Source organism: Staphylococcus caeli, assembly GCF_051413795.1.
Classification (GTDB): Bacteria; Bacillota; Bacilli; order Staphylococcales; family Staphylococcaceae; genus Staphylococcus; species Staphylococcus caeli_A.
On record NZ_JBOIRQ010000009.1, the window covers coordinates 1 to 57,671 of the forward strand.

The window sequence follows — 57,671 nt, forward strand, 5'->3', positions numbered from 1 at the left end:
ATAGTTTAACACCTTATTTAAAAAAATAAAATTGAACGGTTTATTTAAGTATGCTTAATTTTTTATATAAGCACTTGACTAATCGTAGGAATGGGTGTGGGACAGAAATCTATTTTTCTAATAAAGATTTCGTAGTCCCGCCCCAGCAAGGATGACAAGAGCCTGAGACATCTATTTATGTCCCAGGCTCGTTCTGTCCTTTTACTATATAAACGTGCTATAAATTTATTTTTACAATAATACGTAATATCGTTTATTGTACTCTGCTTTTCTTAAACAATCTAAATACGATATAAATAACTGCCAATATTATGATGACATACATAATATATGAATACGTGTGTAAGCCATTCATTAAGACGTCCCAGCTACCACTGAGCATTTTTCCTAAATAAATTAAAGCGAAATTCCAAATAGTTGTCCCAATGAGTGACAATACTGCAAACAAAACAACATTCATGCGGTTAATACCTGCTGGAATTGTAATAAGTACACGTAATACGGGAATAAAGCGACAAATAAATACGGCAATCGCGCCATACTTTTTAAACCAATCATTTGCTCGTGCCACATCTTTGCCTTTTAATTTGATCCATTTGCCATATTTATCAACAAAGCGATATAAACGCGCCTCAGAAACGAGTCTACTAATGTAGTAAAGTACCAGTAATCCGACCAATGAAGCAGCCGTTGAGATGATGAAAAGTACAGGAATTGATAAGTCAGATTTCACAGACATTAGCCCAGCAAAAGTTAAAATAATTTCCGATGGGATAAAAGGTAAAATGTTTTCAAGTAATATTAATATTGTAATTGCGGCATAGCCCCACGTACTGATAAAGTCAGTTAATATTTGTTCCATTTGTTTGCAATGCGCTCCTTTAAAATTCACTTAATGGTAAATTGTCATGCTCACTATATTATAAGCTAAAAAATGTGTTTGTACATATTATACTGCTAGGTCTTAAGGATGAAATATTATAAAAGTTATGCGTTTATAGAACGATGAACAGGATTAATTCGAAATATATAAAATAAATATTCTAAAAAAAGTTATTGTAAGCGATTTCACGATGTGGTAATATCTTTTTATACATTAGGTCATATGATGACTAGATATTGGGAGAAGGTTGGGGAACACATGGGACAAAAGAAAACAAATATTAGATGGTATTTTGCAATTGCATTTTTCATCATCGGTGTTATTGCATATATGGACCGTTCAAATATATCAATAATTGCAGGTCCAATGATGGAAGATTTAGATTTAAGTAAAAAGCAATTTGGGTTGTTAGCATCATTCTTTTCACTTGGGTATGCTTTAATGCAAGTGCCTTCTGGGTTTTTAGCAGAAAAATTCGGTTCTAAAAAAATGTTAACCATTGCGCTGGTTTGGTGGAGTGCATTTACGATTTTAACTGGTGTGGTGAAAAATCATGGTCTGCTTTATGCAGTTCGTTTCTTATTTGGAATTGGTGAAGCACCGATGTATCCATCAAACGCAGTATTTAATACCAATTGGTTTGCAAAAGGAGAAAAAGGTCGTGCATCTAGTGCACTATTAGCAGGTTCATACTTTGGACCTGTGATTGCTCCTGTAGTGACAATTGCTATTGTAAATATGTTTGGTTGGCAAGCAGTATTTTATATTTTTGGTGCTATAGGTTTTGTTATAGCCTTACTTTGGATGGTTATCGCAAAAGATTTACCAGAACAACATAAAATGGTTAATGAAGCTGAAAAGGATTATATCATTGAACACAGAGATATTATCAAAACAGAAAAATCTAAAGCACCTTGGAATATATTCTTGCAACGCTTTAGTTTTTACGCGTTAGCGGCTCAATATTTCGTAGTACAATTTGTTGTATCGTTATTCTTAATTTGGTTACCAACTTATTTAACAGAACAGTATCACGTTAAATTAACTGACCCTGAGATGGCTTGGGCAGCGGGCGCACCATGGATCGCAATGTTTGTATTAATTTTATGTGGTGGAGCGATTTCAGATAAACTATTGCAAAGTGGAAAGTCTCGTTTTATTGCGCGTGCATCAATTGCTATTATTGGATTCGTCGTATTCTGCATATCGCTATTTATGTCTATTCAAACAGATAATTTAGTGGTCAATGTCTTCTGGCTATCATTATGTCTAGGTGGTATTGGTATTGCTACAGGTATGAGTTGGGCAGCAGCGACAGACTTAGGACGCAATTTCTCAGGTTCAGTTTCAGGTTGGATGAATTTGTGGGGAAATATTGGTGCGTTACTCAGTCCTTTATTAGCAGGTGTAATGGTTGATATTGTAGGTTGGACGGTGACATTAGAACTTGTCATTATTCCAGTAATCTTTGCAATTATTATGTGGTTTTTTGTGAAACCAGATCAACCATTAATAATTGAAAAAGAAAAGCTATAACACAATGATATAGTTATTTTGAAAATAAAATTATGATCAAATAAGAGGTTGAAACACGATAAATGTTTCAACCTCTTATTTATATAGATAATAGCAATGCTATTTTGTTGAGTAAGTAGAACGAGCTCATATAATCTAAAATATTTACGAAGCACAACACTATCGAGCTGATAGAATGAGGTGTATAATTTTATATGAAAAGAGTGTATCGAAATAAGAAGAAGTATGTGTAGGTTATTGTCAAAATATACTTTAGTGATAAGGAGCATAGAGCAATGTTATATCAACATGGAACATTAGGTACTTTGATGGCGGGATTATTAGAAGGCACAGCTACGATAGATGAAATACTATCGCATGGTGATTTGGGTATTGGAACATTAACAGGATCTGATGGAGAAGTCATCATCGTTGACGGTAAAGCTTATCATGCAAATGAACACGGACAATTTAAAAAATTGTCAGGTAATGAATTAACACCATTTGCAACAATCACACCATTTAAACCAGATGATCAATTTGATGTGCGTCATATTACTGACTCGGAAGCACTGTTAAACAAAGTGCAACAACACGCTTTAAGTGACAATATATTTATTGCAGTTAAAATTACGGGGAAATTTGAAATGATGCATGTCAGAATGATGCCTAAACAAGAGCCGCCTTATACTAAATTAATAGAATCTGCGAAACGTCAGCCAGAATATACAAAAGAACAAGTGTATGGCACTGTAGTAGGATTTTATTCGCCGCAGTTATTTCATGGTATAGCAGCAGGTGGATTTCATCTACATTTTGTAGATGATGATACTAGTTTTGGTGGGCATGTCTTGGATTTCGAAATGAATCATGGGACAGTTGCCTTGAGTAATATTGAAACATTAGAACAACATTTCCCGGTAAATAATCAAACGTTTTTGGAAACTGATATCGACTATACGCGTATCAGCGAAGATATAACAGAAGCAGAATAATTATTTTTATACTAAATTGTACAAATTAATAACGAAATATTATAAAGAAAATGCTCTAGAAGAATTCATAAAAAGTGTTAAAATAGTAAAGTGATGTATTAAATTGACGTAACTTTAAAACTTATCTGCGAAGTGTCTGAGAGATGAGGCTGAGACAAAAAGAGATGATTCAGATTTTTGTTCATTTAGGCAGTAGCTGTCTGACATCTCATAGGAACTTGTTACAAGTTGTAAATATTTTGCCAGCTTTGTAGGGGTGGGGAAGCGAAATCAAAAAGAAAAAATTGATTTCTGTCCCATCCTTTTTATATGCCTTTTTATGTGGGGATATTATCAAACGAAACACATAACAAATTATTTATAAAAAGGAGTTGGATGACGCCATTGATTGATTATTTAAAATCACTGATACGATTTAACGCAATGAAAATTGATATAGCAAAAGGGATTAGACAATGTATACTCATGCTGATTCCGTTGTTAGTAGGTTATTTGACTGATCATTTTTCAATAGGATTATTAATTTCAACAGGGACATTAGCACATATCTATGTGTTTGGAGGATCGTCTCGCTCTAAATTACGAACTGTACTTTTTTCATCACTGGGATTATCGGTAGGAATGATATTAGGGACGCTTACCGTTAATCAACCACTAATTTTTGGAGTATTATTATTATTTGTTACGGTTATTCCGTATTATATTTTTAGTTCATTAAATATTCCTGGACCTTCTTCGACATTTTTCATAGTGGCATTTAGTTTGCCGATTAATTTACCTATCGCACCCGAAGAAGCTTTAACACGTGGTCTTGCAATGTTTGTTGGTGGTTTGCTTGCAACTGCAATTGTAGTTGTAGTGATTTTATTGTCTAAGGAAACTACTGAATTCAAGGCAATTAAAAATGATTATAATATAATTAAGCAATTGATTTATAACTTTGACGATCCAAAAGCTTTTGCGAAAGCGTCACAGTTTGCAGTAACTGCCTTTAGAAATTCTGACAACCAATTGATTACATCTAGCACAGCTAAATCGAAAGAATCGCCAGAATTTCAACGTTTATTGTTATTACACAATACGGCACAAGGGATTCACTCTGAACTTTTAGAATTAAATGAGAAAAATGCACGTCCACTGCCAAATGAAATCAAAGCAATGACAGATTATGTTATCAAACGTGTATATTCACAAGGCAAGACGCAACAACAATGGACGCAACAAGTTGATGTTGATAAAATCTATGAAAATTTAATGGATAGCATCGTTAAAGTTGATGCGATTATGAATGCAGATAAAGATCGAGTAGAACATGAAATAGATATTCGTGTGCCTATTTATGGTCACCGTATGTTACAAAATTTAACTTTAGATTCATTTGTATTTAGAAATACGATTCGTTATACGATAATAATGGCGATTTCAATTTTTATTGCTTTAATGTTTGATTTTGAAAAAGCATATTGGATTCCACTAAGTACCCATACTGTACTCTTAGGATCCACTACCTTGCACAGCTTTGAACGGGCAGGTTCGAGAGGAATAGGAACAATTATCGGTGTACTTATCTTATCATTGATACTATTAACTACACCTCCCGTTCCAGTCGCAATCATTCTACTGGCATTAGCAGCAGGTGTCACTGAAATGTTTGTCGGTGCAAACTATTCATTTGCCGTTATTTTCATTACAATTCAAGTCATTCTATTAAATGGCTTAGCGTCAAACCACTTGTCAATTCTTATCGCATTACCTAGAGTTATAGATGTTATCGTAGGTATTATTATTGCTGTGATTTGTTTATTAGTTATAGGTAGGAAAACGGCTTCTTCTATGTTACCTGCTACACTTGCAGCAGTAGCACGAGATGAGGCAGTCTTATTTCACTATTTATTTTCAAGCAATAAATATGCTTCTAGGGAACAAGATAAAAAAGAAATGCTCAAATTAAGTGTGAAATTGAATAATATGACGCAAGTATATAACAGTGCTAATGGCGAATTGTTCAGCAATAAGATGGTAGTACAGTATTATTACCCAAGTATTTATGCTCTAGAAGAAATTAGCTTTATGTTAACTCGAGCTTTAAGTAACGAGAAACGCTATCACGTTGATGATGAAACTATGGGCGAATATCTCTTGATTTTTGAAAATATAGCAAAACATTTTGAACGTGGTACAAATATTCAAGTACAAGAACTGTCTGCATTACCACAATATACACATATCAGAACTGCCTTGATGCGTATTCAAAATAACTGTATGAACGCAAGACAAGAAGTAAAATTATCTCTTGCATAATTGCGTAGAGCAGTAGTCTAATAATAAAGGAATGGCATAGAAGTCTGTATTTACTAAGATTTCATAGTGCCATTCCTTTTGTTTTGTGAATAGTAAAATAGAACGCTAGTTAGTCTGAGGGTTGTCTTCGGTATGACTGCTTACCGTGTTAGTGGACGATTAATCAGAGCTTTGAAACAACTAAGAGTAGAAGTTTTAAATTGTGGGAAGGTGGTAAAAGTTATCTAAGAAGCAAATCGATGAGGAGGAAATGAAATGCCTTGGACAATGGATGATTACCCTCAAAGTTGGAAAAATTTAGATGAGTTAGAACGGAAGAAAGCAATAGATATAGGCAATGCTATGTTGACAGATGAATATGAAGAAAGTAATGTCATTCCAATTGCAACAAAGCAAGCTGAAGCATGGTATAAGGATGCTTCAAAAAGTGAATTAAATGCATTAAAAAATAAAAAAATCACGCAACATAAGCAAGATGATTCTGCAAATCCATCATTGAATGATAATGATATACATGTATTTTATGAAGATAACCAATGGAAGGTAAAGACAGAAGGTGCCAAACAAGCATCGGAAACATTTGAGAAAAAAGAAGATGCACTAAAACGTGCGCGTCAAATTGCAGATAATCGTGATACTGACATCATTTCGCATAAGAAAAATGAATAAAAAATAGATAGACACGATACAGATAATTATAACTAAAGATGATTAGGGTAAAGATTTTACTTAAGAGCGACTCATTTTCTTTCACGAAAGAGTCGCTTTCTTATGTGCATTAATTTTAAAGATTGATACTAAGATGACTCTAATCCGAAATGCTACAGTCAGACTATTAAATACGTATTAATCAGCGGTGTCATTTACTTTGATTTAAAGCGCGAGCTGTTCGTTATATTTAAATTGTAATTTGAAATTAGGTATAATGATTGTTAAAAGAAGCGATTCATTGGAGGCTCGATATATATGTACATAGAACGAAAACCTTCGTTAAATATTGACGACTTAAAACAAGAGTTTAAAGAAAGTCTTAAGCATATTAATAGTTCGGAAGAAGCGTTAGATTTGGTAGTAGGCTTTGTGGCATTAGAGCAATTATATACATCAGCATTGAAAGAAATTAGTACAAAATTAGATATTTTAGATGATCAATTTCAACAAATGTATAAACATAATCCAATTCATCATATGGAACGTCGTGTGAAAGAAATGAGAAGTTTAATTAAAAAGTTAGACAGAAAAGGACATGAAATAAGTACAACATCTGCAAAGGATAATATTTTTGATATTGCAGGTATCAGAGTGGTATGTAATTATTTCGATGATATTTATGTTATTGAAAAATTATTATTACAACAAGAAGATATCAAACTGCTAAAACGTAAAGATTATATTGAACATCCTAAAGAAAATGGCTATAGAAGTTTACATATTGTAGTCACAGTTCCAGTATTTTTAGCGCATTCTGTTGAAACTGTACCTGTTGAAGTACAAATACGAACGATTGGTATGGATATGTGGGCTAGTTTAGAACACAAAATTCGTTATAAAAATAATGTGAATACTGAAAAATATAAAGACATATTGAAGCAATGTGCAACAGATATTACATCTGTAGAAAATAAAATGCAGGACATTCATTCTGAAGTATTTGATCACTAATACTTCTAAAAATCTAAAGTAATGCTTGCTCGTTACGTTACGTCATTATATAGGATGATGGTGAGGAGGTAATATATGATGACAGTATATCAAACAGGAGATTTAGCAAAGCAGTATCATGTCTCAGTTAGAACGATTCAATACTATGACAAACAGGGGCTTTTAAAAACAGTGACAACTGGCAAGAATGGTCGACGTATGTTTGATGATGAGAGTAAGCAAGATTTAGAAATTATTTTAATTTTAAAGCAATTTGGATTTGTACTCAAAGACATTAAAAAAATAATGGTGGAAGACAATAAATTACAGACTGTGCGTACGATGTTGCAGCAAAGAGCTATAGAAGTAGAAGATGAAATACAGTCACAACAAACATTATTGAAAGAAATACGTCAATTTAGTGAGTATATTGGAGAACATTCAGATGCATCTTTAGAAAAGCTCATCCATACGCAGCAATATGTACAGCATAAATCTAGATTAAAAAAAGTAACTAGACCCATGATGTATAGTCTAGTGCCTGTTGCAATATTGCAGTACACGAGCTTATTAACCAGTATTTTTATGAAGAAATGGTGGCCGTTACTGTTAGCACTACCTATCTTAATAACATATGCTGTATATTTTACACGCTTTATATATCGACATGTGGCGTATATTTGTCCTAATTGTCAATCGGCGTTCAATCCAAAGTTAATAAATTGGATGTTTGCCCGTCATACACCGTGGACGAGAAAATTGAATTGCCCACATTGTAATCAAGTGCATAATTGTATTGTCACAGTAAAATGAAATCACAAATATTAATCAAAATAATAGCAGCATGTCAGGGACTGTCCTGACATGCTTTTTTATGTGAAAAAGTTTAATGATTGCAAGCGCTTGCAAATATAAGGTATGTGTATTAACATACTTGTATACAAGTACATCGTTATCACGGACAGGGGTTGTTTAATATGGAATACGCATATCCAGAACAGTGGTTAGAAGGTGTTTCAAAGGGTGAAATGATCGCAGCTGAAATACGCTTAGGTATTGTCGATGGCACAATCGAACCCGATACATTATTAACAGAAAATCAAGTTGCAAAATCATTTAACGTGAGTCGCTCACCGGTAAGGGATGCATTTAAATTATTAAAACAAGATCAACTTATCAATTTAGAACGTATGGGAGCAGAGGTACTGGCTTTTGATGACAAAGAGAAGAAAGAGCTCTATGACTTACGTATTATGTTAGAATCCTTTGCATTTAGCAGAATAAAACCATTAAACCATGAACAAATTGTAAAGGAATTAAAGAAACAACTTGAAATGATGAAAGTGGCAGTGAAATTCGAGGATGCAGAAGCATTTACAGAGCATGATATGAAATTTCATGAAGTGACAATTATGGCTTCTAAACATCAATATCTAAAAACATTCTGGAATAATCTACGTCCAGTCATGGAGGCATTGATATTGTTATCTATGCGCAAAAGGATGAATGAAGATCCAGAGGATTTTGAGCGTATACATCATAATCATGAAGTATTTATCGATGCGATAGCAACGCAAGACACAGCTAAATTAAGAGAAGCATTTCATTTGAACTTTGATGATGTTGGCGATGATATTGATAGTTTTTGGTTGAGATAGTATGTTCAATGCAATAAAAATTGGGAGGTAAAATCATGAAGTATATGATTGGTGTAGATATAGGTACAACAAGTACGAAAGCAGTCCTATACGATGAAAAAGGTCAATTCATTATGAAACATAATATTGGCTATCCATTACACACACCGAATGTGGAAGTTTCAGAAGAGAATCCGGATGAGCTATTTGATGCAGTCTTAATGACCGTAAAGTATGTTATGAGGGAGTCAAATATTGCTAAAGAAGATTTGAAATTTATTTCATTCAGTGCACAAATGCATAGTTTAATTGCAATGGATGCAAGTCATCAGCGACTGACAGAGAACTTAACTTGGGCGGATAATCGTGCAAGTAAATATGCAGAAGAGATTAAGCAACAACATGACGGTGATGCCATTTATCAGAGAACTGGCACACCTATTCATCCAATGTCCCCATTAGCCAAAATATTTTGGATGAAATATGAACAGCAAGAAATATTCAAACAAACGACGACATTTGCAGATATAAAAACATATATCTTTTATCAGCTCTTCGAAACGTTTGTAATCGATCAGTCTATGGCTTCATCAACAGGTATGTTGAACTTGGAGTCACTTACATGGGACGCAGAAGCCTTGGCATTATTAGGTATTACTGAGTCACAATTACCTCAAGTTGTCCCAACTACGCATGTACTAACTGGCATGAAGCGTCGGTATGCAACTTTAATGGGAATAGACGAACAAACACCAATAATTGTGGGGGCGAGTGATGGCGTATTATCAAATTTAGGCGTTAATGCATTTAAAAAAGGTGAGGTTGCTGTGACAATTGGTACTTCAGGCGCTATAAGAACTGTGATAGACAAGCCGCGTACCGATGAAAAAGGACGTATCTTCTGTTACGTATTAACTGAAGATCATTACGTTATAGGTGGACCTGTAAATAACGGTGGTGTTGTCTTACGGTGGTTGCGTGATGAAATGTTAGCGAGTGAAGTAGAAACAGCAAAACGTTTAGGTGTAGACCCTTACGATGTATTAACTAAAATTGCGAATCGCGTTCAACCAGGTGCAGATGGTTTAATATTCCATCCATATTTAGCGGGAGAGCGTGCACCGTTATGGAACGCTGATGCGAGAGGTTCCTTCTTTGGTTTAACGTTATCACATAAAAAAGAGCACATGATAAGAGCTGCATTAGAAGGTGTACTTTATAATCTATATACTGTTTATCTTGCATTGATTGAAGTTATGGAAGAAACGCCTTTAACCATCAAAGCGACAGGTGGTTTTGCTAAGAGTGAAGTTTGGCGCCAAATGATGGCTGATATTTTTGATACGAATTTAATTGTGCCTGAAAGTTATGAAAGTTCTTGTTTAGGCGCATGTGTACTTGGCATGAAAGCATTAGGGGAAATTGATGACTTTTCAATTATAGAAGAAATGGTAGGCACAACAAATGAACATCAACCAAATGAAACGAATGTTATGACCTACCAACAACTGATTACAATATTTATAAATTTAAGTCGTTCATTAGAAGAACGTTATGCAGAAATTGCAACGTTTCAACGCAATCATGTGAGTGAACAATAGTCACTATCATAGGTTGTTTTAACAATAAAGAAAGGTAAGAGCACACTTGGGTATCGAAGATAAATACATAACAAGTGATTTCGACATCCCAAGTGCTTAACTTTCATAGCTAAAATTTTTAATTATAAAAGAAAGCGTTATCAAGGATGGATTGTGAGTAAGAAGAGTTTAAATACTATCCTGATTTCGAAAGGTGATTATGCAAATGTTTGAAATGATATGGCCACTCATTACAGTGGTGATAGGGATTGTTGTATTATTAGCACTGATTATTTTCCTGAAATTAAATACGTTTATTTCATTAATTATTACTTCAATTGTAACGGCGATTTTACTAGGCATGCCTTTAGATAAAATCATCGAGACAATAGAAAATGGTATGGGTAGTACGCTAGGACATATTGCTTTGATATTTGGATTAGGTGCGATATTGGGTAAATTACTTGCCGATGGTGGTGGAGCGACACGTATAGCAGACACTTTGATTCAGAAATTTGGGCACAAACATGTGCAATGGGCGATGCTCGTTGCAGCATTTATTGTTGGTATTGCTTTATTTTTTGAAGTCGGACTCGTCTTATTGATTCCACTTGTATTCACAATTGCGAAACGTGCAAATATTTCACAATTAAAACTAGGACTCCCTATGGTTGTTGCGTTATCAGTTACACATGGTTTCCTACCGCCACATCCAGGACCAGTTGTGATTGCAAAAGAATTACAAGCCAATTTGGGACATGTATTACTGTATGGCATTATTATTGCGATTCCAGTGACAATCATTGCAGGACCATTATTTAATAAAATTGCACAAAAAATAACGCCGACTGCCTACGAACGTGAAGGTGACATTTCAGCGTTAGGTGCACAAAGAACATTTACAGAATCTGAAATGCCTGGCTTCGGTATTAGCTTGTTAACAGCGATATCACCTGTGATCTTAATGTTATTATCAACGGTGGTACAATTAGTTACTGGAAATGAATCTGCGACAAATGGATTTGAAGCCTTTATATACTTTATTGGTACAGCAGGTACAGCAATGTTAATAGCTGTGTTGTTCGCAATGTTTACGATGGGTGTTAAACAAGGACGTAAAAATGCTGACATTATGGATTCCGTCTCAAGTGCAATATACCCAATTGGTATGATGATCTTGATTATTGGTGGTGGTGGAACCTTTAAACAAGTCTTAATTGATGGTGGTGTTGGTGATACCATCGCTAAATTATTTGAGGGAACGGAAATGTCTCCAATATTACTTGCATGGATTGTGGCAGCCGTACTACGTATTGCATTAGGTTCATCAACGGTCGCAGCGATTTCATCCACGGGGATTGTGCTGCCATTGTTACAATCATCAGATGTGAATGTCGCTTTAGTGGTACTTGCGATTGGTGCGGGTAGTGTCATCTTGTCACATGTAAATGATGCAGGATTTTGGATGTTTAAAGAATATTTTGGATTGACGGTTAAAGAAACCTTTTTAACATGGTCGTTACTTGAAACTGTCATATCCGTTTCTGGTCTCGTCTTTATTTTGATTTTAAGTATTTTTGTTTAAAATTAAATCTAAATATGCGTAAAATGCCTTCATTTTGATTGACATCATTATGGGGGCATTTGTCTGTACTAGACATTGTTTTTAATCGAACACGGTACTTTAGGTTTCAGACATACACTATGGAAAATACAACACGACTTATTTTCGAAATGATAAAATAGAGAGGTTATGATTGTATTGCAATGACAGATTCGGAGATAATACATACTTTTCAATACATCTTGGCATCTAAAAGTGATCATAACAAATAGGTGTTTATAGCAACTTGTATATGCATAAAGGGGGATTTTATGAAAAGAATATTATTAATTGCGAGTGCCTTTATTGGTGTGATTGTAGGAGCAGGATTTGCATCTGGACAAGAAGTACTTCAATATTTCACGAGTTTTGGCATGATGGGAACATTGGGAGCGATAATTACTACAGTATTATTTACATATGTAGGTATGATGCTTGTCTGGCTTGGTAGTAAATCACAGACAGATTCGCATAAAACAGTCATTCATCGTATCACTGGTACGTCACTCTTCGGGAAAATTTTAGGTTGGATCATTGATTTGGTTATCATCTTCACATTGTTTGGTGTCGGTGTTGTAATGATTGCTGGTGCCGGTTCAAATTTAAATCAACAATTTGGGCTACCAAGTATTGTAGGTACTTTATTAATGACTGTCCTTATTTTATTGGCAGGCATGTTAAAAGTTGAAGGTGTAGTGAAAGTTATTGGTAATATCACGCCGTGTTTAATTATTTTTATTATTATTATTTCTGTATTTAGTTTTATGACGGCTGATACATCATTTTCACAATTAAATACACTGGCAGATGCCAAACCTTCGACATTACCGAATTGGTTTGTGGCGGGCGTAAACTATGCATCGTTTAACACTGCGGTTGGTGCATCTATGGCAATTGTTATGGGTGGTTCCGAAAAGAATACGAAAGTTGCAGCAATCGGTGGTTTGGTAGGCGGATTGGCACTAGGCCTAATGATAGTTTTAAGTCATTTAGCTATTTTTACGCAAATAGATACGGTTGGAGACATGGAAATGCCGATGTTAGGTATTGTCAATAACATCTCTCCTGTATTAGGCGTTATTATGGCTATCGTGATCTTTGGCATGATTTTTAATACGGGACTGGGTATGTTTTATGCTTTTGCGACACGCTTTACTGAGGTTGATTCACGTCAATTTAAAGTGTTTTATACGCTTACCGTAGTTGTTGGATTATGTTTAAGCTTTGTAGGTTTTACGGATTTAGTAGCCATATTCTATCCGTTAATTGGTTATTTAGGTTTAGTCCTCATATTGGTATTGTTCTACGCACCTTTTAAAATGAAGCTAGGCAGAAAATAATATCCTACTATATACGTTGAGGTGTATATTCGGTAATTAAATTTAAAGTTTGATTTGTATGGGGTTGAGACAAAAATAGATGTCTCAGCTCCTTTTGCTATTAGTTATCTTTGACGGAGTGGAACGATGGTACCTTTTTAGACAAGTTAGGTTTCTTTTCTACTTTCATATAATTTCAAGCACACTTTATTTCTATTTTTTAGTTATAATAAAATTATAGGAATGGGGTGTTTTTTTATGAACGAAGAAACATTGGAAATATTGCAGATGCATGCACTTCAATTGTTAGGGATTCAATTAGAAGGATTTGATATGGATGATTTAAAGGGAATTAGTAATCACATTAAGACACCGTTCACCAATACGGCGCGTAAGCAGTATAGGAATGAGCTTAAACATTTTATCGTTCACATGCATAGCAATAAAATCTATCATTATACTAATAGTTTTGATGTGAATTTTTTAATTTTCAAATTTAAAAAATATAAGCAAGTGTATATCATTGGTCCTTATATGGAGCAACGACCGAATGAGCGTCGGTGTAATGAACTCTTACAGAGGGCAGATATTAAAATATCTAAACTTTCTATATTGAAACAATACTTATTACGCATACCACTATGTCATCATGTTAAAGCACAAAAAATGTGTCGTTTAGCAATTCGTTTTTTAAAGAAAAGAAATACCAGTTATGAAACAGTGCAAATTGATTTGAATTTTCATTCGACTTCTGAAGTTCTGGCTGCTTCAAAAGTGCAAATTGATTATACGTTATAAGAAATCGAGCAACGTTATAATTTAGAAAATCAATTACTGACTGCTGTAGAAAATGGTAATGTCAATGAAGCATTATCTATATTAAATGAAATGAATCTGTCTGTAGCTGGGTTACGTAGAGTGAAAGATGATATTTCAAACGAGCAGTATAAAGCATTTTTAATTAATACTTTATGTCGTAAAGCTGGTGAAAAAGCAGGTATTAGTTTACTACATATTGATGAAATTTCAGAGAAATATGCGGCGATTATAGATCAAACGATGGACAGTGAGACCCTTGATGAGATTATTCATTCAATCGTAAAAGAATATGCAGAACGTGCGATGAAGACGAAAGCAAATGCTTACAGTCCAAAAATTAGCAAAGTAATACAGTATATCGAACAGAATTTGGATAGTACATTATCCTTGAATGACCTAGCAAATCATGTCAATCTTGCGCCGAGTTATCTATCACGCATATTTAATCAAGAGTTACACCAATCTATTTCACAATATATTATTGCGTTAAGAGTGAAGAAAGGACGCGACCTGATTTCACGCACAAAGATGACAGTGTCAGAAATAGCGACTTATGTTGGTTTTAAAGAGCAAAGTTACTTTACACAATGTTTCAAAAAGCAATATGGCATGACACCATTAAAGTATCGAACGGAGCATAAAGAGTTTTATTAAAGTATGGCATTATAGTAATGAGTGGGAAATTTGTGATTTTTAGTAAATAAAATTATAAAAATGTAAAAATAATATTAAAAGAGACGGTAAATGATGCCAAATAAACATTTTGAGAAAATATTTTTACAACTTTAGTTGCATGCAAAGGAAAATAGGGATTGAAGCGGCCAACTTTTTAGGATAGGCATGGTTTCAACTATTACAATAGATTGGAAAAATAACATGTTAAGTGACATACTTTCCAATTTTATAACAACGTTGTTATTTTTAATTGACTGTTCCCATTTTCAAAATATAATAAAAATAAGCTCTCTATAAATGAGTTACAGGGGATGTATGTCATCGACTTGATCAATCGATGGAATTTATGGAGTACTATTTTTTGGATATATAAGAAAACGCTTACAAATTATATCTATTTATGGATGCTTGTTATGACTAAAATCACGAATACAGACCAAAAGGTGTTTGGATGACAGTAGCGATTCGAACATGTTGATGGTGGAAAGAGGTAATCAGTATGGTTACAGCAAAATTAAAACCGGCACATAGTAAGTTGAAAAGTTTTAAAGAAATTCAAGAGCCTAAGTTAAAATTTAAAGAGAAATTGTCATATGGCTTTGGAGATTTAGGGAACGGTATGATGTTTGATATGGGGCAAATTTATTTGCTATTGTTCTATACGGATATATTAGGCATTCCTTCGTGGGTTGGCGGCATGGTGTTTTTAGTGTCGAAATTTTTTGATGCCTTTGTAGATACGGCTGTGGGTACTTTAGTTGATAATCAGACCAATTTTGCGAAACGTGGTAAATTTAAGCCATTTATTTTATACGGCAGTATACCTTTAGCAATACTAACAGTAATTACATTCTTATCTCCAGACATTGGTCAAACTGGTAAAATTATCTGGGCGTTTGGCTCATATTTATTATTTAATGCAGCATATTCTTTTGTGAATATTCCTTATGGTTCATTATCTGCGTCCATGACGATTAATGCAGATGATCGTACACAATTATCCGTCTTTCGTAACATGGGATCGCAAGGTGCAATGTTTATCTCTGGGATTGTCGTCATACCGGTAGTTAGTTTGTTTCCAAACCACCAAATTGGTTATCCAATTGCTGTAGGTATTTTGGCGGTTGCTGGTGTTATTTTCCATATGATTTGTTATAAAGGGGTAACGGAAAGACATACAGTGGAACGACCAAAGGAAAAAGGGATAGGGCGCAAAGCATTTTTAAACTTATTGAAGAATAGACCATTCATTGTCTTGGCGGTTTATACATTACTAACAATTAGTGCGTTATTTTTACAACAATCTTCTCAGTTATATTATTTTAAATATGTCTTAGGTCAAGAGAATTTGGTAGGAATAGTAAGCACATTGAACTTTATTGTCTTAATTCCTGCGTTGTTGTTAACGACATTTTTAAGTAAAATGTTTGGTAAAAAAATGACTGCTATCATTGGCGTTGGTGGATTTATATTATTCCAATTTATCAATTTTACATTTTTCTCTGATAACATTGTGATGTTCTTAGTTATAAATACAATTGCGCAATTATTTTTAGTAATTCCTAACACAGTGACTTGGGCATTTATCGCCGATGTTGTGGAATATGGACAATGGCAAACTGGCCTTAGATCTGAAGGGATTATCTATGCAAGTTATAGCTTTACAAGAAAGATATCTCAAGGATTAGCTGGTTTCATACCAGGAGCTTCTTTAACACTTATAGGATTTGTACCAAATGCAACACAATCAGCGGGTACATTACAAGGCTTGAAAATCTTATTCTTTATTGTGCCAGCAACAGCTTGTTTAATCGCAGTAATCTTGTTCTTCTTCGCATATCCATTGACTGATCGCAAACATAAACAAATTGTTAAAGAATTAGCGTTGCGAGAAGAATTATAATTTTAAAAAAGAGTTCGACATATGAAAGGAGTTATACAACATGTTATATCCAGTTGTAAATGATTATAGAAGTATCATTGATTTAAATGGTATTTGGCAATTCAAATTAGAAAACAATAATGAGACGGTAGATGTATCTCAACCTTTAAAAACAGACAAAGTCATGGCAGTACCAGGCTCTTATAATGATCAAGGGGTTACTGCTGATATTCGCAACCATGTAGGCAATGTTTAGTATGAAAGAACATTTACTGTACCGAATGTATTACGAAATGAACGTATTGTACTGAGATTTGGTTCTGCTACACATAAAGCAACGATTTATATTGATGGTCAGGAAGTGACATCGCATCAAGGTGGCTTTTTACCTTTTGAAGTGGAACTTTCAGAAGTCCATCGCTCAGGCACGCATCGTTTAACTGTATGTGTGAATAACATATTAGATGAGACGACGTTACCAGTGGGTGACTACAGTGAATCGACAGATAAAGATGGTAATGTTATTAAGAAAAATTCTCCAAACTTTGATTTCTTCAACTATGCAGGATTACATAGACCAGTAAAAATCTACACAACACCACGAACTTTTATTGAAGATATTGAAATTGTACCAGAACTTGAAGCGGACGTTGCACATGTGAATTACAAGATAACAACAAGTGCATCTGTTGAAGCAGTGCAAGTAAGGTTAGTTGATGAAGATGGTAATTCTATTGCGGAAGCAACGGGTGAATCGGGAACTATTCACGTTGAACAGCCACATTTATGGGAACCTTTAAATGCCTATTTATATCATTTAGAAGTTTCTATTTTGGATAATGGGACCGCTATTGACACATATGCAGAACGCTTTGGTATACGTTCTGTAGAAGTAAAAAATGGTCAATTCTTAATTAATGATAAACCGTTCTACTTTAAAGGATTCGGCAAACATGAAGATAGCTATTATAATGGTCGTGGTATGAATGAAGTAACCAATGTATTAGACTTCAACCTTATGAAATGGATTGGAGCAAACTCATTTAGAACTTCACACTATCCATACTCAGAAGAGATGATGCGTTTAGCCGATGAACAAGGTATCGTCATCATTGATGAAACAACTGCAGTAGGTGTGCATTTGAATTTTAGTGCTATTTTAAGTGGTGACAGAAAAAGAGATACATTTAAAGAAATAGGTACGCAAGCAGCTCATGAAGATGTGATTAAAGGCTTAATCGCACGTGATAAAAACCACGCCTGTGTAGTAATGTGGTCGATTGCCAATGAACCTGCATCAGATGAAGTGGGGGCTAAAGAATACTTTGAACCATTAATCAATTTAGCGCATACATGTGATCCACAAAATAGACCAGTGACAATAGTAACTATTTTGACTTCACAACCGGATACGTGCCAAGTTCAAGACTTAGTAGATGTGTTGTGTTTAAATCGCTATTATGGTTGGTACACACAATCAGGGGATTTAGAAGCAGCGAAAATAGCGCTAGCACAAGAATTAGATGGTTGGACTGAAAAGCAACCAGGCAAACCGATTATGTTCACAGAATACGGTGCCGATACAGTGGCAGGTATGCATTCATTGAATGATGAATTATTTACTGAAGAATATCAAATTCGTTATTATGAGGCGAATCATGAAGTCATTGATCGATATCCGCAATTCATTGGGGAACAAACGTGGAATTTTGCAGACTTTGAAACTTCGACAGGGATAATTAGAGTTCAAGGTAATAAGAAAGGTATTTTTACGCGTGAACGCAGACCTAAAGCAGTTGCACATTATTTCAAACAACGTTGGGAAAGTATCCCAGATTTTGGATACAAAGGGTAACATGCCTCAATCTTGTTAACTAGAATTATTAAAAATCGTTTAGTTGATTATAATGCCCTTCTTCTATAATGCATAGAAGAAGGGCTGTTTTTTGTATTGATATCAATCATCATGTAACAATAAAAAAGACGGGAGCGGGCAGAAATCTAATATTGCTAAAAGATTTCATTGTTCTACTCTCGTCTAGTTATTTTTATTAGTTTGAGCTGCATATATCAATGAAGTTTAATTCATCTAATTTACTTCTCATGTATTTAAGATATTATAATTTCGCTTGCCATTTGTCTGTCCATACTAAGTCATTGTAGCTGCCTTTGAATTCACTTTCACCCATGATTTTATCGACAGTTTGTTTGATTGTTTCAGGATTAGAATGATATGCATTGATGTAAGCTTTGACCATTGTAGCGTCATGTAAATGAGTTGTGAAGTTTAATGACACAAATACAGTAGGTACTTCATGTACATACCATGGGATTTCATTACTCATCGCTGTACCCCATTTAATACGATAGTTATTTTCAGCAGCATAGCCGATTATGTTTGCGAACACAAGCGCAGCATCTACTTTTTCACGATAATCTAATGTCTTACCTTTAACACGTGTTGAGCCATCATTTAACGTAACATTAAAGCCTCGTGATTCTAATTCTTTTATAAGATCTTCTTGCACATTATTTGCAGATTTATAAATGCCGTCTTTTTCACCTTCAATGACATAAAGCTGAATATTTTTATGAGTTTCAGGACGAATAGGGAGTTGGTCTAAAGTATTTTTAACTAAAGTAATACCTAAATCCGCAGCTTCAGCACGCATGTCTAGATGTGATTGACAGCCGATAATATCTAAGTCTTCTTGTGGACGAATAATCGAACCATCTGCTTGTTTTTTATGCAGATTGAGTTGTGCTTTTAAGCCTAATACACGGCGTACGGCATCATCTAAACGTTCTTCTGTGATGACCCCATTTTTAAAACCGTTTAGCATAAATTGATAGTCTTCTTCTAAATCATTAAAGAATAGGAACATATCACAACCTGCTGCAATAGAAAGTGGAACGTAATCTTCACGACGCATAGCCGCAGTCATACCTAACATATGACTAGCATCTGTTACAACTAAACCATTGAAATGCATGTCATCTTTAAGTAAATCAGTAATCAATTCATGAGAGAGTGTTGCTGGTAAAACATCTTTGTCTTCTAAACTTGGGTTTAACTTTTTAGAGTATGCTGGTTGCGCAATATGGCCTGCCATAATCATCTGAACCCCACGGTCAATATGGTGTTGGTAGACTTTACGGAAGCTGTTATCCCAGTCTTGTGTTGATAATTCATTCACACCTAATACTAAATGTTGATCGCGTTCTTCAGTACCATCTCCTGGAAAATGTTTGATACAAGTGATCATGTCACGTTCTGCATTAAAACCATCGATAAAAGCACTGGAATACTTGATAACAGTTTCAGCATTTGTACCATATGCACGTGTATTGACAATGGTATTGCGCCAATTTTCTAAAATATCTACACATGGATCGAAGTTGATATGAACACCTAATGCTGAAGATTCACGTGCAGATACAAGGCCAGCATTGTAAGCTACTTTGGTATCCTGCGCCGCTTCACATTGTGCAGCACTTGCAATATACGTACCATCTTTACAGGCACCGTTACCACCAGAATCACAGTTTGCGGCAACCAATACAGGTATTTTAGCATGTGTCTGTAAGTCATTCAGTAACTGTTGTACATCTGTTTTGTTGCCACCTTCATAGCGGGCACCGCCTATATGATAGAGTTCAAGTACTTCTTTGTTACTTAAATCAGAATCATTGAATTTCTTTCCACCCTCTAACGAGAATAAATTAAAAAAGAGTTGGCCTATTTTTTCTTCGTCTGATAAGTTATTTAATGTTTGTTCTACCCATGTGATTTGTTCCTCATCTAAGTTATAAGGTGCTGCTTTTAAATTTACGTTTATCATATAATTATTTCGCTCCTTTAAAATTGTTATAAAACACATCGATTAATGAAGATTGTATTGTTTCGTTAAACTGTCCCTCTTTGAAAATATTTAAATATTTATTGTTAAAATCAAGCCACGATTGATCCTCATGACCAGCAAGAATTGGATAGAAATATAAATCGTGTGATTGTGCGGCGTCCATATCACCTTTAGCATCACCTAACATAATGATGTCCTCACGTTTATAATATTGCTTTAAGACATCTAAACATTGCTCCTTAGTGCCAGCTTCTTGCGCAAACATACCGTTTAGATAAGGTGTGAGATGGTATGTTTCCCATTCATGCTGTACAGCGGATAAGTTTGCAGATGACACTATGGCAATATCGGCAAATGTAGTAGCATTTTTCAAACTATTTAAGACGTGGTTAAATGGACCAGTACTTGGCAACTTCTTAATCCGTGTGTTGACATTCAATGACCAAGACAAAGCTTTACGTAGGCCAATTTGTGTAGGGGCTTTAGCAATTGCCGCTTCTAGACTTGGATTTGAAAATGACTGTGTCGCTGCCACCCATTGTTTAATATCCTCGTAACCCTCAATAGTTATACCATCTGCGACGAGTTCGCCAAGCATTTTTTCTAAACCTCTAAAACGATTAATACCTCTCGTGATTTCATAGAGATTAAACGCATTCCAACGTTGAAGAATGGCTTCAGTGTGATTTTCGAGCTTCCATTCTTCTACAAGTGCAGGGCCAAAAGCACGTTCATGTTTGATAGTCATTGAATCAATGGCACAACCATCAGAATCGACACAAATTAATTTGTTAAATTTAGGTTGATATTGTGGTAAAGATTCGATCATTTGCATGTTCCTCTCAAAATTATTTGAATAACTGTTATTTATTACAGCATGATGCTTATAGGTAATTGGAATATTGCTATTAAATATGAAAGATAGACAAATATATTATTTACTTGAGTTAAGTAGGGGGAATAAATGAATATTTGTTGTGCAATGAAAGCATAGTATTTATAATAAAACGCTTTCTTTACACTGTTAAAGTTAGCATTTCAATTTAAAAAAAACTATAGCATTTCAAAAATTAATGTGATTTAATTCACAAAATTAGCGATTTAGGATAAATTTTTCCTAAAAAAGTCAATTTAATTATAAAAACAATTTCTATTGAACGAATTTTCAGATAAATAGATGTAATTTTATAAATTTGTGCACAATTTGATAGTAATGATGTTAGATTTCAACTTGGATGCGCTAAACATTGTGATATCGGCATTTTTAATGTGGAAGGTACATTTGATTTATAACGACACAATTCAGACATAAAAATATTGTAATTGACTTGAATTAAATAAAAAATATAATGAAATTGAGTTGAGTAGGGAGGTTATTTGGAAAGGGAAGATGATAATGAAAAAGATGCAAACTTTACAACAAATGCATGACAATTATCTTGTTGCGGTGGTCAGAGGTCATTCACAAGAAGATGCATTACAAAAAAGTAAGCAAATTATCGAAGGTGGCATTTTGAACATTGAAGTGACATTTACGACGCCACAGGCAGAAGAAGTGATTAAAACATTGAGTACGTAATATCAAGAGAACGTATTGATAGGTGCTGGTACTGTGATGGATGCAATCACGGCACGTATCGCAATCATGAATGGTGCTCGTTATATTGTCAGTCCACACTTTGACGCAAGTATAGCTGAAATGTGTAACTTATATACGATTCCGTATTTACCAGGTTGTGGTTCAGTAACGGAAATTACACAAGCTATGAAGTGCGGTGTAGACGTTGTCAAACTGTTCCCCGGCGATGTATTAGGTGCAGATTTCATTAAAAATGTACACGGACCAATTCCACAAATTGAAATGATGCCTTCAGGCGGTGTAACTATCGATAATATGAAAGATTGGTATGACAAGGGTGCATTCGCAATTGGCATTGGAAGTGCCTTAACTAAAGGTGCAACAAGTGAAGACAATCAGATTGTTGTTAGACAAACACAAGCATTTGTAAAAAAATTTGAAGAAATAAGAAGGTAGGCTATGTCATTTATTACGTTTGGAGAATTACTCTTAAGACTTATGCCACCTAATTATCAAACATTTCAACAAGCACATCGTTTTGATATTCAGTTTGGAGGCGCTGAAGCAAATGTGGCAATTGGACTCTCAGGGTTAGGCATAAATACATCAATGATTACAGCATTACCTGATAATGACTTAGGTCAAACAGTGATACAAATGTTAAAAAAATATGATGTTGAAACACGCTATATTCAGAATGGTGAAGGTAGACTTGGTCTGTATTATATGGAAAAAGGTATTGCATTTCGACCATCTCAAATAATTTATGATAGAGACTATTCACTGTTTACAAAGATGGAGTATGATGATTTTCAATTTGAACATGCATTTAAACAACATCACTGGTTTCACTTTACTGGCATTACACCAGCTTTAAATGACGCACTATTCGATACAATATTGCAAAGTGTACGACTTGCTAAATCTATGGGGCTATATGTAAGTTGCGATTTAAACTTTCGAGCAATGCTTTGGGATTTTCAGACAGCTAGGGAAAAGCTATCGCTATTGTTGCCGTTTGTCGATTTGATATTTGGCTATGAACCGCTCAGTTTACCAGATCGTTACGGCAAAGATAAAAAAGATGGATTATCACGACATGCAGATGAAGCAACACTGCGACCGATATTGCAAGAAATACATGATAAATATGATATTGCATATATTGCCTTTACACAAAGAAAAAATTTTGCGAATTCTAGAAATCGCTTACAAGGTTTTTTGTCTGCTAAAAATCAACTCGTTAAAACGGGTGTTTATGAAAGTGAAATTCTGGATCGTGTCGGCACTGGAGATGCATTCAGTGTGGGCGTTATTTATGGCATTATGAAAGGTTTACCGATGCAAGACACAGTCAATATTGCCGTCAACAATATGTTATATAAACATGCAGTTGAAGGAGATTATAACTATACAAATATTGAGCGTATTAAAGACATCACTGAAATGGAACTAGACATCAAACGTTAGAAAGAGGTCATCTTATGGTTTCAATGACAACGAAAAGAAATCAACACAAGCACGCAAAATTTGAAGAAATAGGAACACCAAAATTAAAATTCAAAGAAAAATTGTCATACGGTTTGGGAGATTTAGGGAACGGTATGATGTTCGACATGGGACAGATTTATTTATTAAAGTTTTTCACAGACATATTAGGTATCTCAGCATTTTATGGTGGATTTGTATTTTTAGTTTCTAAGATATTTGATGCATTTGTAGATACAGGTGTCGGGACATATGTGGATTCAAGAACAAATATAGGGAAACGTGGGAAGTTTAGACCCTTTATTCTTTTTGGTACTGTGCCGTTAGCAATATGTACAGTATTATCATTTATTTCACCTAATTTAGATCAAAGTGGCAAAATTATTTGGGCATTTGCAACATATATGCTATTTAATGCCGCATATTCTATTGTAAATATTCCATATGGATCTTTATCCGCTTCAATGACAGTAAACTCAGAAGATCGAACACAATTATCTGTTTATAGAAATTTAGGTTCACAAGGAGCGCTTTTTGTAGCGGGTATCGTCGTGATACCTATGGTCAATCAATTTCCGAATCACGCACTGGGCTACCCTATAGCAGTAGGTTTACTTGCAGTGGTCGGTGTGATACTACATTTGATTTGTTATAAAAACGTCAAAGAAAGACACGTCATTCAACGACCTAAAACAAAAGGCATGGGCAAAAAAGCATTTATTAGCTTAGTGAAAAATGGCGCATTTGCAGTATTGGCAACATATACTTTATTAACAATTATGGCGACTTTCTTAAAACAATCCTCACAATTATATTATTTCCAATATGTGATGGATGCACCTAACTTAGTTGGTTTGGTAAGTACATTGAACTTTGTCGTTCTGATTCCAGGTTTATATATAACAACGTTGTTAAGTAAAAAAGTAGGTAAAAAAATGACGGCAGTGATTGGGATAGGAGGCTTCATAGTTTGTGAAGTGCTCAATTATCTCTTCTTCGGTGACGATATCACAACGTTCTTAGTCGTTAATACCATATCCTCGTTCTTCTTAGTGATTCCGAATACTGTGGCATGGGCTTTTATTGCCGATGTAGTGGAATATGGGCAGTGGAAATCAGGTATACGTTCAGAAGGTATCACATATTCAAGCTATAGCTTTACACGTAAGATTTCACAAGCATTGGCCGGATTTATTCCAGGTCTCGCCCTCACGATGATTGGCTATAAACCGAATGTTGAGCAAAGTGCAGAAACGCTAGCGGGTCTTAAAGTATTGTTCTTTGCAGTTCCTGCTATAGGTTGCTTAGTCGCACTATTCATTTTCCTATTTGGTTATCCATTAACAGATAAACGCCATAAGCAAATTGTTAAAGAACTCGCTTTAAGAGAAGAAATTTAAGATAGGAGTAGTTATGATGACAACATTTATTAATGACAATTTTATGTTACAGAATGATAAAGCAATCGAATTATACAATCAATATGCTAAAGAGATGCCAATCTATGATTACCATTGCCATTTAGATCCGCAGCAAATTAGCGAGAATACTCATTTTGATAATATTACTGAACTTTGGCTAGGTGGTGATCACTATAAATGGCGTGCGATGCGTGCACAAGGTATTGATGAGTACTACATTACTGGTGATGCAGCTCCAAGAGAAAAATTTAAAAAATGGGCACTGACATTAGAAAATTCCGTTGCCAATCCACTCTATCACTGGTCACATTTAGAACTGGCAATGTATTTCAACGTGCATGAATTATTAACCGAAGCCAATGCCGATCGATTATACGATGAAATCAATACGTATTTAAAAGACAACCACGTAACGGCACAATCACTTATCACACAATCTAATGTAAATTTAATTTGTACAACAGACAATCCTACAGATGATTTGCATTTTCACGATGACATCAAGGCACAGTCTCATTTCACTACGACGGTATTACCAGCATTTCGACCTGATGTGGCATTCAAGGTAGATACACCTGATTTTGCTCAGTTTATTTACAAGTTGAGTCAATTAACAGGACCTATTGATAGTGTTGCTACATTTATTGATGGTATGAAACAGAGAATTGACTATTTCCATAGTAAGGGCGGGAGACTCGCTGATCATGGTTTAGCTACTATTGAATATCAACCATATACACAACATGAGATTGAACATATTTTTGACAAAGGATTAAAGAACCAATACATTACAGAAATCGAAAAAGCGCAATTTCAAACCTTTTTACTGTATGAATTAAGTAAACTTTACACAGAAAGGGACTGGGTAATGCAAATTCATTTTGGTGCAATACGTAATAACAATAGTAAAGCCTTTGAAACATTAGGGGCAGATGCAGGATTTGATTCAATCAGAGACCAACAAAATTTAGCAAATAATTTAAATCAATTGTTAGATGTGATGGCGTCAGAAGAGCATTTACCACGCACAATTTTGTATAACTTAAACCCAACGTATAACGATATTGTCGGTTCAACGATTGCTAATTTTCAAAATGAGCCAAATATTCAAAGTAAAGTACAGCACGGTGCTGGTTGGTGGTTTAACGATACAAAACGCGGCATGTTAAATCAAATGTCATCGTTAGCGGACCAAGGATTACTCATGCATTTTGTCGGAATGTTAACTGATTCTAGAAGTTTTATTTCGTATTCTAGACATGACTATTTCCGTAGAATTTTATGTACTTTTATTGGCGATTTAGTAGAAAAAAATGAAATACCTGATGATGCAGCATTATTGGAAAAACTAATCACGCAAATTTGCTACGACAACGCATATAACTATTTCAAATTAATCTAGAGAGAGGGGCTGTCATTTGTTATGAAAATGACATTTAGATGGTATGGCAAAGATGATCCAATCAGTCTTGAATACATCAAACAAATTCCTGGTATGAAAGGTATCGTTAGTGCGATTTACGACATACCAGTGGGGGAAGTATGGCCATTAGAAAAAATTAAAGCACTAAAATCAGAAATTGAAGATGCAGGTTTAGAACTATCTGTTATTGAAAGTGTTCCGGTGCATGAAGATATAAAATTAGGTAAACCAACACGCAATCAATATATTGAAAATTATTGCCAAACATTACGCCATTTAGGACAAGCAGGTATCAAAGTTGTGTGTTATAACTTTATGCCGGTCTTTGACTGGACAAGGTCACAATTAGACTATCGTTTACCTGATGGTTCTACAGCACTTATTTATGATGAGAATGATATTGTTAAAATGGATCCATTAAAAGGAGAACTTGCATTACCTGGTTGGGATTCAAGTTATTCTAAAGAAGATTTAGCAGAATTATTCGCAGATTATAAACAAATTGATGAAGAAAAATTATGGGAGAACTTAGGATACTTTATTAATAAAGTAATTCCGGTTGCGGAAACGGAAGACATTTTAATGGCAATCCATCCGGATGATCCACCATGGGGTATTTTTGGTTTACCTAGAATCATTACAAATAAAGCCAATTTGGAACGCTTTATTGCATTACATCCATCAAAACATAATGGTTTGACGATGTGTTCCGGTTCATTAGGATCAGATAAAAATAATGATTTTCCAGAGATGTTAGCATATTTTGGGAAAAAAGGGCGCGTACATTTCGTACATGCGCGCAATGTGAAATTAGTGGGTAATAAATCATTCCAAGAATCAGCACACTTATCGGAAGCTGGCTCAATTGATATGTACCGAGTTATTAAAGCATTACATGAATTTGGTTATCAAGGACCGATCAGACCTGATCATGGACGTATGATTTGGGGAGAAACAGGAAAACCTGGCTATGGTTTATACGATCGCGCATTAGGTGCAACGTATTTAAACGGTCTGTATGAAGCAATCACGAAAGACAACTAAGAATAAGGAGGATAACAAGATGCTACCTTTTAATGTAGATTTAAGTGGAAAGAATATTGTTGTAACTGGAGGTGCAGGTGTTATCGGTGCCGAAATGTCTAAGTCATTAGCGCAATGCGGTGCCAATATTATCATTATTGGTATTGATGAAGCGGGTGGTGATCGCGTCGTTAAAGAAATTGAAACAGCAGGTGGCAAAGCGTGTTCCATCGTTGCGAGTGTGACTGAAAAAGAAGCGATGGAAAAGGCCAAAGAAACGGTGCACAGCACTTTTGGAACAGTTGATATTCTGATAAATGGTGCAGGGGGTAATCATCCAAGAGGTACCACTGACGATGAACAATATGATCCACAAATGAAGCAAGATATTAAATCATTCTTTGAATTAGACGAGAAGAGTGTTGGATTTGTCTTTGATTTAAACTTTATTGGTACATTTATTCCATCACAAGTATTCGCACAAGATATGGTAGATAAGGCAGACGCAGCGATTATCAATATTTCATCTATGAATGCATTTACACCATTAACTAAAATTCCAGCGTACAGTGGTGCAAAAGCAGCAATCAGTAACTTTACGCAATGGCTTAGTGTATATTTCTCTAAAACAAACATCAGGGTTAATGCAATTGCGCCAGGATTTTTACTAACGGCACAGAACAAAGCGCTCTTGTTAAATGAAGATGGCAGTTACACTGCACGTTCACAAAAAATTCTCGATGCAACACCTATGGGACGTTTTGGAGAACCAGAGGAATTAATTGGAGCATTATTATTCCTACTTAATAAACAAGCATCAAGCTTTATTAATGGTGTAGTGCTACCTGTTGATGGTGGATTTAATGCCTATGCAGGCGTGTAAATTAAGTTGAAGTTAATTATAAAGTGTCAATCATTGTATAGTTAATGACAATGGGAAAATGAAAAGTGATAATTTTGTGAAATAAATCACAAAAAGCTTTCAATTTGCATGAGTATCTATTATGATAAGGGTGTAGAAGATAACAAAGCCTTTACGAAATAAAAATTTCGGAGTGATTATGATGAGAAAAGTAATTGAAGCAGTCATTTTTTCAGATGAAAGTAGTTACGAGATTTATACTCATACAGGTGTAAATCAAGGTATTATTAATGATATTAAAGATGGATACAGAAGTATTGATTATATAGCTTACATTGACGCAGAGAAAATATACAACTATGGTATGAAGAAACAGCTATTAGTAAATAGTTAATACACTGTATACATCTAGTAACATGAAGTATGTTATAGTCACTGCAAGTTGCTCTGCATGAGCTATAGGATACTTTATGAATATTTTCTCTCAGTGTTACCTTTCATGATTTATTTGAAGCGCCCTCAAGTAATAGAAAATCCTACGTTCCTCGCATGAGGAACGTAGGATTTTTTTGAGGAATTGGAGCAATTTGTTCTTGTTAATCTAGTGTATCAAACATATGCTTTAAAATTATGCTTAATTTCATTGTATGCATACAATGAATTATACATGCCCATACGAATATGATCTTCAGATGCATATGGAATGCGTAATTGACTATGCTCTGATACGAATTTGCGAAATTCACGCTCAAGGCGCTTGCGTTCTGGTAAGGGCATTTGAATCCATTCTTCCTTATCGAATAAGGCTTCGAAGTGAAATTCAAAGCTTGTTTTTGCGATAGACTGTCTCAACGTTTCTAATCGTGCATCAAAATTCATGATTAATCCCCCTCGAGCATAATGTTATGACTATATGTCCACTTTATAGTGAACAATTGATTATGACAAGTGGTTATAGGACAAAAAACTAATAAAATAAAAATACACATGATACAATTGCTACAAATAAGCAAATGTTGTTATGTAGAAATTATAATGAAAGGAAGCGTTAAAATGGTTGAATTACAAAATAAAGTAGCGATAATTACAGGTGCAAGCAGTGGCATTGGGGCAAGTATCGCAGAAACGCTTGCGAAATATGGTGTTAAAGTCGTATTAGCAGGACGTAATGAGGAAAGATTATCAGAAGTGGCAACGCGTATTAAGTCCAATTCTGAAGTGAGTGTTGCAACAAGTATTGTAGACGTGACACAAAGAGATGCAGTTAATCAACTCGTTGCAGATACACAATCGGAGTTCGGACGTGTTGATATTTTAGTGAATAGTGCCGGCTTAATGCTTTCTTCAGCCATAACAGAAGGTGATGTAGACGCATGGGATGCGATGATTGATGTGAATATTAAAGGTACATTATACGGAATTAATGCTGTGTTACCGACCTTCTTAAATCAATCTAGTGGTCATATTATAAATATTGCGTCTATATCTGGGTTTGAAGTGACAAAACAAAGCACATTATACAGTGCCTCTAAAGCCGCCGTTCATTCAATTACACAAGGATTAGAAAAAGAATTAGCTAAAACTGGTGTCCGTGTGACGAGTGTGTCACCAGGAATGGTAGATACGCCGTTAAGTGGTGATACCGATTGGGGTGCACGTAAAAAATTAGAGCCTTCAGATATTGCAGAGGCAGTTGTGTACGCATTACAACAACCAAGCCATGTTAATGTTAATGAAGTGACTGTTAGACCTGTATAACGTCAACGCATAGCGTATTAGCATTTTAAAATAGGTGAAATTAGGATTTTATTGCAATGCACTGAAAATTAGGTGAGGTGTAACAAAATGGAAACAAACTTTATTATAGAAACAGACAGATTGTATTTAGTGCGACCTTCACACGAATACTTAAAGGAATTGCATAACATCCACTCGGATCCTCGGACAAACATTTATAACCCAGCTGGACCGCACCTATATATGAATGAAACGACGGAGATGCTTGACGCTTGGATGGCTCATTGGTTACAACATCAATTTGGTTATTGTCTGATGATTGAAAAGCAAAGCAATCAAATGATTGGTATGTGCGGATTGATGTATAAACATTTGCAAGATAATGTTTACTTAAATTTAGCATATCGATTAAGTCCAAATTTTACGAAACAAGGCTATACAAAAGAAGCGTGTAACGCGATTATACACTATGTAAAAAATGATATAAAAAAAGATAATCGGATACTTGCTAGAACAAAATATAATAATGTAGCATCTATTATGACGGCACAGTCATTAGGTTTTAAAATTGACGAACAATTTAACAATTATGAAGAACCTGGAGATGTGTATTTGTTTGAATAAGGCTAAAGTATGGGAGCAAATATGACCCGATATAATCAAATAGAATTAAAACAAAGTAAGACGCAATTACTGTCGATGCTAACAAAATGTCAAAATGCGTTAGAGAAGATGGAAAATAATGGCAATCCACGTAGTCGCACTACCTTACTTGAAAATCGGATTCAAGCATTGAAAGTAGCGTTAGCAGTGATAGATGAACAGATAGAATCATAGGTTGTAAAATGAAAATGGTACAGAGTGTAATTTGAAATCTACATTCTGTACCATTTTTATGTGATGTTATAAATTTATTTAAAGTATAAGGTTATATGATTGATGAAAGTCATAAAATTTCTACTACACCGTTCTACCATTCATCGATTTCGCCACGTTCACCTTTAAAATTATTTGCCGTTTGGTGACGTTCACCCAACACCGCTTCTACATCTTCGAAGTCAATTTCTAAAACATGGAACAATACAAATAGGTGATACATTAAATCTGCAGCTTCATTTGTGACTTCTTCACGTTCACCTTTCATGGCACCAATAACAACTTCAAAAGATTCTTCTCCAAATTTTTTAGTGATTTTTTCTAATCCTTCTTTTAATAAGTATTGCGTATAAGAATTATCTTTCTGTGCATGTGCACTTGTGGCAACAGTCTCTGCGAGTTGTTGTACTTGGAATGACGTCGTTGTTTTAAAGCAACTCTGGCTACCTGTATGACAAGTTGGTCCATTAGGGACAACGTCAATGAGAAGGGTGTCTTGATCACAATCTAAATGTATATTTTTAACCACTTGAGTATGACCAGACGTTTCACCTTTTGTCCATAGTCGCTCTTTAGACCGTGAGTAGAAGCATACGATGCCATCTTCTAGTGTCTTTTGATATGCCGCTTCATTCATATAACCTAACATTAATACATCCTTGGTATGCACATCTTGTAATATTGCTGGTAATAAGCCTTTGCTAAAATCAGGTTGTTGTAAAGTCATCTAACAGGAATACCTCCTTGATCCATAGTTTCTTTAATTTCATCTACGGTTGTTTCTTTGTCATGCAAGATGCTAGCAGCAAGTCCAGCCGAAACATTAGTTTGCTTAAACAGTTCCACAAAGTGTGTGGGTTGACCACCACCGCCAGATGCGATGACTGGAATATTGACCAGCTGTTCAATGGCATGTAAATGTGTCACATCGAAACCTTGCTTCATTCCATCATGCGTCATGCTTGTAATTAAAAGCTCGCCAGCACCAAGTGCTTCTACTTCTTGAACCCAATCGTAAACACGTTTGTCTGTACGTTGTTTGCCACCATGTGTATAACAAAAGTAATCATCGTAATTACTATCATATTGACTATCAATTGCAATACATATACATTGTCTACCAAACTTTTCACTGGCAGCTTTAATAAATGATGGATTTTTCAATGCACTTGAATTCAAGGATACTTTATCAGCACCATGATTTAATAGTTGCGTAATATCCTCTAGGGTAGAAATGCCACCACCAACTGTTAAAGGAATGAACAGTTTCTCAGCAGTTTCCTCAATGACATCAAGGACAAGATCATGTCCAGCTTCCGTTCGAGAAATATCTAAAAAGACTAATTCATCTGCGCCTTGTTCATTATAATAGAGTGCGTAATCAACAGGATTGCCGATATCACGCAGCCCTTTAAATTGAATACCTTTGACGACACGACCATCTTTGACATCTAGGCAGGGGATAATTCTCTTTTTAATCATGACAAGCCCTCCCAAAACTGTGCGTTATGTGCTGCTTTACCGACTATTGCAGCTGAAACGCCAAGTGATTCCAACTGGTGTAAATCTTGTTGATGACGAATACCTCCAGATGCGATAACAGGCTTTTCAGTTGCTTGGACCAATTGACCTGTTATGTCAAAATTAGGACCTTCAAGACGACCATCTTTAGCAATATCTGTATAAATGATGCCGCCGATAGGGAGTGATTCGATACGCTTCACTAACTCGAATAAATCGAGTGCTGCGTCTTGTTCCCAACCATTTATTTTCACGTCACGTCGATAGGCGTCAATAGAAAGGTAAATTCTATTTGGAAACTGCTGTGCTATACTAGTGAGCCATTCCAAATCTTGAATGCCTTTTGTACCAATAATGCAATAGTCGATGCCTTCTTTGAAATAGGCTTCAATTGTTTCTAAACTACGAATGCCGCCACCAACCTCTATAGGCTTATCTGTCAGTTTGCGTAATGCTGCAATGTAATCACGTTCGATAGATGCTTGTGCTTTGGCACCAAGCAAATCGACGATATGAATACGATCTACGCAATTAAATTGAGTATAAAATTGAATGCTTTCTTCCGCACTACGTGTCATTTTCTCTTCTGAATCATATTTACCTTCTGTCAGTCGTACACTGGTTGCATTGATTAAATCAATTGCAGGCCATAGTTTAATCATGTAGGAAACCACCTTTCAGTGCTTGATTGAGTATTGCAAGTCCATCGTCGCCGCTTTTTTCAGGATGAAACTGTATACCGATATAATGTTTAAATTGTACAATTGCTGGTATTTGTGTACCGTATTCTGCATATGCAATGACGTGTTCTGACATTTCAGCTTGATAAGAATGGACGAAGTAAACGTCCTGGGACAACGATTTATCTTCACTGATAAGATTGTTCCAACCTAAATGAGGCACAGGGTAAGGTGTCTCAATGGGTATGATATTTCCTGGGAAAAGTTTCAATCCCTCAACATTACCCTCAGCACTCCAATCGTATAAAAGTTGCATACCTAAACATATGCCAATGATAGGTTTATCTTTTACGTTGCGCAAAATGACGTCTAAATGACGAGTTTGAATGGCGGTCATTGCATCTTTGAAATGACCCACACCAGGTAAAATAATGATATCTGCCTGTTCAATGTCGCTTTGTTTATCTGTTAACTTAGATTCATATCCCAGATATTGCACGGCACGTTGTACATTTTTAATATTACCTAAACCATAGTCAATAATGGCAATCATTCAATCACGCCCTTAGATGACGGTGCTTCATTTGAATCATTTTCTATGAGCGCATCTCTAAGTGCACGTGCAAATGATTTAAAGATCCCTTCAATTTCATGATGTGTATTGCCACCACGTATTAAATCAATATGCGTTGTTAAGCGTGCATTGATGACAAACGCACGGAAAAACTCCTCGACCAATTCTGTATCAAAGGTACCGACCTTTTCGCGACTAAAAAGAGCATTGAATGACAGGTAAGGACGTCCACTGATATCGACCACTGTGCGTGCGAGTGTTTCATCCATAGGAATATAACTTACACCATAGCGTTGGAAAGATTGTCGCGCTTTAATCATTTCTAATAAAAGTTGACCTAACACAATACCAATATCTTCAGTGACATGGTGATCATCTACTTGTGTATCACCATTAGCATCGATAGAAATCGACAGTCCGCTGTGAAAAGTAAAGAGTGTTAACATATGATCTAGAAAGCCAACACCTGTGTGAATGTCACTTGGGCGCTTGTCATCAGAGAGTGTAATAAATAATTGGGTTTCGGTAGTGTTACGTGTTTTTTGATACATCATATTGAGACCTCCAAGACTTAATGATTATTTCAAGTTGATCAAGTTGCGCATCAGTTGCTATGGAATAACGTACATATTCGTTCATTTCAGGTTCATCATATACCCGAGGCAAGAAGCCATTGTCTTTAATATACTGACCTAAACTTTGAGCAGCATTCCCTTTGGTCAATACGAAGTTAGTAGAAGAAGGGAAGACTGTCATAACGTCTGAAACATGTTCATTAAATATATGCTTCAGGCGATTAGCTAATGCTCTTTGATGATTGATGAAAGACTGAGTCATTGATACATGTTCAAACATGTAGAGTGCGATGTGCAATGTCAAAGTATTTAAGGGATAAGGATGTTCGATACTTTGCATATATTTTATCGTATCGCTAGTACCGATTAGCACGCCTAACCTTAAACCGGCAATACCAAAGGCTTTAGAAAGGGTACGCATTTGAATAACGTGTGGTTGCATCTCAAATGTATAAGCTTCTCCAAAATCTAAATAAGCCTCATCAATAATGAAATAACCACCAACTTGAGCCATCTTGTCAGCAATTGTGTTTAAAAAGTCAATACTATACTGTTTGCCAGACGGATTATGTGGATTACTCATAATGAAGAACGCAGGTTGTACTTCATCGATTCGTTGTAAAATGCATTCGAGTTTAAACGTTAAATCGCGTTGTGCATCTACAAATTCAATTGGACGATGTACTTGTTGTGCATAGGCTTGGTACATAAAGAAGTCCGGATTAAGTGTCAGTGCTGGTCCTTCTGGCATGATAAGCATGAGCTTCTGAATGAGTTCATCGGAACCATTGCCTGCGATGACTTGTTCAGCGTTAATATTATAAAAATGTGCATAGGCTTGCTTAAAGCGTTCATATTCATCATCGGGATAGAAGTTAAATGCTGCATTTTGAATTAATGATGATAGTTGTGATTCAGTTAAGGGACGTAAAGGACTTTCATTTTTGTTAATTCTTATCATTGTTGTTGTGCTCCTTTGTCGTTCTAATTTTAATAGAATGTTCATGGTTGAAGAGTTGTTCTACATGTGCGAGTTGACGTGCTGTACCTTCAATTTCAGAAAATGTATCCGGGGTTAAATCAATAACGGAATGACGTGTTAAAAAGTCATTTACGGATAAACCATTTGTGAATCTTGCTGTTTGATTTGTCGGCAAGACATGGCTTGGACCAGCAACATAATCTCCAATTACTTCTGGTGAATAATGACCTAAGAACAATGCACCGACATAACGTACGTGATTTAAATAATCACGCGGAGTAGCGGTTTGAATAGATGCATGTTCCGGTGCGATAGTATTCATTAAGTCACAAGCTTCGGTAAAACTAGATGCATGAATTAAAAAGTGATGATTTGATAAACTAGCTTCAACAATAGGCTGACGTTCAATCGTTGAAAGTGTTTGTTGTATTTTGTGTTCTAGTTGTTGTAAACAAGCGTAATTTTCGCTTATGACAAAAGTACGAGCAAGTTCATCATGTTCTGCCTGTGCAAATACATCATAGACAATGGCATCTAAGTCAGCTGTTTCATCAATAATAAGTGCAATTTCACTTGGACCTGCGATTTGATCAATACCTACTTGACCGAAAAGATATTTTTTGGCATAAGCAACATATTGATTGCCTGGTCCAACGACTTTGTCAACTTTGGGTATAGTTTCTGTTCCATAAGCAAGTGCTGCTATACTTTGTGCGCCACCAACTTGGAATATACGATCGACACCTGCTATATAACATGCTGCTAATACAATGTCGGGTATACCTTGTTGTTGGGGCGGTGTAACTACATAAATATGCTCAACCCCTGCAACTTTCGCTAGAGTCACAGTCATCAATACTGTTGAAGGATAACTCGCTTTGCCACCAGGTACATAGACACCAACACTTTCTAATGGATGATACATTTCATAACATTCTGACGAACCTTGTTGTTCGGACTGTTTAATACTTTGTTGATAAGCTGAAATACGCTCATGGCTCTGATGTAATGCTTGACGTAAATCTTCATCAAGACGATGATAGGCGTCTTGTAAAGTACTAATATCAATTTCTAATTGTGTTGTTTCGACTTGATCAAACGTTTGATTATAAGATCTGAGTGCTTCGTCTCCGAGATGTTTCACATTGTCACAAATATCTTTGATAATTGGATATAAATCTTCATTTAAAGTTGACTGTTTGAGCCCTGTATTCAAAAAAGTAGTTTTATCTATAATCAATGACTGACACCTCCAATGATTGAATGAAGTCATCAATTTCAATGGATTTTTTGAAATATGACTGCTTGTTAGTAATAAGTTTGGCGTTAATGTGTTTAATTTTATCCTTTTCAACTAAGCCATTAGATTTTAACGTGGTACCAGTTTGGACAATGTCAACGATGCCATCGACCATATCAACAAGACAGGCTAATTCAATAGAACCAGATAGTTTTACTAACTCTACATCTAAGCCTTGTGCTTCAAAATAGGTACGCGCAGTTTCGATATAAGAAGTCGCGACTTTCTTATAAGTTGTTGTTTCAGGTTTTGAAGCTAAGGCAAAATGGCAGTCACCAAAGGGGAGGTTAAGTAAATTATTGATGGTATAATGACCTTCTTCTAATATGTCACTCCCTACGATGCCAACGTCAGCAACACCTTGCTCGACATAAATAGGCACGTCGCTACCTTTAACTAAGATAAATTGTATATGATCGACCGTTATCAATAGTTGTCGTTCTCTATTTTCTAATGCAACTACGAGCTCTTGTGCATCTACTTGTTTTAAATAAGATATAAAGCTTTTTAATAATCTTCCTTTGGCAAGTGCTACTGTAAGCATGATGTAAACTCCTTTAACTTATAGAATAAATCCGAGGCCGAATCCTTCGAGTTCCCCTTTATAAAAACCACCTGTCAGTTGCTGTGTTTTATTATTTTTAAGATGACATTTCATAAAAGCACCTTTGTAATATGAACGTGGAGCTTGTGGTGTAATATCTAAGTGAATGTCTGTAATATTAAGTGATTTAAACCATTGTTCCCATCGACGTAAAGCTTGTATCGTACGATGATCTTGAGAGAATAATTGACTCAATAGATTTAATTGCTCGGTTGTCTTTGTCGTGAGCAATTGAACGATAGGGTGTGCGACACCAAGTGATGTCGTAAGTTCTGAAATATTACGTTCTTGTATAAGCTTTAAATTGTTGTCTGTTTGTTCTTGTGGTGCAAGTAATAAATCAATCAACTGGTAATGGCCTAAAATGACAAAGTCTATATCATCCCCAAGTTGCTCTTGAATAAACGAATAGAAACGTGAAAAATCTTGTTGCATATCAGTTACTGTAGGATTGTAGTGTTCAATACCAAGTTGTGTGTAGATTGCATTGTTACGAACAATAAGACCAGCATAAGCGACTTTTTGATATTCAGTCGGATAGTTACTGTAATAACGTAATAGTTGATCGGTAAAGTCGTTGCGTAAAGCAAATATTTGATGGTTATGCTGCCAAAAGCTACGCTCAGTCATTTGCTGTAAGTCATCTTTCGTCAGTAATTGCCATGATAAAGCTTCAATAAAATCAAAATCAACGAGCTTAAATTGTGCACGTTGAAAATGTTTTAAGAATGCCAATTCTAATTCTTTATTATCAATGAGTGTGCTTGAATTCATAAATATAACCATCCTTCATTTATACTTTGTTTCTCTACCAAGTTAAAGTGAATTGATAAAACATACTGTAACATAGATATTTTTGGAATTCAACAAATATTCTGAAAAATAATGAAAGTAAAAAGAAGTAGTATAAAAATACTTAATTTAAGATAAGATTTTTATACTACTTCATAATTATTCAAGCGTTATAATTAGAACGAACATTATTAGAAAATGATTACATTAAATCTTTGCCATGTGCTACATATTTTAACATTTCATTTTTCGGAACCATGTTGCCACCTGTCGCCCAAACAATATGATTTGCATTATTAAGTGAAATACCTTTTTGTTTAGCTAAGTTAGAGGCTGCTTTAATACCAGCGAATCCAGAAGCGGCAGAGGGTTCAATGAAAATACGCTCTTTTTCACTTAATAAATAAAGGTAACGATACATTTGATTATCAGACACAGTTTGTGCGCCAAACAGTAGCGAATCCATGATTTGTCCAACTAAACGAGAAGGGCGAGAAACTGCGAGTCCATCTGCGTCAGTACGTCCATCGATACCAATATCATTGACTGAAATTTGATCATGAAGTTGCGTCATCATTCCGAGTAACATACAAGGGGCATGTGTAGGTTCAGTGAAAATACAATAAACATGTTCACCAAATACTTGTTTTAAACCAAAAGCCACACCACCTGGACCGCCACCTACACCACAAGGTAGATAGACAAAGAGGGGATGTTCAGCATCTACTTGAATATTGTGTTCACTGAATTGTTGTTTCAGTCTTAATGCAGCCACGGTATATCCTAGAAATAAATCTGCAGATCCTTCATCGTCTACAAAGTGGCACTTAGGGTCTTGTTCAGCTGACTTTCTTCCTTCAGCAACGGCAAATTGATAATCTGATTGATGTTCGATGACTTCTACACCACGGGCACGTAAGAGGTCCTTTTTCCATTGGCGTGCATCACTAGACATATGAACTGTGACGCTAAAGCCTAACTTTGCACTCATAATTCCAATACTTAAACCAAGGTTATCTGTTGAGCCTACTGCCACATTATATTTACTAAAGAGTGCTTGATATTCAGGTTCAGCCAAGACACTGTAATCGTCAGTTGGTGTTAAATTACCTTCTTGTAATGCAATGGATTCGGCGTATTTAAGTACTTCATAAATACCACCACGCGCTTTGATTGATCCAGATATTGCAAGATGACTATCACATTTTAACCATAGCGTTCCTTCGGCGTCTATTTGGCCGCTATTTGAGAGTTCTTGCTGCATAAAGGGAATATGTTTTAAAGGTGATTCGATGATACCTTTATTTTTTTCTGTTTCTGGAAATACTTTGCGAATATAACTGCTAAACCGCTCGAGACGTCGTGCGGCATCTTCGATATCTTCCATAGAGAAAGGTAATGTTGCTTCATGGTGAAAATGAGGATTTTCCCAAAAAACAGGTTGATAGTGCTGCAATTCACTGATTAAAGGGAATGATTGTGTAAGTGATGTTAATGATTTCATTATGATTCCTCCTGATTAACACGATATATATAATGATTATAGCAAAAATAGTGGACATTTCGCTTTGTTAACACAGTAATATGATTAAATCATGAACAAAGAAGTGAGGGAATTATACTTTTGATAAACAGGCATATTTATAGAAGCTATGCATCAAGTTTGACGCAATTTGAGGCATTGTTAGAATTCAAGTAATAGAAAAGGCCTAAAACTATGCATATTAAATATACGTAGTTTTAGGCTTTAAGTTTATTTTTTAAATTGATTTCTAATCTTTGTAAACCAACCTTTGCGATCGTTTACTGACATAACTTGTGGGCGTGCATTTTCTTCTTTGATACGTTGACCATAATCTATTGCTTCTTTCATAAGATAAGCTTGTGAATTAAGCGGAGATAAATTATTTTCAATGTAGTGGTAGTGACCATGTTGGTCTTGATAACGGCCTTTTTGATTATCAGAAAGTTGTAGATTCATATATTCCAATAAACGTTGAGCAATCGTTCTGTCTTCAACAGGGAATAAGATTTCCACACGCTTAATCATATTACGCGTCATTGCATCAGCGGAGGATAGGTAAATCATATCTTCACCATTGCTATGGAAGTAATAAATACGTGAATGTTCTAAAAATCTACCGACAATACTCACTACTTCGATATTTTCACTAATGCCAGGAATACCTGGTTTCAGACAACAAATACCACGAATGATTAGTTGAACTTTAACTCCAGCACATGAAGCTTCAAATAATTTAAGAATGATATCTTTATCTGTGAGAGAATTCATTTTCATGATAATCTTACCGTTACCATGTTCACGATGAGATTGAATTTCTTTATCTATACGAGCTAAGAATACGTCACGAATATCAAAAGGTGCCACGATCAGTTTATTATACTGAGGTTTTAGAGAATAACCACTTAAGTAATTAAAGAAATTGATAGCATCTTCTGCAATCTCATTATTTGTTGTGATAATCCCCATATCAGTATAAATATTTGCAGTTTTATCATTGTAGTTGCCCGTACCTAAATGGACAAATGACGTTAAACTATTGTTGATGCGTTTAACAACTAATGCAATTTTACTATGTGTTTTTAAGTGGGTCATACCATAAATAACATGACAGCCTGCATCCTCTAGCATTCTTGCCCAGTGTACGTTGTTTTCTTCATCAAAACGTGCCTTTAGTTCCACAAGTACAGTGACTTGTTTACCATTTTCGGCAGCATATTTTAAACTATTAATAATAGGAGAATCCTTACTTACACGGTAAAGTGTTTGTTTAATAGCAATTGTATTTGGATCTTCTGCAGCTTCACGAACAAAATCAACGATAGGTTCAAATGTTTCATATGGATGATGGAAGAAAATATCTCTTTTTAATGATAAATCAAAAATATTATCAGTGCCTAATGATTGTGGGATTTGCGGCACATATTTATTATATTTAAGATGTTTCAGTTTATTAGATAAATAATCAACTAACTCGAAAAGCATTGTTAAATCTAAAGGGCCATCAACGAAATAAATATCATTGTCATGTACATCTAGTTGATTCATAATCCATAAAATATCTTCATATGCTGCTTGTCTACCATCTACTTCCAAACGTACGGCAGTACCACGTTTTCTTTCTTTCAGGAAGCGTTCAATTTCAATTAATAAATCTTCAGCACCATCTTCATGTATGCTTAAATCAGCGTTACGTGTAATTCTAAAAGTAAAGGTATTTAATACATTAAAGCAAGTGAATAAATCGTTGATAAAATGCGTAATAATATCTTCAACCATCACAATATATTGTTTATCGCCTTTATTAAATGAATAGAAACGCGGGATGAGTGAAGGGATTTGTACAATCGCCGAATTAATATCACCTTGTGTATCAATATCTACAAAAATATTTAAACTCTTATTGTTTAATTTTGGAAATGGATGATAAGCATCAATACCTAATGGTGTTAAAGTTGGTAAAATACCTACTTTGAATTCAGTTTCTAAATCTTTCAATAAAGCTTCTGGTAATTCATCAGGACGTACAACTTCTACTTGATATTGACGTAATTCTGCAATTAATTCGTTATATCGTTTGTATTGTAAATCAACAATTTCTTTGTTTTTAATTTTAATTTGATCAAGTTGTTGCTTAGGTGTTAACTGTGCCTTGTTCTCTGGTTTGTCATAGCCCATTTTAACTTGGTCTTGCAAGCCAGCTACACGCACCATAAAGAATTCATCTAAATTCGAGCTAAATATAGAGATGAAGTTCAGTTGTTCTAACAATGGGTTATTTTTATCCTGTGCTTCTTGTAATACACGATAGTTAAAATCTAACCAACTAAGTTCTCTATTATTATAATATTGCGGTAAGTTTAAGTCTCTATCTCCCAAATTTCTATGCATAATCCTTAATACACCTCGTTGTAGTCTAAAATACATATGTTCCACATATTAATGTATCATATGTATTTTAAGATTTTGTAAAGATAATGGAAAGATCCTCTTTTAAGATTTTCTCTATGTGTTTCTTCTGACGATGTGCTTGATATTCCTCGGCAATAGGGGCGCCATTATAATAAACATTTAAACGATAATTATCGTCATCATCTTCTACTAATTCAACACGTTCAACTGCACTTGTATGAGATATATTGAGCGCATTGACAAACTTAATGATACCGCCAAGATGTTGTATGTTGTCTAATTCTTTATCTTTGAGCCACTTTGTTTCACGGCTGAAGAATTTCAACAGAGATTTGTTTTTAAAACTAGCAAGTAATGCCAATTTGACGCGATCTTCATGTTTAAATCCATCAATCATTGAATTTGCAATGATGTAATACGTGTGTGGTGAACTAGAATCAGAATCGATAAATCTACCTAAATAGTATAAATAAGCTCCCTCAGCAAAAAGGGTTTGCTCTTTCTCAGAAACTTCAATTTTGTCTAAGGCAATAAGTTGCTCCAGTAATGACTGCGCCAACTTAACTCGCTGTTGTGCACTGGATGATTCAATACCATACTCGTTTGCTAAATGATACAAAGCATCTTTACGAATATTTTCTTTTTTAAATTCTGTAGGATGACGCTCGCTGATTGCATTCATAACATAGCCTTCACGTAGCCCTTTACGTGAAAATGTGAACTGTGTAGCATCAATTTTATTAAATAGTGAATTGAACACAGCAACGGCTGGAAGGATGATATCAATTCGATCTCTACTCAATCCATCTATATCTTTGAGGTCATCGCGTGAACTTTTCTTCAGTATAGAATAAACTTCTTCAATGTTATCCTCAGTCATCGTGTAATTGTGTACACCACCGATAGGATACGAGTGTTCGGACTGGTGAATACGTGCAACATTTCGTGCAGAACCACCTATACCAACAAGTGCAACTTTTTGATTTTTCAACCATGATAACTGATCAAACTGTTTAGATAAAAATTTCTCCATATCTTTTATTGCAGATTTGTCGTTATGATCTTTGCCATCAAAGAATTTACGTTGTAATGTTACAACACCAAAAGGGAAACTGTGTGCTTCTTTTAGTTTTTTATCTTTGAAAAGTGTAACCTCTGTAGAACCGCCACCGATATCAACGGAGATACCATCTTGGATATCAGTCGTATGTGTAATTGCATAAAAACCATAAAATGCTTCTTCCTCTTCAGGAATAAGTTTGATTTTGATATTTAATTCTTTCTTGATTTTTTCGATGATTTTGACTCGGTTTGTTGATTGTCTGATAGCTGCAGTTGCAACTGGGTGTAGTGCATCTACTTCAAATTTGTCCGAAACTTTTTTGAAGCTACGTAATGTTTGCGTAAGTACTTCAATACCGTCGTCATTCATTGCTAAATCGTCTGTTAAATATTGGCTTAATCTTGCTGGTGTTTTAATGTTTAACAATTCATTTAAGCCAGTTTTTTTATCAAATTCAAAAATAACTAACCTAATTGTGTTTGAGCCAATGTCTATTAATCCTATACGTTCCATTTCTGCCTCCTATGCAAAATGAGGTTTTTAAACTTTACTAGTTTTGTTTACCCTGTTCTTATCCTTATATTACAATAATTATATTAATTTGTGGTTAAATTTTTCATTTTGCTCAATACAAATTAAAAGTGACTATAATCTTGTTTATTCTTACAATTAAAAAAGATAAACACAACAATGATGAATGTCATTGTGTGCTTATCTTTATATTTTAATGAATTATTTTATGTGCAATGGTCCACCAGGTCCCAATGGCCATCCGAGTAAGTACCAGACAATCATGAATAATGGCCAAACAATACTTAATATAATGGTATAAGGCATTAAGCTTGAAAGTAATGAACCTAATTTCATATTTTTGTCGTATTTTTGTGCGTAAGATAATAGCAATGGTAAATAAGGCATCATAGGTGTAATTGGATTACTTATGGAATCACCTATTCTATAGAGCATTTGTGTAAATGCTGGGTGGAAACCAACAAGCATGAGCATGGGGATAAATATAGGTGCTAAGATACCCCATTTTGCGGATGCACTACCGATAAGTAAATTGATGAAAGCACTTAGAAGTATGATTCCTAAAATAAGCACAATTCCATTTTGCCCTTGTAATAAGGCAGCCCCTTTAACCGCCACGATAACGCCTAAATTACTCCATTCTAAAAATGCCAATAGTTGTGCAGCGAAGAAAACGATGACAATGAATGAGCCCATTGAAGACATAGAGTCAGCTAACATTTTCCCTAAATCTTTAGAATCTTTGAATTCTTTCATCATGACGCCATATACAAGTCCTGGTACTAAAAATAATACGAGAATAATGAGGCCTACGCCATTGATGATTGGTGCATCATTAAGCAGGCTACCTGTTTTGGCATTTCTCAAGAAACTATTTTGCGGAATTGCTAATACAATCAGCAGTAATAGCATGATAAAGAAACTGATATTCGCCCAAAAAACAGCACGGTTTTCTTGTGGAGTGAGCTTGGAATCCGTATCATTTGCTTGAATATCTGAATTTGAATCATCGTATGCACCTAATCTAGGTATTACAAATTTCATAGTGACCCAATAAACTGCTGGTAAAAGAACGACGACACTTGCTGCTATAAAGTACCAATTCATTGCTACATTAACATGTGTCGTATCGGAAACAATTTTGGCAGCTGGTTCAGTAAAAGCGTAGAGTAAGGCGTCAGACATACCAATCATGATATTTGCTGAAAATCCACCTATAGCAGAAGCGTACGCCATTGCTAATCCAGCGATAGGGTGATAGCCCAATTTGATAAATACCATTGCTGTTAATGGTGGCAATACGATAGGTGCGGCATCCCCAGCCGCATTACCGATAATGCCAATGAGTATGATTACTGGTACGATAATTTTTTGTGGTGCTTTTTGTACGACTTGTATCATTAATTTATCAAAATAGCCTGTTTTTTCTGCAACACCCACACCGAGCATAACAGCTAATACTAGTCCCAAGGCAGGAAATTCTGAAAAATTCTTAACCGCATCATTGAGTATCATCATAAAGCCGTCTTTACTTAAAATACTCTTTATCGCAATGGTGTCTCCAGTTCCTGGATGCTTAACAGTGACATGAAATAGTGAAACAAGCCATGTAAGAATGGCAAGACCTAAGCACATTAAGAAAAAGAGAATGCTCGGATCAGGTAATTTATTACCGACTTTTTCAACTGTATTCAGAAACCTATTTATGAGCGTTGGTTTTTCATTTGTATTTGTAGTCATCATTGCTACCTCCCAATTAAGTTATCGAAAGTATAACAAATTTATCTTTTGAATAGAACAAATATTCTGAAAAATATTTGATTGACTGTAGAATAGCATGATAATGTTCAGTGAATTATATGAGTCATAAGTTTCGATTAATGTTAAAAAAGGAATGGCTATAGTGCATAGCAAATAATTAAAGTGGACAAATTTTTCAAAGGAGATGTGTATGAAAATGGGAAGATTAAATCATAAAATAGCAGTAATTACGGGCGCGAGTACAGGTATTGGTGCAGCTTCAGCTAAAGTATTAGCGGATGAAGGAGCGCACGTACTAGCTGTTGACGTTTCTGACAAAGTGCATGACACAGTTAAGGAGATTAATGCTGCTGGCAATAAGGCGTCTGCATATATTGTTGACGTCTCCGATGCACATGCTGTAGAACGTTTTGCTGAAGAGGTGAAAGGTAAATACAAACAAGTAAACGTACTTTTCAATAATGCAGGTGTCGATAATGCTGCTGGACGGATACATGAATATCCAGTAGATGTCTTTGATAAAATTATAGGTGTAGATTTAAGAGGTACATTTTTAATGACGAAATTTATGTTACCACTGATGATGGATATGGGCGGTTCGATTATCAATACGGCGTCATTCTCCGGATTGGCTGCAGACCTAAATCGTTCTGGTTATAACGCAGCAAAAGGGGGCCTAATCAATTTTACACGTTCAACAGCAATTGAATATGGGCGTGAAAATATTCGAGCAAATGCGATTTCACCTGGAACGATTGAAACACCTTTAGTCGACAAATTGACTGGTACTGCTGATGATGTGTCAGGAAAAGCATTTAGAGATAATCAAAAATGGGTAACGCCACTTGGCAGATTAGGAACACCTGAAGAAGTAGGTAAGCTCGTTGCATTTCTAGCATCTGATGATAGTTCATTTATCACTGGTGAATCAATAACTATCGATGGCGGTGTGATGGCATACACATGGCCAGGAGAAATGCTTAGTGAGGAGAGTTGGAAACGAACTACTAAATAGTTGTGTAGATATGTAAGTATGTTGACCATTTATTTAAATGTTATAACACAATAGAAGCAATAATAAGTGATAGTAAACCTGAAGTAACAATTGATAATATGATTGTTGTAATGATCTTTTCCATAAAAGAAGTATTTTGTAAGGCAACAAAAACACAAATGCCAAAAATAATAAAACTTACGGCAAGGTATATGATGAATTGGACCATGATAAAAAACCATGGATGTGCTGTGATTTGATTGATTGTGTCCATGAGTAACGCCTTTCATTAAGTAATGTTTATATTGTATTATATATGAATTTTGAAGCAATCGTAACCTTAATCAATTAAATTTAGTGAAATTGAAAGCGCCCAAAATAGCTCATGCGTTTAAGCTAGCTAGATAGGGCGCTTTTATTATTGTATAGGACGAATTTTACAAATGACTTACCAAATGATTTGGTCAACGACGGTGTCATTTAACGATTTTACGATTTCAGTAACCAGAGCTACAGAATTTTTATAATCATCTGTATGTAAAACAGATACATTAGAGTGCATGTAACGTAATGCAACGCCAATTGAAACGGTAGGTGTACCTTCATTTGCAACATGAATGCTACCAGCATCAGTACCGCCACCTGCAGTTGTATCTAATTGGACTGGAATATTATGTTTTTTAGCCACTGCTTTAATATGTTTAGTGAAGCCAACATGACCAATATTCGATGCATCCATAATAATGACGACAGGTCCATTACCAATTGCTGTATCACTAACTTGCCCTGACATACCAGGTGTATCATAAGCAATAGCAACATCGACCGCGATTGCTAAGTCTGGTTTGATTTTATTTGCTGCGACTTTGGCACCACGCAGGCCAACTTCTTCTTGAACATTTGCACCAGAAACTACGTTTATGCCGATATCTTCGTTTTTTAAATTTTGCAGAACGTCTACCGCTAGTGCACAACCATAACGGTTATCGAAGGCTTTAGCTGTTAAATATTTTTGGTTTGCGAGCACTTCAAATTCACTATAAGGCGTAATCATATTGCCCACTTCAATACCAAATTGTTCAGCTTCTTTTTTACTTTTAACACCGATATCGATGAACATTTCTTTCATGTCGATTGTTTTTTTACGCTCTTCTGGAGAGAGTACATGTGGTGGTTTTGAACCAATGAGACCTCGGATTTTCTTGCCATCATCCGTCGTTATTGTGACTTTTTGAGATAACATGACTTGATTCCACCAACCACCAATTGGCGTGAATTTCAAGAAACCATCTTGATCAATTTTAGTGACAATAAAGCCAATTTCATCTAAGTGACCAGCAATCATTAATGTGTTACGACTATTTTTAGCTGTTTTTTTACCGAAAATGCCACCAAGGTTATCCTCGATAATTTCATCACTGATTGGTGATAAATAGTCACGCATTAAAGATTTAACTGCCATTTCGTGACCTGCAATGCCATCGACGTCAGTTAAAGATTTTAATAATTTTACAGAGTTGTCCATAAACAGTCCTCCCAATTTTATATCGTATATTTATTTTACCATTTAGTCATGAATATAGTAGTTTTTTGATTAAGGTGAAGCGGCTTGATTACTTATGTGTAAGTAATTTCAATTTATAGTCTTGAATAGATTGGATGTCGCCATTTTTATTTTTAATAATAATATGATCTTTTGTAATTTGGGTAGGTGATGCTACACCAACGGCAGCGGCTATGTTATAAAGGCCTTCATGTAAACTTGTTACAAAGTTTGTGACACGATATTTTTTCTCATCAATAATTAAGCCTTTCTCACGTTTAGGATCTGTCGTTGCCACACCCACAGGGCAAGTATTCATATGACATTGTTGGCTCATAATACAACCTACACTAATCATCATCCCACGTGCAATGTTGACTAAATCAGCACCTAGTCCTAGCGCAATTGCAATCTTATCTGGTGTGATGAGTTTACCGGAAGCAAAGACTTTAATACGATCTCTTATACCATATTTTTCTAAAAGCGCAGTAAGTATAGGTAAAGCGGTAAATAATGGTAAACCAACGCCATCTTCTAACTCTTGGAAAGTAGCACCTGTTCCACCTTCACCACCGTCCACTGTAATGAAATTTGGATATTGTTGCGTTGCCACCATCGTACGTATAAGCTGTTCAACTTCGTCTACCTTACTTATAACAATTTTGAATCCTACTGGTTTCTGGCCTAGATTTTGCAACTGGTTTACCCATTGAAGTAATGCCTCTGAACTATTAATATGTTCAAAACGATTAGGAGAATTAATTGTCACCCATGGTTCTACTTTTCTTATCTTGGCAATTTCTTCTGTAACTTTATTTCCCTCCATATGGCCACCACGTGTCTTTGCACCTTGGGCTAATTTGAGTTCAAAAGCCTTAATCTGGGACTGCTGAGCTAAATCGATAAAAGCCTGTTCATCAAAATTTCCTTTTTCATCACGCACACCAAATAAGCCAGGGCCAATTTGAAAAATAATATCAACATTACCGGCGAGGTGGTGTGGTGATAGACCGCCTTCACCTGTGTTCATCCAAGTACCGGCTAGACCTAATCCTTTGGATAATGCAGTAATTGCATGACTACCTAGTGCACCATAACTCATACCGGATTGCCCGACTAACCGTTTTAATCTGAAAGGATGCTTCAGATCTGCTCCTAGTACAATTTGGTCTGCTTCAGCTAAATAATAAGGATCAATCTCCGACTGTTCCCGATGTTCATCTCTATTAAATAGTCGCTCATTATCTATTCTATAAACAAAGGTTGATATCATTGGTGATTGTGCAATACGAAGTTCATTTGACTGTAACGGAAACATAGTATTTTGAATATAGAAACCATCTTCGTAATCATGTTGCGTCCCAAAACTAGACATTCTTGAATTATATTTCCCGGATATAACGATGTTCGTGAAGTCATTTCTTGAAAAAGGCTTACCTTTTGTATCCGGCAAAAATAGATATTGTCGTAATTCGGGACCAATTTTTTCCCCGAAATAACGAATACGTGCAAGTACAGGATAATTACGTAAAACACTATGCTGTTTTTGATGTTTATCTTTGAATAATAATATTGCCCCTATAATAAGCAGACTTATCAAAAATAATACGATAATCACATTAACAATCAACTGTAGGATAGTTAGTAAAGTCATAAAACCGCCCCCTTTATTAATTTATATAGTACACCTAAATTTAGCTATTACAACAAAAGTGTATGAATTATTCACCTATGAAGCATAAATTCACTTTTTGAAAAGTGTAATGATAAAATATTATATAAATAGTATATAAGTTCGCATATCCATGATATATTGTCTTATATACAAATAAGGAAGGTGCGACATGACTGAACAAACAAATCATTCAACTGTGAACCAGACGCATAGTTCGATATGGCGCAGTAAACATATAGTAAAAAAAGATTTTTGGCTGATACCTATTTATTTAATCGCAAGTAATGTGATACCAATTATACTATTTGCGCTTGTTTTTGGGATATCTTTTTCATTTAATCATAATCGCAAAATATTGATAAGTGAGGAAAGTATTTTAATTATAGGTAGTGTATTTGCAGAAATTATCATATTGTTATCTTTTTATGGCATGCATATTAGAGAGCATTTAATACCAATTGCGCTCAAACGTATACGTGCCGTGCGTAAGTATATTTTAATCATTGTGCTAACGTATATTGCGATACTAGGTATGATTTCATTATATGATTGGTTAATACAATTTTTACCACCATCATTGCAATATAGTGAAACGCAGAATCAACAACTATTAGAAAAGATGTTCGAAAATAAGCTGATGCTACCAATTTTATTTATAGATATCGTTATTTTGACACCGATTATTGAAGAATTACTCTTCCGTCATCTAATTATTCATGAATTAGGGAAGAAGATTACATATACTGTTGCGACGATACTGTCTGTCATACTTTTTGCAGGCGCACATATGTTAAGTGCTTCATCGCCATTTGAGATGGGAAGTTATATCATCATTGCCGTGGGACTTGCATTTGTCTATATTAAAAGTGGTATGAATTTAGCGGTATCAATTTCTTTGCATATTTTAAATAATCTTATTTCATTTATAGGTATTGTTTTAACTCAGTAACTACATATCATAAAGGTTGAAAATTAAAACTACTAAGCCTTTAAATTTAGGGAATACTGTTAAATAAGTTGAGAATAGGAGGACGGATGATGTTAGAGTTAAAAGACATATCTTACTCGGTCTATAACCGTGATATTATCAAAAATATTAATTTAAAGATTGAAGCGGGAGACACGATTGCCATTGTTGGGCCATCTGGCAGTGGGAAAAGTACTTTGCTTCGACTCATTAATGATTTAATTAGTCCAACAGAAGGTGAAATTTATTTTAATGGTAAACCCTATGCACAGATTAATCCTGAACAATTGCGCATGGATATCAGTTATCTATTACAAGAAAGTGACTTATTTGGCTATACAATTGGTGAGAATTTAGCTTTTCCTGCTGAAGTACGTGGAGATCAGTTTGATCGTGCAAAAGCTAAAAAAATGTTGAAAGCTGTAGGATTAGGCCATTATAACTTTAAAACACATGTGGAGCATTTATCGGGTTGAGAACGTCAACGTATAACTATCGCGCGGCAATTAATGTACACGCCTAAAGTTTTATTATTAGACGAAGCAACAAGTGCCTTGGATGTTCATAACAGTGAGAAGATTGAGTCACTTATTTTTAGTTTAGTAGAAGAAGGCGTAGCTATTTTATGGATTACCCATAGTAATGACCAAAGTAATAGACATTTTAAGAAGAAGATTAGAATCGTTGATGGCGAAATTGATGAGGAGGCGTATCTATCATGAGTACAACAGCACTTGCTCTAACTGGGTTGCTCCTATTGTTTCCCATTATCGTCTCATATAAAGAAAAGTTACATATTATTAAAGATTTACTTATTGCAACGCTACGTGCTGTAGTGCAATTAATTATTTTAGGTTATTTACTGCATTTTATATTTGATGTAGATCAAGCTTGGTTGCTCATGATCTTTGTATTGATTATTATTGTTAATGCATCTTGGAATACGATGAGCAGAGCTTCTTCAGTAATGCATCATGTATTTTGGATATCATTTGTGTCTATCTTTGTTGGCGTGGCATTGCCTTTGGTAGGTGTTATCTTGACCGGGGCGATTCAATTTAAGCCTAATGAAGTGATACCGATTGCGGGTATGCTAGGTAGTAATGGACTTATCGCCATAAATTTGGCTTATCAAAATCTAGATAGAGAATTTGTAAAAGAAATGAGTCAAATTGAGTCTAAGTTGGCATTAGGTGCAAATCCTAAGTTATCTTCAAAAGAAACGATTCGTACGAGTATCAAAACGGCGATTGTACCAACAATTGACTCTGTCAAAACGTATGGTATTGTATCGATTCCGGGTATGATGACAGGATTGATTATCGGTGGTGTTGCACCTTTAGAAGCTGTTAAATTCCAGTTGATGGTAGTGTTTATACATACGACTGCGACAATTATGTCTGCTTTAATCGCGACGTACTTAAGCTATAGACAATTCTTTAATCATCGTGACCAGTTAATTGGACGCCACATGAATCAATCAGAATAGGGATTTGAAATTGGATATATTGTAAAAGGATGGAACTTGTGATGAATGGATATACATTGATTATAAGTACTGTCCTTTTTTCTATGAGGTGAAAAGTAAAGCAAATAGATGCACTTATAGTGTGCTATAAACGTATTGACGTATGGTTTATAATATAATAGTTATATATAAATTTACTTTTGTTAAGGGGAGGTGTGCATCGATGTCAGTAATGAGAATTGCGACGTTTATTTTAAGTATCTTTATCGTGGGCATGGTGGAAATGATGGTTGCCGGTATTATGAATCTAATGAGTAACGATTTACAAGTTTCTGAAGCCATCATTGGACAACTGGTTACTTTATATGCAATTACGTTTGCAATCGCGGGTCCCATATTAGTGAAATTAACCAATCGTTTTTCACCAAGACCCGTATTGCTTGGAGCGCTTCTCGTATTCATCATCGGAAACGTTATAATTGCAGTAGCACCTAATTTTTCTATCTTAGTGTTCGGACGTATTATCTCATCTGCAGCAGCAGCGTTGATTGTAGTTAAAATATTGGCGTTAACTGCTTTATTAACAGCACCACAACATCGTGGGAAAATGATAGGTATCGTTTATTCAGGCTTTAGTGGTGCTAACGTGTTTGGTGTACCAATTGGTACCATTATTGGAGATTGGTTTGGTTGGAGATTTACTTTCCTCTTTATTGTCGGTGTGAGTATCATTGTCGGTTTGTTGATGTACTTCTATGTACCACAACCACAAATTCAAAGTAGTGCTGTAGAATCAGGTACAAAACAGCGCAGCAATCATTATTCTAAAATACTTAGACCCGCTGAAATTGTAAAATACTTAATGATTACCTTCTTATTATTGGTAGCCAATTCAGTCACTTTTATTTATATTAATCCGTTATTGTTATCTAGTGGGCATGATTTATCATTCGTCTCTATTATCTTATTAATTAATGGTGTTGCAGGTGTGATTGGTACATCAATGGGAGGATTCCTTTCTGATAAACTTACAAGTAAACGTTGGTTAACGATTGCTACTATTATATTCATTACGATGATGATGATATTAAATATATTCTTGCCGGGAGCAGGACTCATATTTATTGTGATCTTTATCTGGAATATCATGCAATGGAGTACAAATCCTGCAGTACAAAGTGGGATTATTGAACATGTTGAAGGTGATACGAGTCAGGTAATGAGTTGGAATATGTCTAGTTTGAACGCTGGTATTGGTATTGGCGGCATTGTCGGCGGACTTGTCGTTTCGAAAATTGATGTTTTTGCCGTGACATATTTTAGTGCAGCGATTGCATTCGTGGCATTAATACTAATTATTAGCTTAAAAAATATAGCGAAATATAGAAATGTATCTTCGTAGCATTGAAGCGATTATTTCAGGGATGATATAGATACTGTAGTAGAAAGCACAACTTTTGGTCACCAAAAGTTGTGTTTTTTAGTTGATGAGTGAAATGTTTTAAAAATGCAAAATAATAAATTATAGAATAATTACATTCATTCATAGTAGAATAGGAACAAATAACAATTATAAGAGGTGTTTTACTTTGGCAAATCAACAAGACCACATCAAGGTCAATGCATTTATCGAACGACTCAAACAATGGCAAGATGAGTTTAAAGTTATGCGTGAAATTATCAGAGAAACTGAACTAACTGAAGATTATAAATGGATGCACCCGTGCTATACACTAGACAATAAAAATGTAGTGATTATTCAAGATTTTAAACACTATTGTGCATTGTTATTTGAAAAAGGGGCAATCATGGAAGACCCATACCAATCGCTAATTCAACAAACTAAAAATGTACAAGCTGCAAGACAATTACGTTTTGAGAGCTTGGAAGAAATAGAGCGTCGTCGTGATGAAATTAAATGGTATGTAGAGGAAGCGATACGTATCGAAAAATCTGGTAAAAAAGTACCAATGAAAAAAACAGAAGACTATGATATGCCTGAGGAGTTGCAAGCAAAATTAGATACTACGCCTGAACTTAAAGAAGCTTTTTATAATTTAACACCGGGTAGACAAAGACAGTATATGTATCATATTGGGCAGGCTAAACGAGCAACAACTAGAGAGAGTCGTGTTGAAAAGTATGTTGATCATATACTAGATGGCAAAGGCATGGATGACAAATAGGAAACGAGTCATAATTCAAAGTTTTAAAAAGCATGTATCACCTCAACTAATTTGAAATGAAGTGTATTACTAATAAAAAATGACGAACGTCGATATTTCATGGCGTATTTATAGAAAGTAGGTGTATAAATGCCAAGAACTTCAAAACGTATACAGTTGTTACAAGCGGCAGCAGCAATTGTAGATGAGCAAGGTAGTGAATATTTAACGTTAGATGCTGTTGCTAAAAAAGCTGGGGTTAGTAAAGGTGGTTTGCTGTACCATTTTGAAAATAAGTTTGCACTCATACAAGGCCTTGTTGATCATGCTGACGAATTGTACCGACATAACGTCAATGAGCATGTGCAAACAGATGAAACAGAACAAGGGAAATGGGCGCGTGCATTTATTGAGGCTACAAGAGCGCATCGTGACGAGAACGGAACGATTACTTCAGGTATGCTTGCTGCACAAGGCATAAATAGTCATTTATTATCGCCATTACAAGATACTTATCAAGAATGGCAGCACAATATAGAAAATGATGGCTTAGACAAAGTAGATGCTACAATCATCAGACTTGCAGTAGACGGATTGTGGCTTTCAGAAATATTTGGTTTAGATGCCATCGATGAATCTATGCGAGAAAAAGTATTGAATCGATTGACCGAATATACAAATGCTGAAAAAAATCAAAAGTAAAACGTTTGTTACAGCTTGAATTATAAAAAAATAATAATATGTGATATTCATGCAAAGTGTTGTTATTATAGGAATGACCAACTATATAAAGTTGATTATTCCTTTTTTTATATTTAACTTGGTTGAAACTAAACCGTCTGGTTGGTACACTAATCGATGTGTTAAAAAACTCTGGTGGAGGTTAATAACTATGAAAAAAATTATGCTTACGGCAGCTTTAACAGGTGCCGGCGAAACGACAGAAAAGAATACGAATGTACCTGTTACGCCTCAAGAAATAGCTGACTCTGCTATAAAATGTGCACGTGCGGGTGCAACTGTTGCACATATACATGCGAGAGATCCTAAAACAGGTGGAATTAGTCATGATGTCGAATTTTTCAAAGAAGCAGTACGTTTGATTCGTGCAGCAGACGAAGACATTATTATCAATATTACATCAGGTGGTGGTGGAGATTTTATTCCAAATTTGGAAAATCCATATACTGCTGGAGAAGGTTCAGATATGCAAACTCCGGAAGAACGACATGAACCAGTGGGTACACTATTACCTGAAATGTGTACATTAGATTGTGGTAGTGTGAATATGGGAGACGCTGTGTATTTAAGCCCAGCTGATTGGTTGAGACAACAAGCACAACTTGTTAAAGATGCAGGTGTGAAACCTGAGCTAGAATGTTTTGATAGTGGGCATATCTCTTTTGCTAAACAATTAATTAATGAAGGTTTAATCGAAGGAGAACCAATGTTCCAATTCTGTTTAGGAATACCGTGGGGTGCTGAAAATGACGCTGAAACGATTGAGTACTTCAAGACACGTCTTCCTGAACACGCGCATTGGTCAGCGTTTGGTATTGGGAGAATGCAGTTACCAACAGTTGAAGAAGCAGCGAAACGTGGCGGTAATGTGCGAGTAGGTCTAGAAGATAATTTATATCTTGCTAAAGGTGTTAAAGCAACTAATGAACAATTGGTAGAAAAAGCGGTAGAAATACTCAAAGGTTTAGATATTGAACCGATGACGCCAGCTGAAGCGCGTGAAAAATATCAACTTAGAGATCCACAAGGAGGATTATAATGAAATTTGCAGTTGTAGGCACAGGCGTTATAGGTAGTGGTTGGATTACAAGAATGTTAGCACATGGACATGAAGTTATTGCTACGGACCCAAGTGAAGGTGCATATGAAAGAATGCTCACACAAGTGAAACAGAATTGGCCTTATGCTGAACAACTCGGTTTGGCAGAGAGTGCTTCACTGGATAATTTAACGTTTACACCATATTTAGAAGAAGCGGTTAAAGATGCGGATCATATTCAAGAAAATGTTCCTGAAATTGAGTCATTAAAAGATCAAGTACTGACAGAAATTGATTTTTACGCAAAACCAGAAGCAACGATTGGCTCAAGTACGTCTGGTATTATGCCATCAGAGTTACAACAAAATTTACAACATCCTGAACGTTTATTTGTGGCACATCCTTTCCATCCAGTATACATTTTACCATTAGTAGAAATTGTAGCTGGAAAAGCAACACTTGAATCAACATCTGTGAAGGCAGAAGAGATCTATGAAAGTATTGGTATGGACGTATTACACGTCAGACACGAAATTGAAGGACATGTTGCAGATAGATTGATGGAAGCATTATGGAGAGAAGCGCTGCATATTGTCAATGATGGTATCGCAACTACAGAAGAAGTTGATAAGGCATTTACACACGCAGCAGGGTTACGTTATGCGCAATTTGGTCCTTTCATGACATTCCATTTAGCCGGTGGTGAAGGTGGTATGCGTCACATGTTGAAACAGTTTGGTCCAGCATTGAAAAAACCGTGGACGAAATTAGTCGCGCCTGAATTGACACAAGATTTATATGATGAAGTTGTGAATGGTTGTGAAGCAGCATCACAGGGTCAAACTATGTCTGAGTTAGATCAAAAACGAAATGAGTTCTTAGTCAAAGTGAAACAGCTTGCTGAAGAATACTGGCCTGAAGATACACCATCTATGAAAAAGAAAACACAATTGTAGGAGTAGTTATATGACACAACAATTATACAAATATACAACAAAGGTAAAAGCAGCGTGGGTCGATCATAATGGTCATATGAATGATGCTGAATATAATCGAGTATTTAGTGATGCTACAGATGCATGGCTTGCTTCATTAGGATTGGATTTACAAACAATTGAACAATTACAATACACTGTATTTACATTGGAAAATCACGTGATGTATTTAAAAGAAATTAAAGTAGACACATCCATAAATGTGACTGTAGAACTATTTGACTATGACGCAAAACGATTGCATGTCTTTATGACGCTTACAGATGAAACGAATGATAAATGTGCAACGTATGAAGTGATGCTTATGGGAATGAATACAGCAGTAAATAAACCAGAAGCGTTTCCGCACATTATTCAACGTGCCATTGATAATTATGCGAGCTATGCCTCAATTCAAACCCCACCAAGTGAACTTGGACATCATATAGGTATTAAACGTAAATAAATTTTTGAATTGAGTTTGAAGCGATTGAATAAAAAGCTTTTTAGAATATACTATGAAACAAAATATTCGGTTATAAATTGTTTATTTTCAGTTATTGATGTATCTTGTTATATATAGGGTAACAATTTCAAATCCAAGTTAGATACGTGTAATGTTTGATTCAATACGGAAACATAAAGTAGGGCTATGTGTGCTCATGT

49 protein-coding genes and 4 pseudogenes are annotated in these 57,671 nt (G+C 35.3%); 33 read left to right on the forward strand and 20 right to left on the reverse strand.

What is annotated here, in order from left to right:
* Nucleotides 1-253: 253 nt before the first annotated feature.
* Nucleotides 254-862, reverse strand: a complete 609-nt coding sequence (locus tag ACSULM_RS06225; protein WP_436854448.1) for a DedA family protein — start codon at nt 860-862, stop codon at nt 254-256.
* A gap of 279 nt (nt 863-1,141) precedes the next feature.
* Between ACSULM_RS06225 and ACSULM_RS06230 the strand changes: the two genes are divergently transcribed.
* The 13 genes and pseudogenes from ACSULM_RS06230 to uidA all read left to right on the forward strand — a co-directional run bounded on the left by ACSULM_RS06230 (nt 1,142) and on the right by uidA (nt 18,705).
* Nucleotides 1,142-2,419 carry an MFS transporter gene (locus ACSULM_RS06230; protein WP_436861398.1) on the forward strand — a complete coding sequence of 426 codons (1,278 nt, stop codon included), beginning with the start codon at nt 1,142-1,144 and terminating at the stop codon, nt 2,417-2,419.
* A 275-nt stretch (nt 2,420-2,694) separates the two neighbouring features.
* Nucleotides 2,695-3,393, forward strand: coding sequence for an acetolactate decarboxylase (budA, locus tag ACSULM_RS06235; protein WP_436861400.1), 699 nt, complete (start codon nt 2,695-2,697; stop codon nt 3,391-3,393).
* 375 nt (nt 3,394-3,768) lie between these two features.
* The gene (locus tag ACSULM_RS06240; protein ID WP_436861402.1) at nt 3,769-5,694 is read left to right on the forward strand and encodes an FUSC family protein; all 1,926 of its coding nucleotides are present in this window, start codon (nt 3,769-3,771) and stop codon (nt 5,692-5,694) included.
* 255 nt (nt 5,695-5,949) lie between these two features.
* Nucleotides 5,950-6,363, forward strand: coding sequence for a DUF2188 domain-containing protein (locus tag ACSULM_RS06245; RefSeq protein ID WP_436861404.1), 414 nt, complete (start codon nt 5,950-5,952; stop codon nt 6,361-6,363).
* 297 nt (nt 6,364-6,660) lie between these two features.
* Nucleotides 6,661-7,356, forward strand: a complete 696-nt coding sequence (locus ACSULM_RS06250) for a GTP pyrophosphokinase (protein ID WP_436861406.1) — start codon at nt 6,661-6,663, stop codon at nt 7,354-7,356.
* Between the two features lie 78 nt (nt 7,357-7,434).
* Nucleotides 7,435-8,148 (forward strand): MerR family transcriptional regulator, encoded by a 714-nt coding sequence (locus tag ACSULM_RS06255; RefSeq protein ID WP_436861409.1) that lies wholly within the window; start codon nt 7,435-7,437, stop codon nt 8,146-8,148.
* Nucleotides 8,149-8,312: 164 nt separating this feature from the next.
* The gene (locus tag ACSULM_RS06260; protein ID WP_436854455.1) at nt 8,313-8,993 is read left to right on the forward strand and encodes a GntR family transcriptional regulator; all 681 of its coding nucleotides are present in this window, start codon (nt 8,313-8,315) and stop codon (nt 8,991-8,993) included.
* 35 nt (nt 8,994-9,028) lie between these two features.
* On the forward strand, nt 9,029-10,573 hold the full coding sequence (gene gntK, locus ACSULM_RS06265; protein WP_436861411.1) for a gluconokinase: 1,545 nt from the start codon (nt 9,029-9,031) through the stop codon (nt 10,571-10,573).
* 205 nt (nt 10,574-10,778) lie between these two features.
* Nucleotides 10,779-12,137 carry a gluconate:H+ symporter gene (locus ACSULM_RS06270; RefSeq protein WP_436861413.1) on the forward strand — a complete coding sequence of 453 codons (1,359 nt, stop codon included), beginning with the start codon at nt 10,779-10,781 and terminating at the stop codon, nt 12,135-12,137.
* 290 nt (nt 12,138-12,427) lie between these two features.
* On the forward strand, nt 12,428-13,495 hold the full coding sequence (locus ACSULM_RS06275; RefSeq protein ID WP_436861414.1) for a YkvI family membrane protein: 1,068 nt from the start codon (nt 12,428-12,430) through the stop codon (nt 13,493-13,495).
* Nucleotides 13,496-13,732: 237 nt separating this feature from the next.
* Nucleotides 13,733-14,947, forward strand: a pseudogene (locus ACSULM_RS06280) (helix-turn-helix domain-containing protein).
* 520 nt (nt 14,948-15,467) lie between these two features.
* Nucleotides 15,468-16,871 carry an MFS transporter gene (locus ACSULM_RS06285; protein ID WP_436861415.1) on the forward strand — a complete coding sequence of 468 codons (1,404 nt, stop codon included), beginning with the start codon at nt 15,468-15,470 and terminating at the stop codon, nt 16,869-16,871.
* Nucleotides 16,872-16,911: 40 nt separating this feature from the next.
* Nucleotides 16,912-18,705: pseudogene (gene uidA / locus ACSULM_RS06290) on the forward strand (beta-glucuronidase).
* Nucleotides 18,706-18,967: 262 nt separating this feature from the next.
* Here uidA and ACSULM_RS06295 read toward each other — a convergent pair.
* On the reverse strand, nt 18,968-20,692 hold the full coding sequence (locus tag ACSULM_RS06295; protein WP_436861417.1) for a glycoside hydrolase family 3 protein: 1,725 nt from the start codon (nt 20,690-20,692) through the stop codon (nt 18,968-18,970).
* Between the two features lie 4 nt (nt 20,693-20,696).
* Nucleotides 20,697-21,542 (reverse strand): HAD family hydrolase, encoded by an 846-nt coding sequence (locus tag ACSULM_RS06300; RefSeq protein WP_436861419.1) that lies wholly within the window; start codon nt 21,540-21,542, stop codon nt 20,697-20,699.
* Nucleotides 21,543-22,109: 567 nt separating this feature from the next.
* On the opposite strand from ACSULM_RS06300, the pseudogene ACSULM_RS06305 reads away from it, so the two are divergent.
* The 7 genes and pseudogenes from ACSULM_RS06305 to ACSULM_RS06335 all read left to right on the forward strand — a co-directional run bounded on the left by ACSULM_RS06305 (nt 22,110) and on the right by ACSULM_RS06335 (nt 28,903).
* Nucleotides 22,110-22,748: pseudogene (locus ACSULM_RS06305) on the forward strand (bifunctional 2-keto-4-hydroxyglutarate aldolase/2-keto-3-deoxy-6-phosphogluconate aldolase).
* A gap of 3 nt (nt 22,749-22,751) precedes the next feature.
* Nucleotides 22,752-23,762 carry a PfkB family carbohydrate kinase gene (locus ACSULM_RS06310; protein ID WP_436861422.1) on the forward strand — a complete coding sequence of 337 codons (1,011 nt, stop codon included), beginning with the start codon at nt 22,752-22,754 and terminating at the stop codon, nt 23,760-23,762.
* Nucleotides 23,763-23,776: 14 nt separating this feature from the next.
* Nucleotides 23,777-25,180 (forward strand): MFS transporter, encoded by a 1,404-nt coding sequence (locus ACSULM_RS06315; RefSeq protein WP_436861423.1) that lies wholly within the window; start codon nt 23,777-23,779, stop codon nt 25,178-25,180.
* Between the two features lie 16 nt (nt 25,181-25,196).
* Entirely contained in the window at nt 25,197-26,603 is a 1,407-nt protein-coding gene (uxaC, locus tag ACSULM_RS06320; protein WP_436861425.1) for a glucuronate isomerase, read from the forward strand.
* Between the two features lie 21 nt (nt 26,604-26,624).
* A complete protein-coding gene (gene uxuA, locus ACSULM_RS06325; RefSeq protein WP_436861427.1) occupies nt 26,625-27,668 on the forward strand; it encodes a mannonate dehydratase in 1,044 nt (347 codons plus the stop codon).
* Between the two features lie 19 nt (nt 27,669-27,687).
* The gene (locus ACSULM_RS06330; protein WP_436861429.1) at nt 27,688-28,530 is read left to right on the forward strand and encodes an SDR family oxidoreductase; all 843 of its coding nucleotides are present in this window, start codon (nt 27,688-27,690) and stop codon (nt 28,528-28,530) included.
* Nucleotides 28,531-28,711: 181 nt separating this feature from the next.
* Nucleotides 28,712-28,903 carry a hypothetical protein gene (locus tag ACSULM_RS06335; protein WP_436854472.1) on the forward strand — a complete coding sequence of 64 codons (192 nt, stop codon included), beginning with the start codon at nt 28,712-28,714 and terminating at the stop codon, nt 28,901-28,903.
* Between the two features lie 215 nt (nt 28,904-29,118).
* On the opposite strand, the gene ACSULM_RS06340 is transcribed toward ACSULM_RS06335, so the two are convergent.
* Nucleotides 29,119-29,388, reverse strand: coding sequence for a DUF1413 domain-containing protein (locus ACSULM_RS06340; protein ID WP_436854473.1), 270 nt, complete (start codon nt 29,386-29,388; stop codon nt 29,119-29,121).
* 174 nt (nt 29,389-29,562) lie between these two features.
* Between ACSULM_RS06340 and ACSULM_RS06345 the strand changes: the two genes are divergently transcribed.
* From ACSULM_RS06345 to ACSULM_RS06355, 3 genes are all read left to right on the forward strand, one after another.
* Nucleotides 29,563-30,267: an SDR family oxidoreductase gene (locus ACSULM_RS06345; protein WP_436861431.1), complete on the forward strand. Its 705-nt coding sequence runs from the start codon at nt 29,563-29,565 to the stop codon at nt 30,265-30,267.
* 87 nt (nt 30,268-30,354) lie between these two features.
* Nucleotides 30,355-30,870, forward strand: coding sequence for a GNAT family N-acetyltransferase (locus ACSULM_RS06350; protein ID WP_436861434.1), 516 nt, complete (start codon nt 30,355-30,357; stop codon nt 30,868-30,870).
* Between the two features lie 21 nt (nt 30,871-30,891).
* On the forward strand, nt 30,892-31,083 hold the full coding sequence (locus tag ACSULM_RS06355) for a hypothetical protein (RefSeq protein WP_436861435.1): 192 nt from the start codon (nt 30,892-30,894) through the stop codon (nt 31,081-31,083).
* 133 nt (nt 31,084-31,216) lie between these two features.
* Here the strand turns inward: ACSULM_RS06355 and hisIE are convergent, their stop codons facing one another.
* The 13 genes from hisIE to ACSULM_RS06420 form a co-directional block, all read right to left on the reverse strand.
* The gene (hisIE, locus tag ACSULM_RS06360) at nt 31,217-31,849 is read right to left on the reverse strand and encodes a bifunctional phosphoribosyl-AMP cyclohydrolase/phosphoribosyl-ATP diphosphatase HisIE (RefSeq protein ID WP_436861436.1); all 633 of its coding nucleotides are present in this window, start codon (nt 31,847-31,849) and stop codon (nt 31,217-31,219) included.
* Complete coding sequence (hisF, locus tag ACSULM_RS06365) at nt 31,846-32,604, reverse strand: imidazole glycerol phosphate synthase subunit HisF (RefSeq protein WP_436861437.1); 759 nt, start codon at nt 32,602-32,604, stop codon at nt 31,846-31,848. Before hisF ends, hisIE begins: the two co-directional genes overlap by 4 nt.
* Complete coding sequence (hisA, locus tag ACSULM_RS06370) at nt 32,601-33,305, reverse strand: 1-(5-phosphoribosyl)-5-((5-phosphoribosylamino)methylideneamino)imidazole-4-carboxamide isomerase (protein WP_436861439.1); 705 nt, start codon at nt 33,303-33,305, stop codon at nt 32,601-32,603. Before hisA ends, hisF begins: the two co-directional genes overlap by 4 nt.
* The gene (gene hisH / locus ACSULM_RS06375) at nt 33,298-33,876 is read right to left on the reverse strand and encodes an imidazole glycerol phosphate synthase subunit HisH (protein WP_436861441.1); all 579 of its coding nucleotides are present in this window, start codon (nt 33,874-33,876) and stop codon (nt 33,298-33,300) included. Before hisH ends, hisA begins: the two co-directional genes overlap by 8 nt.
* Nucleotides 33,873-34,451 (reverse strand): imidazoleglycerol-phosphate dehydratase HisB, encoded by a 579-nt coding sequence (gene hisB / locus ACSULM_RS06380; RefSeq protein ID WP_436861442.1) that lies wholly within the window; start codon nt 34,449-34,451, stop codon nt 33,873-33,875. Before hisB ends, hisH begins: the two co-directional genes overlap by 4 nt.
* Nucleotides 34,429-35,433, reverse strand: a complete 1,005-nt coding sequence (locus ACSULM_RS06385; protein ID WP_436861444.1) for a pyridoxal phosphate-dependent aminotransferase — start codon at nt 35,431-35,433, stop codon at nt 34,429-34,431. Before ACSULM_RS06385 ends, hisB begins: the two co-directional genes overlap by 23 nt.
* Nucleotides 35,420-36,691: a histidinol dehydrogenase gene (hisD, locus tag ACSULM_RS06390; protein ID WP_436861545.1), complete on the reverse strand. Its 1,272-nt coding sequence runs from the start codon at nt 36,689-36,691 to the stop codon at nt 35,420-35,422. Before hisD ends, ACSULM_RS06385 begins: the two co-directional genes overlap by 14 nt.
* Nucleotides 36,681-37,298, reverse strand: coding sequence for an ATP phosphoribosyltransferase (gene hisG, locus ACSULM_RS06395; RefSeq protein ID WP_436861446.1), 618 nt, complete (start codon nt 37,296-37,298; stop codon nt 36,681-36,683). Before hisG ends, hisD begins: the two co-directional genes overlap by 11 nt.
* An 18-nt stretch (nt 37,299-37,316) precedes the next feature.
* Nucleotides 37,317-38,132, reverse strand: a complete 816-nt coding sequence (locus ACSULM_RS06400; RefSeq protein ID WP_436861448.1) for an ATP phosphoribosyltransferase regulatory subunit — start codon at nt 38,130-38,132, stop codon at nt 37,317-37,319.
* 220 nt (nt 38,133-38,352) lie between these two features.
* Nucleotides 38,353-39,654 (reverse strand): D-serine ammonia-lyase, encoded by a 1,302-nt coding sequence (locus ACSULM_RS06405; protein ID WP_436861451.1) that lies wholly within the window; start codon nt 39,652-39,654, stop codon nt 38,353-38,355.
* A gap of 249 nt (nt 39,655-39,903) precedes the next feature.
* The gene (locus ACSULM_RS06410) at nt 39,904-42,063 is read right to left on the reverse strand and encodes an RNA degradosome polyphosphate kinase (protein ID WP_436861453.1); all 2,160 of its coding nucleotides are present in this window, start codon (nt 42,061-42,063) and stop codon (nt 39,904-39,906) included.
* A gap of 67 nt (nt 42,064-42,130) precedes the next feature.
* Nucleotides 42,131-43,660 (reverse strand): exopolyphosphatase, encoded by a 1,530-nt coding sequence (ppx, locus tag ACSULM_RS06415; RefSeq protein ID WP_436861456.1) that lies wholly within the window; start codon nt 43,658-43,660, stop codon nt 42,131-42,133.
* 219 nt (nt 43,661-43,879) lie between these two features.
* Complete coding sequence (locus tag ACSULM_RS06420; RefSeq protein WP_436861458.1) at nt 43,880-45,418, reverse strand: AbgT family transporter; 1,539 nt, start codon at nt 45,416-45,418, stop codon at nt 43,880-43,882.
* A gap of 217 nt (nt 45,419-45,635) precedes the next feature.
* Between ACSULM_RS06420 and ACSULM_RS06425 the strand changes: the two genes are divergently transcribed.
* The gene (locus ACSULM_RS06425) at nt 45,636-46,454 is read left to right on the forward strand and encodes an SDR family oxidoreductase (RefSeq protein WP_436861546.1); all 819 of its coding nucleotides are present in this window, start codon (nt 45,636-45,638) and stop codon (nt 46,452-46,454) included.
* Nucleotides 46,455-46,494: 40 nt separating this feature from the next.
* On the opposite strand, the gene ACSULM_RS06430 is transcribed toward ACSULM_RS06425, so the two are convergent.
* From ACSULM_RS06430 to ACSULM_RS06440, 3 genes are all read right to left on the reverse strand, one after another.
* Entirely contained in the window at nt 46,495-46,707 is a 213-nt protein-coding gene (locus tag ACSULM_RS06430; protein WP_436861460.1) for a hypothetical protein, read from the reverse strand.
* 174 nt (nt 46,708-46,881) lie between these two features.
* Nucleotides 46,882-47,958, reverse strand: coding sequence for a M42 family metallopeptidase (locus tag ACSULM_RS06435; RefSeq protein WP_436861462.1), 1,077 nt, complete (start codon nt 47,956-47,958; stop codon nt 46,882-46,884).
* 88 nt (nt 47,959-48,046) lie between these two features.
* Nucleotides 48,047-49,630 carry an FMN-binding glutamate synthase family protein gene (locus ACSULM_RS06440; RefSeq protein WP_436861464.1) on the reverse strand — a complete coding sequence of 528 codons (1,584 nt, stop codon included), beginning with the start codon at nt 49,628-49,630 and terminating at the stop codon, nt 48,047-48,049.
* 190 nt (nt 49,631-49,820) lie between these two features.
* On the opposite strand from ACSULM_RS06440, the gene ACSULM_RS06445 reads away from it, so the two are divergent.
* From ACSULM_RS06445 to ACSULM_RS06485, 9 genes and pseudogenes are all read left to right on the forward strand, one after another.
* The gene (locus tag ACSULM_RS06445; protein ID WP_436861467.1) at nt 49,821-50,600 is read left to right on the forward strand and encodes a CPBP family intramembrane glutamic endopeptidase; all 780 of its coding nucleotides are present in this window, start codon (nt 49,821-49,823) and stop codon (nt 50,598-50,600) included.
* Between the two features lie 86 nt (nt 50,601-50,686).
* Nucleotides 50,687-51,340, forward strand: a pseudogene (locus ACSULM_RS06450) (ABC transporter ATP-binding protein).
* Nucleotides 51,337-52,107, forward strand: coding sequence for an ABC transporter permease (locus tag ACSULM_RS06455; RefSeq protein WP_436854498.1), 771 nt, complete (start codon nt 51,337-51,339; stop codon nt 52,105-52,107). The pseudogene ACSULM_RS06450 and the gene ACSULM_RS06455 overlap by 4 nt, the downstream one beginning before the upstream one ends.
* Nucleotides 52,108-52,309: 202 nt before the next feature.
* A complete protein-coding gene (locus tag ACSULM_RS06460; RefSeq protein ID WP_436861470.1) occupies nt 52,310-53,488 on the forward strand; it encodes an MFS transporter in 1,179 nt (392 codons plus the stop codon).
* A 187-nt stretch (nt 53,489-53,675) separates the two neighbouring features.
* Nucleotides 53,676-54,272 carry a YdeI/OmpD-associated family protein gene (locus ACSULM_RS06465; RefSeq protein ID WP_436861472.1) on the forward strand — a complete coding sequence of 199 codons (597 nt, stop codon included), beginning with the start codon at nt 53,676-53,678 and terminating at the stop codon, nt 54,270-54,272.
* A 129-nt stretch (nt 54,273-54,401) separates the two neighbouring features.
* Nucleotides 54,402-54,953, forward strand: coding sequence for a TetR family transcriptional regulator (locus tag ACSULM_RS06470; RefSeq protein ID WP_436861474.1), 552 nt, complete (start codon nt 54,402-54,404; stop codon nt 54,951-54,953).
* A gap of 190 nt (nt 54,954-55,143) precedes the next feature.
* Nucleotides 55,144-56,031: a 3-keto-5-aminohexanoate cleavage protein gene (locus ACSULM_RS06475; protein WP_436861476.1), complete on the forward strand. Its 888-nt coding sequence runs from the start codon at nt 55,144-55,146 to the stop codon at nt 56,029-56,031.
* Nucleotides 56,031-56,987, forward strand: a complete 957-nt coding sequence (locus tag ACSULM_RS06480) for a 3-hydroxyacyl-CoA dehydrogenase NAD-binding domain-containing protein (protein ID WP_436861478.1) — start codon at nt 56,031-56,033, stop codon at nt 56,985-56,987. Before ACSULM_RS06475 ends, ACSULM_RS06480 begins: the two co-directional genes overlap by 1 nt.
* Nucleotides 56,988-56,997: 10 nt before the next feature.
* On the forward strand, nt 56,998-57,471 hold the full coding sequence (locus ACSULM_RS06485; RefSeq protein ID WP_436861479.1) for a thioesterase family protein: 474 nt from the start codon (nt 56,998-57,000) through the stop codon (nt 57,469-57,471).
* Nucleotides 57,472-57,671: the final 200 nt, after the last annotated feature.

Bases quoted from the DNA above. Each gene is read 5' to 3' on its own strand.
- ACSULM_RS06225 (WP_436854448.1), bottom strand. From the start codon at position 862: ATGGAACAAATATTAACTGACTTTATCAGTACGTGGGGCTATGCCGCA.
- ACSULM_RS06230 (WP_436861398.1), top strand. From the start codon at position 1,142: ATGGGACAAAAGAAAACAAATATTAGATGGTATTTTGCAATTGCATTT.
- budA (WP_436861400.1), top strand. From the start codon at position 2,695: ATGTTATATCAACATGGAACATTAGGTACTTTGATGGCGGGATTATTA.
- ACSULM_RS06240 (WP_436861402.1), top strand. From the start codon at position 3,769: ATGACGCCATTGATTGATTATTTAAAATCACTGATACGATTTAACGCA.
- ACSULM_RS06245 (WP_436861404.1), top strand. From the start codon at position 5,950: ATGCCTTGGACAATGGATGATTACCCTCAAAGTTGGAAAAATTTAGAT.
- ACSULM_RS06250 (WP_436861406.1), top strand. From the start codon at position 6,661: ATGTACATAGAACGAAAACCTTCGTTAAATATTGACGACTTAAAACAA.
- ACSULM_RS06255 (WP_436861409.1), top strand. From the start codon at position 7,435: ATGACAGTATATCAAACAGGAGATTTAGCAAAGCAGTATCATGTCTCA.
- ACSULM_RS06260 (WP_436854455.1), top strand. From the start codon at position 8,313: ATGGAATACGCATATCCAGAACAGTGGTTAGAAGGTGTTTCAAAGGGT.
- gntK (WP_436861411.1), top strand. From the start codon at position 9,029: ATGAAGTATATGATTGGTGTAGATATAGGTACAACAAGTACGAAAGCA.
- ACSULM_RS06270 (WP_436861413.1), top strand. From the start codon at position 10,779: ATGTTTGAAATGATATGGCCACTCATTACAGTGGTGATAGGGATTGTT.
- ACSULM_RS06275 (WP_436861414.1), top strand. From the start codon at position 12,428: ATGAAAAGAATATTATTAATTGCGAGTGCCTTTATTGGTGTGATTGTA.
- ACSULM_RS06285 (WP_436861415.1), top strand. From the start codon at position 15,468: ATGGTTACAGCAAAATTAAAACCGGCACATAGTAAGTTGAAAAGTTTT.
- ACSULM_RS06295 (WP_436861417.1), bottom strand. From the start codon at position 20,692: ATGATAAACGTAAATTTAAAAGCAGCACCTTATAACTTAGATGAGGAA.
- ACSULM_RS06300 (WP_436861419.1), bottom strand. From the start codon at position 21,542: ATGATCGAATCTTTACCACAATATCAACCTAAATTTAACAAATTAATT.
- ACSULM_RS06310 (WP_436861422.1), top strand. From the start codon at position 22,752: ATGTCATTTATTACGTTTGGAGAATTACTCTTAAGACTTATGCCACCT.
- ACSULM_RS06315 (WP_436861423.1), top strand. From the start codon at position 23,777: ATGGTTTCAATGACAACGAAAAGAAATCAACACAAGCACGCAAAATTT.
- uxaC (WP_436861425.1), top strand. From the start codon at position 25,197: ATGACAACATTTATTAATGACAATTTTATGTTACAGAATGATAAAGCA.
- uxuA (WP_436861427.1), top strand. From the start codon at position 26,625: ATGAAAATGACATTTAGATGGTATGGCAAAGATGATCCAATCAGTCTT.
- ACSULM_RS06330 (WP_436861429.1), top strand. From the start codon at position 27,688: ATGCTACCTTTTAATGTAGATTTAAGTGGAAAGAATATTGTTGTAACT.
- ACSULM_RS06335 (WP_436854472.1), top strand. From the start codon at position 28,712: ATGAGAAAAGTAATTGAAGCAGTCATTTTTTCAGATGAAAGTAGTTAC.
- ACSULM_RS06340 (WP_436854473.1), bottom strand. From the start codon at position 29,388: ATGAATTTTGATGCACGATTAGAAACGTTGAGACAGTCTATCGCAAAA.
- ACSULM_RS06345 (WP_436861431.1), top strand. From the start codon at position 29,563: ATGGTTGAATTACAAAATAAAGTAGCGATAATTACAGGTGCAAGCAGT.
- ACSULM_RS06350 (WP_436861434.1), top strand. From the start codon at position 30,355: ATGGAAACAAACTTTATTATAGAAACAGACAGATTGTATTTAGTGCGA.
- ACSULM_RS06355 (WP_436861435.1), top strand. From the start codon at position 30,892: ATGACCCGATATAATCAAATAGAATTAAAACAAAGTAAGACGCAATTA.
- hisIE (WP_436861436.1), bottom strand. From the start codon at position 31,849: ATGACTTTACAACAACCTGATTTTAGCAAAGGCTTATTACCAGCAATA.
- hisF (WP_436861437.1), bottom strand. From the start codon at position 32,604: ATGATTAAAAAGAGAATTATCCCCTGCCTAGATGTCAAAGATGGTCGT.
- hisA (WP_436861439.1), bottom strand. From the start codon at position 33,305: ATGATTAAACTATGGCCTGCAATTGATTTAATCAATGCAACCAGTGTA.
- hisH (WP_436861441.1), bottom strand. From the start codon at position 33,876: ATGATTGCCATTATTGACTATGGTTTAGGTAATATTAAAAATGTACAA.
- hisB (WP_436861442.1), bottom strand. From the start codon at position 34,451: ATGATGTATCAAAAAACACGTAACACTACCGAAACCCAATTATTTATT.
- ACSULM_RS06385 (WP_436861444.1), bottom strand. From the start codon at position 35,433: ATGATAAGAATTAACAAAAATGAAAGTCCTTTACGTCCCTTAACTGAA.
- hisG (WP_436861446.1), bottom strand. From the start codon at position 37,298: ATGCTTACAGTAGCACTTGCCAAAGGAAGATTATTAAAAAGCTTTATA.
- ACSULM_RS06400 (WP_436861448.1), bottom strand. From the start codon at position 38,132: ATGAATTCAAGCACACTCATTGATAATAAAGAATTAGAATTGGCATTC.
- ACSULM_RS06405 (WP_436861451.1), bottom strand. From the start codon at position 39,654: ATGAAATCATTAACATCACTTACACAATCATTCCCTTTAATCAGTGAA.
- ACSULM_RS06410 (WP_436861453.1), bottom strand. From the start codon at position 42,063: ATGCATAGAAATTTGGGAGATAGAGACTTAAACTTACCGCAATATTAT.
- ppx (WP_436861456.1), bottom strand. From the start codon at position 43,660: ATGGAACGTATAGGATTAATAGACATTGGCTCAAACACAATTAGGTTA.
- ACSULM_RS06420 (WP_436861458.1), bottom strand. From the start codon at position 45,418: ATGACTACAAATACAAATGAAAAACCAACGCTCATAAATAGGTTTCTG.
- ACSULM_RS06425 (WP_436861546.1), top strand. From the start codon at position 45,636: ATGGGAAGATTAAATCATAAAATAGCAGTAATTACGGGCGCGAGTACA.
- ACSULM_RS06430 (WP_436861460.1), bottom strand. From the start codon at position 46,707: ATGGACACAATCAATCAAATCACAGCACATCCATGGTTTTTTATCATG.
- ACSULM_RS06435 (WP_436861462.1), bottom strand. From the start codon at position 47,958: ATGGACAACTCTGTAAAATTATTAAAATCTTTAACTGACGTCGATGGC.
- ACSULM_RS06440 (WP_436861464.1), bottom strand. From the start codon at position 49,630: ATGACTTTACTAACTATCCTACAGTTGATTGTTAATGTGATTATCGTA.
- ACSULM_RS06445 (WP_436861467.1), top strand. From the start codon at position 49,821: ATGACTGAACAAACAAATCATTCAACTGTGAACCAGACGCATAGTTCG.
- ACSULM_RS06455 (WP_436854498.1), top strand. From the start codon at position 51,337: ATGAGTACAACAGCACTTGCTCTAACTGGGTTGCTCCTATTGTTTCCC.
- ACSULM_RS06460 (WP_436861470.1), top strand. From the start codon at position 52,310: ATGTCAGTAATGAGAATTGCGACGTTTATTTTAAGTATCTTTATCGTG.
- ACSULM_RS06470 (WP_436861474.1), top strand. From the start codon at position 54,402: ATGCCAAGAACTTCAAAACGTATACAGTTGTTACAAGCGGCAGCAGCA.
- ACSULM_RS06475 (WP_436861476.1), top strand. From the start codon at position 55,144: ATGAAAAAAATTATGCTTACGGCAGCTTTAACAGGTGCCGGCGAAACG.
- ACSULM_RS06480 (WP_436861478.1), top strand. From the start codon at position 56,031: ATGAAATTTGCAGTTGTAGGCACAGGCGTTATAGGTAGTGGTTGGATT.
- ACSULM_RS06485 (WP_436861479.1), top strand. From the start codon at position 56,998: ATGACACAACAATTATACAAATATACAACAAAGGTAAAAGCAGCGTGG.